The sequence below is a fragment of the Kitasatospora nipponensis genome, assembly GCF_039528135.1.
Taxonomy (GTDB): Bacteria; Actinomycetota; Actinomycetes; order Streptomycetales; family Streptomycetaceae; genus Kitasatospora; species Kitasatospora nipponensis.
Window position 1 is genome coordinate 55606 of sequence record NZ_BAAALF010000003.1, and the last position, 57671, is coordinate 113276.

The 57671-nt window shown below is 72.9% G+C and carries 47 protein-coding genes (2 of these 47 only partly in view); 23 read left to right on the top strand and 24 right to left on the bottom strand.

What is annotated here, in order from left to right; translation table 11 throughout:
* The 7 genes from gap to uvrA form a co-directional block, all read right to left on the bottom strand.
* On the bottom strand, positions 1–598 hold the 5' portion of the coding sequence (gap, locus tag ABD323_RS01770; protein WP_344438175.1) for a type I glyceraldehyde-3-phosphate dehydrogenase. It extends 407 nt beyond the left edge of the window; 598 of the gene's 1005 nt are visible here — the first part of the coding sequence; it begins with the start codon at positions 596–598; the stop codon falls past the left edge of the window.
* Positions 599–805: 207 nt separating this feature from the next.
* Entirely contained in the window at positions 806–1786 is a 981-nt protein-coding gene (gene whiA, locus ABD323_RS01775) for a DNA-binding protein WhiA (RefSeq protein ID WP_344438178.1), read from the bottom strand.
* A complete protein-coding gene (locus tag ABD323_RS01780) occupies positions 1777–2856 on the bottom strand; it encodes a gluconeogenesis factor YvcK family protein (RefSeq protein ID WP_425555825.1) in 1080 nt (359 codons plus the stop codon). The genes whiA and ABD323_RS01780 overlap by 10 nt, the downstream gene beginning before the upstream one ends.
* A 46-nt stretch (positions 2857–2902) precedes the next feature.
* Positions 2903–3811, bottom strand: a complete 909-nt coding sequence (rapZ, locus tag ABD323_RS01785; RefSeq protein ID WP_344438180.1) for an RNase adapter RapZ — start codon at positions 3809–3811, stop codon at positions 2903–2905.
* 32 nt (positions 3812–3843) lie between these two features.
* Positions 3844–5895 (bottom strand): excinuclease ABC subunit UvrC, encoded by a 2052-nt coding sequence (gene uvrC / locus ABD323_RS01790; protein ID WP_344438182.1) that lies wholly within the window; start codon positions 5893–5895, stop codon positions 3844–3846.
* A gap of 85 nt (positions 5896–5980) precedes the next feature.
* Positions 5981–6454, bottom strand: a complete 474-nt coding sequence (locus ABD323_RS01795; protein ID WP_344438185.1) for a Rieske (2Fe-2S) protein — start codon at positions 6452–6454, stop codon at positions 5981–5983.
* Between the two features lie 160 nt (positions 6455–6614).
* Complete coding sequence (uvrA, locus tag ABD323_RS01800; RefSeq protein ID WP_344438187.1) at positions 6615–9521, bottom strand: excinuclease ABC subunit UvrA; 2907 nt, start codon at positions 9519–9521, stop codon at positions 6615–6617.
* Positions 9522–9829: 308 nt separating this feature from the next.
* On the opposite strand from uvrA, the gene ABD323_RS01805 reads away from it, so the two are divergent.
* A complete protein-coding gene (locus ABD323_RS01805) occupies positions 9830–10618 on the top strand; it encodes a maleylpyruvate isomerase family mycothiol-dependent enzyme (RefSeq protein WP_344438189.1) in 789 nt (262 codons plus the stop codon).
* 58 nt (positions 10619–10676) lie between these two features.
* Positions 10677–11330, top strand: coding sequence for an MBL fold metallo-hydrolase (locus ABD323_RS01810; RefSeq protein ID WP_344438191.1), 654 nt, complete (start codon positions 10677–10679; stop codon positions 11328–11330).
* Positions 11331–11358: 28 nt separating this feature from the next.
* On the opposite strand, the gene ABD323_RS01815 is transcribed toward ABD323_RS01810, so the two are convergent.
* From ABD323_RS01815 to zapE, 4 genes are all read right to left on the bottom strand, one after another.
* Entirely contained in the window at positions 11359–12354 is a 996-nt protein-coding gene (locus ABD323_RS01815) for a TerC family protein (protein ID WP_344438193.1), read from the bottom strand.
* Between the two features lie 207 nt (positions 12355–12561).
* Positions 12562–13143, bottom strand: a complete 582-nt coding sequence (locus ABD323_RS01820) for a TerD family protein (RefSeq protein ID WP_344438195.1) — start codon at positions 13141–13143, stop codon at positions 12562–12564.
* A gap of 206 nt (positions 13144–13349) precedes the next feature.
* Positions 13350–15443 (bottom strand): excinuclease ABC subunit UvrB, encoded by a 2094-nt coding sequence (gene uvrB / locus ABD323_RS01825; RefSeq protein ID WP_344438197.1) that lies wholly within the window; start codon positions 15441–15443, stop codon positions 13350–13352.
* A 33-nt stretch (positions 15444–15476) separates the two neighbouring features.
* Positions 15477–16538, bottom strand: coding sequence for a cell division protein ZapE (gene zapE / locus ABD323_RS01830; RefSeq protein WP_344438284.1), 1062 nt, complete (start codon positions 16536–16538; stop codon positions 15477–15479).
* A gap of 64 nt (positions 16539–16602) precedes the next feature.
* On the opposite strand from zapE, the gene ABD323_RS01835 reads away from it, so the two are divergent.
* The 8 genes from ABD323_RS01835 to ABD323_RS01870 all read left to right on the top strand — a co-directional run bounded on the left by ABD323_RS01835 (position 16603) and on the right by ABD323_RS01870 (position 23807).
* Positions 16603–17394, top strand: a complete 792-nt coding sequence (locus ABD323_RS01835) for a dihydrofolate reductase family protein (RefSeq protein WP_344438199.1) — start codon at positions 16603–16605, stop codon at positions 17392–17394.
* A gap of 174 nt (positions 17395–17568) precedes the next feature.
* Positions 17569–18027, top strand: coding sequence for an indole-3-glycerol phosphate synthase (locus ABD323_RS01840; RefSeq protein WP_344438201.1), 459 nt, complete (start codon positions 17569–17571; stop codon positions 18025–18027).
* 120 nt (positions 18028–18147) lie between these two features.
* Positions 18148–19545 carry a UDP-N-acetylmuramate--L-alanine ligase gene (gene murC / locus ABD323_RS01845; RefSeq protein ID WP_425555826.1) on the top strand — a complete coding sequence of 466 codons (1398 nt, stop codon included), beginning with the start codon at positions 18148–18150 and terminating at the stop codon, positions 19543–19545.
* Positions 19546–19597: 52 nt separating this feature from the next.
* Positions 19598–20008: a peptide-methionine (R)-S-oxide reductase MsrB gene (msrB, locus tag ABD323_RS01850; RefSeq protein WP_344438204.1), complete on the top strand. Its 411-nt coding sequence runs from the start codon at positions 19598–19600 to the stop codon at positions 20006–20008.
* Positions 20009–20150: 142 nt separating this feature from the next.
* A complete protein-coding gene (locus ABD323_RS01855) occupies positions 20151–21200 on the top strand; it encodes a C40 family peptidase (RefSeq protein ID WP_344438206.1) in 1050 nt (349 codons plus the stop codon).
* Between the two features lie 356 nt (positions 21201–21556).
* The gene (locus ABD323_RS01860) at positions 21557–22363 is read left to right on the top strand and encodes a hypothetical protein (RefSeq protein ID WP_344438208.1); all 807 of its coding nucleotides are present in this window, start codon (positions 21557–21559) and stop codon (positions 22361–22363) included.
* Between the two features lie 82 nt (positions 22364–22445).
* Complete coding sequence (locus ABD323_RS01865) at positions 22446–22943, top strand: SigE family RNA polymerase sigma factor (RefSeq protein ID WP_344438210.1); 498 nt, start codon at positions 22446–22448, stop codon at positions 22941–22943.
* 75 nt (positions 22944–23018) lie between these two features.
* Positions 23019–23807: a TIGR04222 domain-containing membrane protein gene (locus ABD323_RS01870; RefSeq protein WP_344438212.1), complete on the top strand. Its 789-nt coding sequence runs from the start codon at positions 23019–23021 to the stop codon at positions 23805–23807.
* A 33-nt stretch (positions 23808–23840) separates the two neighbouring features.
* Here ABD323_RS01870 and hemQ read toward each other — a convergent pair whose 3' ends face one another.
* Positions 23841–24566: a hydrogen peroxide-dependent heme synthase gene (gene hemQ / locus ABD323_RS01875; RefSeq protein ID WP_344438214.1), complete on the bottom strand. Its 726-nt coding sequence runs from the start codon at positions 24564–24566 to the stop codon at positions 23841–23843.
* Positions 24563–25990, bottom strand: a complete 1428-nt coding sequence (gene hemG / locus ABD323_RS01880) for a protoporphyrinogen oxidase (RefSeq protein WP_344438218.1) — start codon at positions 25988–25990, stop codon at positions 24563–24565. The genes hemQ and hemG overlap by 4 nt, the downstream gene beginning before the upstream one ends.
* Before the next feature lie 208 nt (positions 25991–26198).
* Between hemG and ABD323_RS01885 the strand changes: the two genes are divergently transcribed.
* Positions 26199–27245 carry a DUF4349 domain-containing protein gene (locus tag ABD323_RS01885; RefSeq protein WP_344438220.1) on the top strand — a complete coding sequence of 349 codons (1047 nt, stop codon included), beginning with the start codon at positions 26199–26201 and terminating at the stop codon, positions 27243–27245.
* Between the two features lie 22 nt (positions 27246–27267).
* Here ABD323_RS01885 and hemE read toward each other — a convergent pair whose 3' ends face one another.
* Positions 27268–28347, bottom strand: a complete 1080-nt coding sequence (hemE, locus tag ABD323_RS01890; RefSeq protein ID WP_344438289.1) for a uroporphyrinogen decarboxylase — start codon at positions 28345–28347, stop codon at positions 27268–27270.
* 177 nt (positions 28348–28524) lie between these two features.
* On the opposite strand from hemE, the gene ABD323_RS01895 reads away from it, so the two are divergent.
* The 6 genes from ABD323_RS01895 (at position 28525) to ABD323_RS01920 (ending at position 36029) form a co-directional block, all read left to right on the top strand.
* Entirely contained in the window at positions 28525–29175 is a 651-nt protein-coding gene (locus tag ABD323_RS01895; RefSeq protein ID WP_344438223.1) for a DUF3000 domain-containing protein, read from the top strand.
* A gap of 401 nt (positions 29176–29576) precedes the next feature.
* A complete protein-coding gene (locus ABD323_RS01900; RefSeq protein WP_344438225.1) occupies positions 29577–30293 on the top strand; it encodes a LuxR C-terminal-related transcriptional regulator in 717 nt (238 codons plus the stop codon).
* A 113-nt stretch (positions 30294–30406) separates the two neighbouring features.
* Complete coding sequence (locus ABD323_RS01905; protein ID WP_344438227.1) at positions 30407–31651, top strand: HRDC domain-containing protein; 1245 nt, start codon at positions 30407–30409, stop codon at positions 31649–31651.
* A gap of 373 nt (positions 31652–32024) precedes the next feature.
* The gene (locus ABD323_RS01910; RefSeq protein WP_344438230.1) at positions 32025–33242 is read left to right on the top strand and encodes a thiolase family protein; all 1218 of its coding nucleotides are present in this window, start codon (positions 32025–32027) and stop codon (positions 33240–33242) included.
* 2 nt (positions 33243–33244) lie between these two features.
* A complete protein-coding gene (locus ABD323_RS01915; protein WP_344438232.1) occupies positions 33245–35392 on the top strand; it encodes a 3-hydroxyacyl-CoA dehydrogenase NAD-binding domain-containing protein in 2148 nt (715 codons plus the stop codon).
* A 187-nt stretch (positions 35393–35579) separates the two neighbouring features.
* Entirely contained in the window at positions 35580–36029 is a 450-nt protein-coding gene (locus ABD323_RS01920) for an SPW repeat protein (RefSeq protein WP_344438234.1), read from the top strand.
* A 79-nt stretch (positions 36030–36108) separates the two neighbouring features.
* On the opposite strand, the gene ABD323_RS01925 is transcribed toward ABD323_RS01920, so the two are convergent.
* From ABD323_RS01925 to ABD323_RS01950, 6 genes are all read right to left on the bottom strand, one after another.
* Positions 36109–37638 carry an ArnT family glycosyltransferase gene (locus tag ABD323_RS01925; RefSeq protein ID WP_344438237.1) on the bottom strand — a complete coding sequence of 510 codons (1530 nt, stop codon included), beginning with the start codon at positions 37636–37638 and terminating at the stop codon, positions 36109–36111.
* A gap of 97 nt (positions 37639–37735) precedes the next feature.
* Positions 37736–39652 (bottom strand): 1-deoxy-D-xylulose-5-phosphate synthase, encoded by a 1917-nt coding sequence (gene dxs / locus ABD323_RS01930; RefSeq protein ID WP_344438240.1) that lies wholly within the window; start codon positions 39650–39652, stop codon positions 37736–37738.
* A gap of 225 nt (positions 39653–39877) precedes the next feature.
* A complete protein-coding gene (locus ABD323_RS01935) occupies positions 39878–41167 on the bottom strand; it encodes a sugar ABC transporter permease (RefSeq protein WP_425555827.1) in 1290 nt (429 codons plus the stop codon).
* Complete coding sequence (locus ABD323_RS01940) at positions 41164–41949, bottom strand: ATP-binding cassette domain-containing protein (protein WP_344438242.1); 786 nt, start codon at positions 41947–41949, stop codon at positions 41164–41166. Before ABD323_RS01940 ends, ABD323_RS01935 begins: the two co-directional genes overlap by 4 nt.
* Before the next feature lie 190 nt (positions 41950–42139).
* A complete protein-coding gene (locus tag ABD323_RS01945; RefSeq protein WP_344438244.1) occupies positions 42140–43228 on the bottom strand; it encodes a sugar ABC transporter substrate-binding protein in 1089 nt (362 codons plus the stop codon).
* A 196-nt stretch (positions 43229–43424) separates the two neighbouring features.
* Positions 43425–44621 carry an ROK family transcriptional regulator gene (locus ABD323_RS01950; protein ID WP_344438294.1) on the bottom strand — a complete coding sequence of 399 codons (1197 nt, stop codon included), beginning with the start codon at positions 44619–44621 and terminating at the stop codon, positions 43425–43427.
* Positions 44622–45079: 458 nt separating this feature from the next.
* On the opposite strand from ABD323_RS01950, the gene ABD323_RS01955 reads away from it, so the two are divergent.
* Both ABD323_RS01955 and pepN read left to right on the top strand, forming a co-directional pair.
* Positions 45080–46906 (top strand): outer membrane protein assembly factor BamB family protein, encoded by a 1827-nt coding sequence (locus ABD323_RS01955; protein WP_344438246.1) that lies wholly within the window; start codon positions 45080–45082, stop codon positions 46904–46906.
* A 378-nt stretch (positions 46907–47284) separates the two neighbouring features.
* Positions 47285–49867 carry an aminopeptidase N gene (gene pepN, locus ABD323_RS01960; RefSeq protein WP_344438248.1) on the top strand — a complete coding sequence of 861 codons (2583 nt, stop codon included), beginning with the start codon at positions 47285–47287 and terminating at the stop codon, positions 49865–49867.
* A 152-nt stretch (positions 49868–50019) separates the two neighbouring features.
* Here pepN and ABD323_RS01965 read toward each other — a convergent pair whose 3' ends face one another.
* Both ABD323_RS01965 and ABD323_RS01970 read right to left on the bottom strand, forming a co-directional pair.
* The gene (locus ABD323_RS01965) at positions 50020–51612 is read right to left on the bottom strand and encodes a sensor histidine kinase (RefSeq protein WP_344438250.1); all 1593 of its coding nucleotides are present in this window, start codon (positions 51610–51612) and stop codon (positions 50020–50022) included.
* Complete coding sequence (locus ABD323_RS01970; RefSeq protein ID WP_344438252.1) at positions 51609–52331, bottom strand: response regulator transcription factor; 723 nt, start codon at positions 52329–52331, stop codon at positions 51609–51611. Before ABD323_RS01970 ends, ABD323_RS01965 begins: the two co-directional genes overlap by 4 nt.
* Before the next feature lie 222 nt (positions 52332–52553).
* On the opposite strand from ABD323_RS01970, the gene ABD323_RS01975 reads away from it, so the two are divergent.
* From ABD323_RS01975 to ABD323_RS01990, 4 genes are all read left to right on the top strand, one after another.
* On the top strand, positions 52554–53972 hold the full coding sequence (locus tag ABD323_RS01975) for a ferredoxin reductase family protein (protein ID WP_344438254.1): 1419 nt from the start codon (positions 52554–52556) through the stop codon (positions 53970–53972).
* Between the two features lie 14 nt (positions 53973–53986).
* Positions 53987–54478, top strand: a complete 492-nt coding sequence (locus tag ABD323_RS01980) for an FMN-binding protein (protein WP_344438256.1) — start codon at positions 53987–53989, stop codon at positions 54476–54478.
* Complete coding sequence (locus tag ABD323_RS01985; RefSeq protein WP_344438258.1) at positions 54478–55290, top strand: FAD:protein FMN transferase; 813 nt, start codon at positions 54478–54480, stop codon at positions 55288–55290. Before ABD323_RS01980 ends, ABD323_RS01985 begins: the two co-directional genes overlap by 1 nt.
* Positions 55291–55377: 87 nt before the next feature.
* On the top strand, positions 55378–56094 hold the full coding sequence (locus ABD323_RS01990) for a VIT1/CCC1 transporter family protein (RefSeq protein ID WP_344438296.1): 717 nt from the start codon (positions 55378–55380) through the stop codon (positions 56092–56094).
* Positions 56095–56169: 75 nt separating this feature from the next.
* Here ABD323_RS01990 and ABD323_RS01995 read toward each other — a convergent pair whose 3' ends face one another.
* Positions 56170–56406: a hypothetical protein gene (locus tag ABD323_RS01995; RefSeq protein ID WP_344438260.1), complete on the bottom strand. Its 237-nt coding sequence runs from the start codon at positions 56404–56406 to the stop codon at positions 56170–56172.
* A 21-nt stretch (positions 56407–56427) separates the two neighbouring features.
* Positions 56428–57671, bottom strand: partial view of a 4-alpha-glucanotransferase gene (gene malQ, locus ABD323_RS02000; RefSeq protein ID WP_425555828.1) — the 3' portion only. It continues 1024 nt past the right edge of the window; 1244 of the gene's 2268 nt are visible here — the last part of the coding sequence; its start codon lies off the right edge, out of view; its stop codon occupies positions 56428–56430.

Below are 57671 nucleotides of genomic sequence, written 5' to 3' on the forward strand. Positions count from 1 at the left end.
GGGCGCGACGCAGGTCCTTGTGCGGGAAGTCCAGCGTGACCTGGTCGTTGGTGAACGCGTGCACCGTGGTCATCAGACCCTTGACGATGCCGAAGTTCTCGTTCAGCACCTTCGCCATCGGCGCCACGCAGTTCGTGGTGCAGGAGGCGTTGGAGATGACGGTGTGGTTCGCGGCGTCGTACTTCTCGTCGTTGACGCCCATCACGATGGTGACGTCCTCGTCGGTGGCGGGCGCCGAGATGATGACCTTCTTGGCACCGGCCGTGACGTGCTTGATCGCCTGGTCGGCCTTGGTGAAGATGCCGGTGGACTCGATGACGATGTCCACGCCCAGGTCGCCCCAGGGGAGGTTGGCCGGGTCGCGCTCGGCGATCACCTTGAAGGTGTGACCGTCGACCGTGATGCTGTCAGCGGTGTGGGTGACCTCGGACTGCAGGGTACCCAGGATGGAGTCGTACTTGAGCAGGTGAGCCAGGGTCTTGGTGTCGGTCAGGTCGTTGACACCGACGATCTCGATGTCCGCGCCCTGGGACTTAACCGCACGGAAGAAGTTGCGGCCGATGCGGCCGAATCCGTTGATGCCTACCCGGATCGTCACGAACCGATCTCCTCTGAGGTACGCCGGACTATGCCGACGGGGTGGAAATGGGATGTCCCCGACCACCCATGACCCTACCTCCCTGGGGTCCGACGGAGCACATCAGCCCGGGGTCAAGAGGCTGGCGTGGCGCTCTTGCGCACACCCCGGCGCACGTGCACGAAACCGCCCCGGATTTCGGGAAATCCGAGGCGGCATCAGAAGCCCTCAGGAGAGCGCCATCTCCTCCGTCAGGTTCGCCTCGGTGCTGGGCAGGCCCAGTTCGGAGGCCCGCTTGTCGGCCATCGCCAGCAGCCGGCGGATCCGCCCGGCCACCGCGTCCTTGGTCAGCGGCGGGTCGGCCAGCGCGCCCAGTTCCTCCAGCGAGGCCTGCTTGTGCTGCATCCGAAGTTGGCCGGCCGCCGCCAGGTGCTCGGGCACCTCCTCGCCGAGGATCTCCAGCGCCCGCTGCACCCGGGCACCGGCGGCCACCGCCGCGCGGGCCGAGCGGCGCAGGTTGGCGTCGTCGAAGTTGGCCAGCCGGTTGGCGGTGGCCCGCACCTCGCGGCGCAGCCGGCGCTCCTCCCAGGCCAGCACCGACTCGTGCGCGCCGAGCCGGGTCAGCAGCGCGCCGATGGCGTCGCCGTCGCGGATCACCACCCGGTCCGCCCCGCGCACCTCGCGCGCCTTGGCCGGGATGCCGAGCCGGCGGGCCGCGCCGACCAGGGCCAGCGCCGCCTCCGAACCGGGACAGGTGATCTCCAGCGAGGAGGACCTGCCGGGCTCGGTGAGCGAGCCGTGCGCCAGGAAGGCGCCGCGCCAGGCCGCCTCCGCGTCGCAGGTCGCCCCGGAGACCACCGCCGGGGGCAGACCGCGGATCGGCCGTCCCCGCCCGTCGACCAGCCCGGTCTGCCGGGCCAGCAACTCACCGTCCTTGATCACCCGGACCACGTACCGGCTGCCGCGCCGAAGACCGCTGGGGGCCATCACCACCAGTTCGGAGGCGTGCCCGAAGATCTCCAGCAGGTCCTTGCGCAACCGCCGTGCCGCAATGCCGGTGTCCAGCTCCGCCTCGATCACGATCCGACCGCTCACAATGTGCAGTCCGCCCGCGAATCGCAGGATCGCCGACACCTCAGCCTTGCGACAGCAGGCCCGGGTGACAGGGAGCCGGCTGATTTCGTCCTTCACCGCTGCCGTCATCGCCATGGGCCGATCCTTCCATGTGTCCGGAAAATCCGGTCGTACGCAGCCGCCAGAAGCTCCGGGTCGTGTCGCGCGGTGCCGTCGGCGGCGGCCACCCGGTCCAGCACGAGCGCCGCGCCCATCCGCGCGGCGGCCTTCTCCAGGCCGGCCAGGTCGGCCTGGCCGAAGGCGCCGCCGGTCACCGCGCGCTCGTCCACCAGGATGGCATCCACGCCGAGCTCGGGAGCGTGGTCGGCGATCACGTCCAGGTGGCGCTGCGGGGTGAAGCCCTCGGTCTCGCCCGGCTGCGGCGCCAGGTTGAGCGTCAGCAGCCGGCGCGCCTTGGTGTCCACCAGCGCGTCGGCCAGCTCGGGCACCAGCAGGTGCGGCAGCACGCTGGTGAACCAGGACCCCGGCCCCAGCACCACCCAGTCCGCCTCCAGCACCGCGCTGACCGCCTCCGGCACCGCCGGCGGCTGCTGCGGCAGCAGCCGGATCGACTGCACGGTGCCCGGGGTGACGGCCACGTTGGCCTGGCCGCGCACCGCGGAGACGATCGCCGGAGCGGCCGGGTCGTGGCCGCGCACCTGCGCCTCGATGTCCAGCGGGACCGCCGACATCGGCAGCACCCGGCCCTGCACGTTGAGCAGCCGGCCCACCCACTCCAGCGCCGCCACCGGGTCGCCCAGCTTCTCCCAGAGCGCCACGATCAGCAGGTTGCCCACCGCGTGGCCACCGAGCTCGCCGGTGCCGGTGAAGCGCTGCTGGAGCACCTCGGACCAGGTGCGGCCCCAGTCGTCGTCGCCGCAGAGCGCGGCCAGCGCCTTGCGCAGGTCCCCGGGGGGCAGCACGCCGAGCTCGGCCCGCAGCCGGCCGCTGGAGCCGCCGTCGTCGGCCACCGTGACCACGGCGGTCAGGTCGGAGGTGAGGCGGCGCAGCGCGGAGAGCGAGGCGGACAGGCCCTGCCCGCCGCCGAGTGCGGTGATCCGCGGCGCCGGCACCTTCGCCGCGCCGCCGCTCCTCTTCGATGCGCCCGGAGAGCCCCGCTCGGCGGCCTTGTGCTGGAGTTGCCGCCCTGGCGAGTATCCCGTCACACCTACCCCACGTTTCTGTGCTGTCGGCGGTGCTGTGGGACCGCCGTCACTCCCGTCCCATGTCGCGGTGCACCAGCACCGTTTCCACGCCGTCGGCGATCAGACGCTTCGCCAGCCGCTCCGACATGGCCACGCTGCGGTGCTTGCCACCGGTGCAGCCTACGGCAAGCGTCATGTAACGCTTGCCTTCCCGTCGGTAACCCTCGGTGACGATGCGCAGCAGCTCGCCGTAGCCGTCGAGGAACTCCTTGGCCCCGGGCTGCTGGAAGACGTAGTCCGCCACGTCCGCGTCCGTCCCGGTGCGGGCCCTCAGCTCGGGGACCCAGTGCGGATTGGGCAGGAAGCGGCAGTCCACCACCAGGTCGGCGTCGACCGGCAGGCCGTACTTGAAGCCGAAGGACATCACGGTGCAGCGCAACTCGGGCTCGTCGTGGTCGGCGAACTGGGCGTCGAGCTTGGCGCGCAGCTGGTGCACGTTGAGGTCGCTGGTGTCGATCACCAGGTCGGCCTCGCCGCGCAGCTCGCGCAGCAGGTCGCGCTCCTGCGCGATCCCGTCCACGATCCGGCCGTCGCCCTGCAGCGGGTGCGGGCGGCGCACGCTCTCGAAGCGGCGCACCAGGGCGTCCTCGGTGGACTCCAGGTAGACCACCCGCAGCCGGATGCCGCGCTTCTCCAACTCCTCCAGCGAGGCCCGCAGGTCGTCGAAGAACTGCCGGCCACGGACGTCCACCACCACGCCGATCCGGGCCACCGCGCCCTGCGAGCGGGCGCCGAGGTCGACCATGGTGGGGATCAGGGCCGGCGGCAGGTTGTCGACCACGAACCAGCCGAGGTCCTCCAGGCACTTGGCGGCCGTGCTGCGGCCGGCTCCGGACATGCCGGAGATGATCACCAGCTCCGGGGCGGTCTCTCCCACGTCGGACACTGTCACTTCGGTTCCCCGCTCTCGGTGCATCTGCTGTGGAGAACGCGCGCGGCGGCCTGCCGTCACGGTGTCTCCGCTCCCTTGTCGAGGGCACCCTGATCGGCTGTGCTCCGATCGGGGGCGCCGTCCTCCATGATCTCGCCTGTGGCGGTGTTCACCGCGAATGCCGCGGATGGACGGGAGGCCAACGCCTCGACAACAGTCTCCGCGGTGCGCCGCCCGATCCCCGGGACCGCACAGATCTCCTCGACCGTGGCGCCGCGCAGCTTCTTCAGCGAGCCGAAGTGCTTGAGCAGCGCGGTGCGCCGGGTCTCCCCCAGGCCCGGCACCGCGTCCAGGCCGCCGGCGGTGAAGCGCTTGGCACGCTTGCCGCGCTGGTAGCCGATCGCGAACCGGTGCGCCTCGTCGCGCACCCGCTGCAGCAGGTAGAGGCCCTCGCTGCTGCGCGGCAGGACCACCGGGTCCTCCTGACCCGGCAGCCAGACCTCCTCCAGCCGCTTGGCCAGGCCGCAGAGCGCGACGTCGTCGATGCCCAGCTCGTCCAGCGCGCGCCGGGCGGCGGCCACCTGCGGGCGCCCGCCGTCGACCACCAGGAGCTGCGGGGGGTAGGCGAAGCGGCGCGGGCGGCCGGTCTCGGGGTCGACCGGGCCGCCGGGTGCCTGCGGGTCGTCCTCCTCGGAGCCGGCCTGCTCGGGCACCACCCACTCGCCGGTCTGCTCGCGCTCGGCGAGGTAGCGGCGGAACCGGCGGCTGATCACCTCGTGCATCGAGCGGACGTCGTCCTGCCCGACGAAGCCCTTGATCTGGAAGCGCCGGTACTCGCTCTTGCGGGCCAGGCCGTCCTCGAAGACCACCATCGAGGCGACCACGTCGTCGCCCTGCAGGTGCGAGATGTCGAAGCACTCGATGCGCAGCGGGATGCTGTCCAGCTCCAGCGCGTCCGCGATCTCCTGCAGGGCCCGGCTGCGGGTGGTCAGGTCCGAGGCGCGCTTGGTCTTGTGCAGCGCCAGCGCCTGCTGGGCGTTGCGCTCGACGGTGGCCATCAGGTCCTTCTTGTCGCCGCGCTGAGGCACCCTCAGGTCGACCTGAGCCCCCCTCAGCCCGGTCAGCCACTCGCGCACCGGACCGGCCGGCTCAGGCAGCGCGGGCACCAGCACCTCGCGCGGCACGGCCTCGGCGCCGCCGCCGTAGAGCTGCTGGAGCGCGTGCTCGACCAGCGATGCGGTGTCCACGTCCTCGACCTTGTCGGTGACCCAGCCGCGCTGGCCGCGCACCCGACCGCCGCGGACGTGGAAGATCTGCACGGCCGCCTCGAGCTCGTCCTCGGCCAGCGCCAGCAGGTCGGCGTCGGTGCCGTCGGCCAGCACCACGGCGTTCTTCTCCATCGCGCGCTTGAGCGCCTCGATGTCGTCGCGCAGCCGCCCGGCCCGCTCGTACTCCAGCTCGGCGGCGGCCTCGCGCATCTGCTCCTCGAGGCGGCGCAGGTAGTTACCGGTGCGCCCGGCCATGAAGTCGCAGAAGTCCTCGGCCAGCGCCAGGTGGTCCTCGGCCGAGATCCTGCCGACGCAGGGCGCGGCGCACTTGCCGATGTAGCCCAGCAGGCAGGGCCGGCCGACCTGCTGGGCACGCTTGAAGACGCCGCTGGAGCAGGTGCGGACCGGGAAGACCCGCAGCAGCAGGTCGACCGTCTCGCGGATCGCCCAGGCGTGCCCGTAGGGGCCGAAGTAGCGCACGCCCCGGCGGTGCGCCCCGCGCATCACCTGGACCCGCGGGAACTCCTCGTTCAGGGTGACCGCGAGCTCCGGGTAGCTCTTGTCGTCGCGGTACTTGACGTTGAAGCGCGGGTCGAACTCCTTGATCCAGGAGTACTCCAGCTGTAGCGCCTCGACCTCGGTGCCGACCACCGTCCACTCCACCGAGGCCGCGGTGGTGACCATGGTGGCGGTGCGCGGGTGCAGGTTCGCGACGTCCTGGAAGTACGACGAGAGCCGCGGGCGCAGGCTCTTCGCCTTGCCCACGTAGATCACCCGGCCGTGCTCGTCCCGGAACCGGTAGACCCCGGGCGAGAGCGGGATCGCCCCGGGCGCGGGCCGGTAGGTGGACGGGTCAGGCATCTCGGTCCCCCTCGTGCTGCTGTGACACTCGAAACCCTAGCGGCCCGGCGCGACAGACGGCACTCAGGTGCTGCCCAGCCGCTGCTCAGGCGGTCGTGACCTGGATCTTGCCGTCAGCGACCGCCACCTGGTAGCTCGGCAGCGCGGTGGGCGCCGGGCCCGCCGCCACCGTGCCGTCGGCGATGTTGAACCGGCTGCCGTGGCACGGGCACTGGATCAGGTTGTCCTTGACCTGGTCCACCACGCAGCCCGCGTGCGTGCAGCGGGCACTGAAGGCGTGGTACTGGCCGGCACTCGGCTGGGTCACCACGATCCGCTGCTCGCGGTAGACCTTGCCGCCGCCCACCGGGACGTCGGTGGCCGGGCCCAGCTCGACCGGGCCGCTGCTCTTGGTGGCCTGGCCCTGCCCGCCCTGCGCCTGGCTGCTGCTCTGGCCGCCGTCGGAGGTGGAGCTGGCGCAGCCGCTCAGGGCGAGCGCGGAGCCACCCGCCAGGACGGCCGCGCCGCAGCAGAGCAGGGTACGGCGGGACGGGGCGGGACGGTCGGCGGCCTCGGACATCGGTGCTGCTCCCTGGGACACGGCTGCGGCTGCGGCCCGGCCCGAGCCGGCCCGCTACCCGGACGGGCGGCAGTCTAGCCCCGGATTCTTGGGCCGCCCGCCTTGGTCGGGCGGCCGGGCCGGGGGCCCGTCGGACAGTCCCCCGGCCCGGCCGTGCCGGCTACTTCTTGGCCACCGCGCGCTTGCGCGCCGCGCGCGGAGCGGGCACCGGCGCCTCGTCGGTCACCCGGTCGCCCAGGATGTCCCGCAGGAACTTGCCGGTATGACTGGCCGTCACTCCGGCGATCTCCTCCGGCGTCCCCTCGGCGACCACCGTGCCACCGCCGCTGCCGCCCTCGGGGCCCATGTCCACGACCCAGTCGGCGGTCTTGATCACATCGAGGTTGTGCTCGATGACGATCACCGTGTTGCCCTTCTCGACCAGCCCCGAGAGCACCTTGATCAGCTTGCTGATGTCCTCGAAGTGCAGGCCGGTGGTCGGCTCGTCCAGCACGTAGACGGTCCGGCCGGTGGAACGCTTCTGCAGCTCGGAGGCGAGCTTGACGCGCTGCGCCTCGCCGCCGGAGAGGGTCGGCGCGCTCTGGCCGAGCCGCACGTAGCCCAGGCCCACGTCGTTGAGGGTGCGCAGGTGACGGGCGATGGCCGGGACCGCCTCGAAGAAGTGCAGCGCCTCCTCGATCGGCATGTCCAGCACCTCGGCGATGGACTTGCCCTTGTAGTGCACCTCCAGGGTCTCCCGGTTGTACCGCGCCCCGTGGCAGACCTCGCAGGGGACGTAGACGTCCGGCAGGAAGTTCATCTCGATCTTGATGGTGCCGTCACCGGAGCAGTTCTCGCAGCGGCCGCCCTTGACGTTGAAGGAGAAGCGGCCCTGCAGGTAGCCGCGCACCTTCGCCTCGGTGGTCTCCGCGAAGAGCTTGCGGACGTGGTCGAAGACGCCGGTGTAGGTGGCCGGGTTGGACCGCGGGGTGCGGCCGATCGGCGACTGGTCGACGTGCACCACCTTGTCGACCTGGTCGACGCCGGTGATCCGGGTGTGCCGGCCGGGCACGCTGCGCGCGCCGTTCAGCTCGCGCGCCAGGTGGGTGTAGAGGATGTCGTTGACCAGGGTGGACTTGCCCGAGCCGGAGACCCCGGTGATCGCGGTGAAGGTGCCCAGCGGGAAGGCCACCGTGACGTCCGCGAGGTTGTGCTCGCGGGCGCCGTGCACCACGATCTGGCGCTTCCTGTCGCGCGGGCGGCGCGCTGCGGGGATCGGGATCGAGCGCTTGCCGGAGAGGTACTGGCCGGTCAGCGACTCCTTGTTGGTGAGCAGGTCCTTGAGCGCGCCGGAGTGCACCACCTTGCCGCCGTGCTCGCCGGCGCCCGGGCCGATGTCGACCACCCAGTCCGCGGTCTTGATGGTGTCCTCGTCGTGCTCGACCACGATCAGCGTGTTGCCGATGTCCCGCAGCCGCACCAGGGTCTCGATCAGGCGGTGGTTGTCGCGCTGGTGCAGGCCGATGGACGGCTCGTCCAGCACGTAGAGCACGCCGACCAGGCCGGAGCCGATCTGGGTGGCGAGCCGGATCCGCTGGGCCTCGCCGCCGGACAGGGTGCCGGCCGCGCGGTTGAGCGAGAGGTAGTCCAGGCCGACGTCGACCAGGAACCGCAGCCGCTCGTTGACCTCCTTCAGGACCCGCTCGGCGATCTTCTTGTCCCGGGCGTTGAGCTTCATCGCGCCCAGGAACTCCGCGCAGTCGCTGATCGACATCGCCGAGACCTCGGCGATCGACTTGCCCTGCATGGTGACCGCGAGCACGACCGGCTTGAGCCGGGTGCCCTCGCAGGTCGGACAGGGCACCTCGCGCATGTAGCCCTCGAAGCGCTCGCGGCTGCTGTCGGTCTCCGCCTCGCCGTGCCGGCGCTGGACGTAGGAGATCGCGCCCTCGAAGCCGGTGACGTAGCTGCGCTCGCGCCCGAACCGGTTGTGGTAGCGGACCTCGACCTGGGCCTTGTGCCCGTAGAGCAGCGCCTTCTTGGCCCGCGCCGGCAGCCCGGCCCACGGGATGTCGGTGCGGAAGCCCAGCTCGGCGCCGAGCGCGGTGATCATCCGCGCGTAGTGCTCCTTCATGTGCCCCATGGTCCAGGGGTGGATCGCCCCCTCCTCGAGGGTCTTCTCCTCGTCGGGGACCACCAGCTCCGGGTCCACCTCCAGCCGGCTGCCCAGGCCGGTGCACTCCGGGCAGGCGCCGAAGGGCGAGTTGAAGGAGAACGAGCGCGGCTCCATCTCCTCGAAGGAGACGTCGTCGTAGGGGCAGTAGAGGTGCTCGGAGTACATCCGCTCACGCTCCGGGTCCTCGGCGTCGAGGTCCACGAAGTCCAGCACCACCATGCCGCCCGCCAGCTTGAGCGCCGTCTCGACCGAGTCGGTCAGCCGGCGCTTGGCGCTCTCCTTGACGGTGAGGCGGTCGATGACCACCTCGATGGTGTGCTTCTCCTGCTTCTTGAGCTTGGGCGGCTCGGTCAGCTGGACCGTCTCGCCGTCCACCCGGGCCCGCGCGTAGCCCTTGGACTGCAGGTCGGCGAAGAGGTCGACGAACTCGCCCTTGCGCTCGCGCACCACCGGGCTGAGCACCTGGAAGCGGGTGCCCTCGGCGAGCTCCAGCACCTTGTCCACGATCGCCTGCGGGGACTGCTTGGCGATCGGGCGCCCGCAGTGCGGGCAGTGCGGCTTGCCGACCCGGGCGAAGAGCAGCCGCAGGTAGTCGTAGACCTCGGTGATGGTGCCCACGGTCGAGCGGGGGTTCCGGTTGGTGGACTTCTGGTCGATCGAGACGGCCGGCGAGAGGCCCTCGATGAAGTCGACGTCGGGCTTGTCCATCTGCCCCAGGAACTGGCGGGCGTAGGAGGAGAGCGACTCGACGTAGCGGCGCTGGCCCTCCGCGAAGATGGTGTCGAAGGCCAGCGAGGACTTGCCGGACCCGGAGAGCCCCGTGAAGACGATCAGGGAGTCCCGGGGCAGGTCCAGCGAGACGTTCTTGAGATTGTGCTCGCGAGCACCGCGGACGATGAGGCGGTCGGCCACTGCTACTGGCGCCTTTCTCCGGGACGGATCCTTGGCGGGGGCCCGATCGGGCCCCCGAGGATCCACAGCGTGCGGCGGATGGGTTTTCTTCCAGTTTCGCCGACCAGCGTATAGCGCAGGCGTTCGATTATCGACCTCGTCAAGCCGGAACCACCTGAACGAGTGAAGCGCGACCACGGAGCCCCCGCCGCGCGCCCGGTAAAGCCGCTGCTCAGCGTCGCGCCCGGCGATACCCTCGCCCTGCACGGGCCGTTGCTCAACGAGTCCGGGCCGCCCAGGAAACGCCCACCCCTCCGGAGGCCTCCGTCATGCCCGCCCAGCAGAGCGACCAGCAGACCGATCCGGCCGGCCGCGCCGCCGCCACCCTGCAGACCGTCGCCACCAGCACCGAGCACCTGCTGCACACCGTCGCCGAGCTCCCGCCGCAGGCGGTGGCCGAGCCCAGCGCGCTGCCCGGCTGGAGCCGCGGCCACCTGCTCAGCCACCTCTCCCGCAACGCCGACTCCCTGATCAACCTGCTGGAGTCGGCCCGCACCGGGCGCGACATCCCGCAGTACGCCAGCGACGAGGCCCGCGAGCAGGGCATCGAGGAGGGCGCCGCGCGCCCGCTCGAGGAGCAGCTCGCCGACCTGCGCGCCTCCGCCGAGCGGCTGGCGGCGGTCGCCGCGGCGCTGCCGGCGCCGGCCTGGCAGGCCGAGCTCAAGCACCGGCACGGCTACACCTTCCCGGCCTGGGAGCTGCCCGCCAAGCGACTGGCCGAGCTGGAGTACCACCACGTCGACCTGGACGCCGGCTACACCCCGGCGCACTGGCCGGCCGGCTTCGCGGCCGAGGAGTTCGCCCGGCTCGGCGCGCGCTACGCCGACCTGGAGGGCCTGCCCGGCCTCGCGCTGGTGGCCACCGACGGCGACGCGCGGGCCCTGCTCGGCCCGGCCGGGTCGGCCGAGGACGCCGAGCTGCTGGTCGAGGGCCCGCTGCGGGCGCTGACCGCCTGGCTCTCGGGCCGCTCGGACGGCGACGGCCTGCAGGTGCACCGCGGCGGCGTGCAGCAGGACGACCCGCGCACCGCCCTGCCGACGCTCCCGCCGATGGGCTGACGCGGGATCATGGCGGGAGCAGACCCGGAACACCCAGCAGAACACGAGGAGTGACCCCTTGAGCTACCACGGAGCGGTCAAGGTCGGCGGGCCGCCGGACGTGCGCGAACTCGCCCACCTGATGATCACCAAGATCGCGGTCGGCCCCTTCGACAACAACGCCTACCTGCTGCGCTGCCGGGCCACCGACGAGCAGCTGCTGATCGACGCGGCCGCCGACGCCCCGGCCCTGCTGGAGACGGTCGGCGAGCAGCTGGCCACGGTGGTCACCACCCACCGCCACCACGACCACTGGGCCGCACTCGCCGAGGTGGTGGCCGCCACCGGGGCGCGGACGGCGGCCGGCGAGCACGACGCCGAGGGCATCGACGTGCCCACCCAGCAGCGGCTCGCCGACGGCGACACGGTGCGGGTGGGCGAGGTGGCCCTGACCGTGCGGCACCTGGTGGGCCACACGCCCGGCGCGATCGTGCTGATCTACGACGACCCCGAGGGCCACCCGCACGTCTTCACCGGCGACTGCCTCTTCCCCGGCGGGGTGGGCAACACCTGGAACGATCCGGAGGCCTTCCGCACCCTGTACCGGGACGTCACCGGCAAGCTCTTCGACGTGCTGCCGGACGAGTCCTGGGTCTACCCCGGGCACGGCAAGGACACCACGCTGGGCGCCGAGCGCCCGCACCTGCCGGACTGGCAGGCGCGGGGCTGGTAGCACCGGCGGGAGGGGGCCGGCCGGCGCGTCAGACGTCGGCCGGCTCGATCTCCCGGGCGGCCCGCGCCTCGGTCTCGGCCTGCCGGCGCGAGGCGAACAGGCTGGTGACGGTGGTGACCGCGAGGACGGTGACGATCACGCCCAGCGAGAGCGGGATGCCGATCTCCGGCACGTGCACGCCGCTCTCGTGCAGCGCGTGCAGCACCAGCTTCACGCCGATGAAGCCGAGGATCACCGAGAGGCCGTAGGAGAGGTGGACCAGCTTCTTCAGCAGGCCGCCGATCAGGAAGTACAGCTGGCGCAGGCCCATCAGGGCGAAGGCGTTGGCCGTGAAGACCACGTACGGCTCCTGGGTGAGCCCGAAGATGGCCGGGATCGAGTCCAGCGCGAAGAGCACGTCGGTGGTGCCGATGGCGAGCATCACGATCAGCATCGGGGTCATCAGCCGGCGGCCGTTCTCCCGCACGAAGAGCTTGGTGCCGTGGTAGCGGTCGGTGGAGGGGACCCGCCGCTCGATCGACTTCAGCAGTCGGTTCTCCTCGAACTCCTCCTCCTCGTCGCCCTCGGCGCGGGCCTCCTTGATGAGCTTCCAGGCCGTCCAGACCAGGAAGGCGCCGAAGATGTAGAAGACCCAGGAGAAGGTGGTCACCAGGGCGGCGCCGCCGGCGATGAAGACCGCGCGCAGCACCAGGGCGATGATCACGCCGACCATCAGCACCCGCTGCTGGTACATCCGCGGGACCGCGAACTTGCCCATGATCAGGATGAAGACGAAGAGGTTGTCGACGCTCAGCGACTTCTCGGTGATGTACCCGGCGAAGAACTCACCGGCCGGCTGCGAGCCGGAGTGCCACCAGAGGAAGCCGCCGAAGAGCAGGGCCAGCACGACCCAGACCACGGTCCAGGTGCCGGCCTCCTTGAGCGAGACCTCGTGCGGTTTGCGGCCGCCGATGAAGAAGTCGGCGGCGATGAGTGCGGTCAGCACCCCGATGGTGGTGATCCACAGGGTGAGTGAGACGTCCACGAAACTGGTCCTCCGGCATTCGTTGGTCTGCCGGAGGTCTCTTCCGCCCACGTCACGGCGTGGACCGACGGACCCGGGCGAGCCGATCCTCGGCCGCCGTGCTGACGGGAACGCCGTAGGGGGAATACTCCCCTCCGCCTTTGAAGAGTAACAGAGAAGGCAAAGGGGAGGTAAAGGCGACGGTTTCCACCCGCTGCCGCCGCGGGACTACAGGTAGGGCTCGATCGCCGGCAGCAGGTCCTGGAAGGTCTGCGCGCGGGCCGGCGCACCGATCGCCTGCATCCCCCAGCCGCCCTGCTGGTCGCGGTAGACCTTGGCCATGATCTGGCCGGTGTGCGGGCCGCCGCCGGCCAGCTCGTAGCGGGCCAGCTCCTGGCCGTTGGTCTCGTCCACCAGCCGGCAGTGCGCGTTCTGCACCTCGGCGAAGGTCTGCCCGGTGTACGAGCTGACCGTGAAGACCACCTGGGTGATCTGCGCCGGGATCCGCGCCAGGTCCACCACGATGGACTCGTCGTCGCCGCCCGCGCCCGTGCCGCCCACCAGGTTGTCCCCCGTGTGCCGCACCGAGCCGTCCTTGCTCACCAGCTGCTGGAAGAAGACCACGTCAGCGGGGGTGTGCTCGGCGTAGAGCAGGGCCGAGGCGTCCAGGTCGATCTGCCGGCTGCGGCTGCCGAAGAGGCCCCGCTTGGGTGCCGCGCGCCAGCCCAGGCCCATCCGGACCACGCTCAACGACTCGCCACCGGCCTTGCGCAGGCTCACCTGCTGGCCCTTGGCCAGATTCACCGACACGGTGTTGTCCTCTCTCTTCACCCGGTGCACGCGCGTCGGCGAGCGCCGGCCACGGTCGGAACACCCCGTTGCCGTCCCCCGGCTGAGGCCCCCTGGCGTTCATGGGCAGGGCAGGACATCCGTCAAGCCCCCGTGCAAACCCTAGAGCCTGCGGGGGCACCCGACCAGGGGCACCCCCGGGCCCGACCTGGGGTGTCGAGCCGCGCTCAGGCGATCCCCGCCTCCCGCATCTGGCGCAGCTCCTTCTTGAGCTCCTTGACCTCGTCGCGCAGCCGGGCGGCCACCTCGAACTGCAGCGAGGCGGCGGCCGCGTGCATCCGCTCGGTCATCTCCTGGACCAGGTCGGCCAGTTCGGTGGCCGGCAGGTTCTTGCCCGGCTTGCGGTCGGCGCCCAGCGCGGGCACCGGCGCCTTCTTGCCGCGGCCGGCGTCCCGGTAGCCGGTGGCCAGCAGCTCCTCGGTGTCGATCTCCTCCCGGGCCAGCGTGTCCAGGATGTCGCCGATCTTCTTGCGCAGCGGCTGCGGGTCGATGCCGTGCTTCTCGTTGTACGCCTGCTGGACCGCACGGCGGCGGTTCGTCTCGTCGATGGCCTTCTCCATCGCCGGGGTGATCCGGTCCGCGTACATGTGGACCTGGCCCGAGACGTTGCGGGCGGCGCGGCCGATGGTCTGGATCAGCGAGGTGCCGGAGCGCAGGAAGCCCTCCTTGTCGGCGTCCAGGATCGCCACCAGCGAGACCTCGGGCAGGTCCAGGCCCTCGCGCAGCAGGTTGATGCCCACCAGCACGTCGTACTTGCCGGCCCGCAGCTCGCGCAGCAGCTCCACCCGGCGCAGCGTGTCGATGTCGCTGTGCAGGTAGCGGACCCGGATGTCCAGGCCGAGCAGGTAGTCGGTCAGGTCCTCGGACATCTTCTTGGTGAGGGTGGTGACCAGCACCCGCTCGTCGCGCGCGACCCGCTCGCGGATCTCGTGCACCAGGTCGTCGATCTGGCCCTCGGTCGGCTTGACGATCACCTCGGGGTCGATCAGGCCGGTGGGGCGGATGATCTGCTGGACCTGGCCGTCGCCGCGGGAGAGCTCGTAGGGCCCGGGGGTGGCCGAGAGGTAGACGGTCTGGCCGACCCGGCCCAGGAACTCCTCCCACTTCAGCGGGCGGTTGTCCATCGCCGAGGGCAGCCGGAACCCGTGCTCGACCAGGGTGCGCTTGCGCGAGGCGTCGCCCTCGTACATCGCGCCGATCTGCGGCACCGTCACGTGCGACTCGTCGATGACCAGGAGGAAGTCCTCCGGGAAGTAGTCGAGCAGGGTGTTGGGCGCGGTGCCCGGCTCGCGGCCGTCGAAGTGCATCGAGTAGTTCTCGACGCCGGAGCAACTGCCGATCTGCCGGAGCATCTCGATGTCGTAGGTGGTGCGCATCCGCAGCCGCTGCGCCTCCAGCAGCTTGCCCTGCTTCTCCAGGACGGCGAGGCGCTCGACGAGTTCGGCCTCGATCCCGGCGACCGCCCGCTCCATCCGCTCCGGGCCGGCCACGTAGTGGGTGGCGGGGAAGACGTGGATCGCCTCGTGCTGGCTGATGATCTCGCCGGTGAGCGGGTGCAGGGTGTAGAGCGCCTCGATCTCGTCGCCGAACATCTCGATCCGCAGGGCGAGTTCCTCGTAGACCGGGAAGATCTCCACGGTGTCGCCGCGGACCCGGAAGGTGCCGCGGGTGAAGGCGAGGTCGTTGCGGGTGTACTGGATGTCGACGAAGCGGCGCAGCAGGGCGTCCCGGTCGACCTCCTCGCCGACCTTGAGCTGGACCATCCGGTCCACGTACTCCTGCGGGGTGCCCAGGCCGTAGATGCAGGAGACCGAGGCGACCACGATCACGTCGCGGCGGGTGAGCAGCGAGTTGGTGGCGGAGTGGCGCAGCCGCTCGACCTCCTCGTTGATCGAGGAGTCCTTCTCGATGTAGGTGTCCGTCTGCGGGACGTACGCCTCGGGCTGGTAGTAGTCGTAGTACGAGACGAAGTACTCGACCGCGTTGTTGGGGAGCAGCTCGCGGAACTCGTTGGCCAGCTGGGCGGCCAGCGTCTTGTTCGGCGCCATCACCAGGGTGGGCCGCTGGAGCTTCTCGATCATCCAGGCCGTGGTGGCCGACTTGCCGGTGCCGGTGGCGCCGAGCAGGACGACGTCCTGCTCGCCCGCGCGGATCCGGCGCTCCAGCTCGGCGATGGCCGCCGGCTGGTCGCCGTTGGGCTGGTAGGGGCTGACGACCTCGAAGGGCGCCGTGGTCCGCTCAATGCTCGTGATGGGTCGCACGGGTCCACCGTACGACCCACCACCGACAGAGCCCTAGGAACGGCTGCTGTCGCGGGCCAGCGCCACCAGGCGGGAGACGGCGCGCAGGTACTTCTTGCGGTAGCCGCCGCGCAGCATCTCCTGCGAGAAGACCTGGTCGAACGGCACGCCGGAGGCCGTGATCGGCAGCTCGCGGTCGTACATCCGGTCGGCCAGCACCACCAGGCGCAGCGCCGTCGACTGGTCCTCGACCGGCCGCACGCCGCGCAGGCAGACCGCGTGCACGTCGTCGAGCAGCGCGCCGTAGCGGCTGGGGTGGACCACCGAGAGGTGCGCGAGCAGGTCGCCGAAGTCGTCCAGCGAGGCGCCCGGGGTGCGCGCCGCGCGCTGGTCGACGGCCTCGTCGGCGTAGGGCGGCGGGGCGTCCGGCAGGCCGCGGTGGCGGTAGTCCTGGCCGTCGATGCGCAGCGGGCGGAAGTGCGCGGAGAGCCCCTGGATCTCGCGCAGGAAGTCGGCGGCGGCGAACCGGCCCTCGCCGAGCTTCTCGGGCAGCGTGTTGGAGGTGGCGGCCAGCTTGACCCCGGCCTCCACCAGCCGGCCGAGCAGGGTGGAGACCAGCACGGTGTCGCCCGGGTCGTCCAGCTCGAACTCGTCGATGCAGAGCAGCCGGTGCTGCGAGAGCGTCTGCACGGCCTGCTGGAAGCCCAGCGCGCCGACCAGGTTGGTCAGCTCGACGAAGGTGCCGAAGGCCTTGGGTCCGGGCGCCGCGTGCCAGAGCGAGGCCAGCAGGTGGGTCTTGCCGACGCCGTAGCCGCCGTCCAGGTAGACGCCGGCCGGGCCGGTGGCCGCGGGCGCGCCCCGGCGGAACCAGCCGCGCCGGGCGGGGGCCGCGGCGGCGTTCAGGCCGGCCGCGAACTCCTCCAGCACCCGGACCGCCTCGTACTGGCTGGGCTGGGTGGTGTCCGGCAGGTAGGACCCGAAGCTCACCCCGGAGAAGCGCGGCGGCGGCACCATCTCGGCCACCAGCCGCTCGGCCGCGACCACCGGACGGCGGGCACTGAGCGCCACCGGTGCGACCGGGCCGGCCTCGGGGAGCACGGCGGTCGCGGGGGCTATGGCATCGGGGTGCGAGGGTGCGGACACGGTAGTAAAGGGTACGCGTCGTGGAAGACTCGATCACATGCGCAGCCTGATCCCTCCGTCACACTCCACGCCCGACGAGCCCGCCCACTCCCCCGCGCCGAAGGCGCTGGAGACCCTGGCGGGGCTGGCCGAGCGGTACGCCTACCCCGACCCGGTGACCCGCGGGCGCCCCTGGCTGCGGGCCAACATGGTCGGCTCGCTGGACGGCGCCGCCGGCCTGGACGGGCTCTCCGAGGGGCTCTCCGGCGACGCCGACAAGCGGATCTTCGGGGTGCTGCGGGCGCTGAGCGACGTGGTGCTGGTCGGCGCGCAGACGGTGCGGGCCGAGGGCTACCGGCCGGCCCGGGCCCGGGCCGGCTTCGCCGCGGCGGGCGCGGCCGCCGGGCAGGCCCCGGCACCGGCGATCGCGGTGGTCAGCCGCAGCCTGGCGCTCGACCTGGCCGCCCCGCTCTTCACCGAGCCGCTGGTGCCCACCGTGGTGATCACCACCGAGGACGCCCCGGCCGCGGCCCGGGCGGCGGTGGCCGAGGTGGCGGAGGTGATCGCGGTGGGGCGCGGCTCGGTGGACCTGGTCGCGGCGCAGGCCGCGCTCACCGCGCGCGGCTGGACCCGCCAGCTCACCGAGGGCGGTCCGCGGCTGCTCGGGCAGCTGGCCGCGGCCGGCCTGCTGGACGAGCTCTGCCTCTCGCTGGCGCCGCTGCTGACCGGCGGCGAGGCGCCGCGGATCATGCACGGTGCCCAAATGGCTGACGCGCAGCGGATGCGGCTGGTCTCATTGATCGAGCAGAAAGGTTTCCTCTTCACCCGCTACTGCCGTACTCCCGGGTAACCGACCCGACCGCCGCCGGCCCCCCGTCCCTCGACCGAGGGACGTCAGCGGGACCGGCCCGTGATCACTCCCACGTGGCCCCTGCGCCGCGTGTGCCGCGTGCGGAAAGCTTCCTCCGGGCACTATGGGAGGGGACACCGGACCCCGGGGGCCTGCAACACGGAAGGGACTCTTGTGTTCAAGACCGTACTGATGATCGAAAAGGCGCTCTCCGACGCCGACGTGGAGCTGGTCACCACGCTCCACGGCGAGGAGAAGGTCTCCTTCGTCGTCCTGATGCAACCCCGCGGCCGGCAGGACGAGCTGCTGCGTGCCCTCGACGACGTGGCCCTGGGGCATCTCGACAAGGCGGTGCACGAGCACGACCAGGCCCACGGTCCCACGGTGGCCGGCGAGTCGCTGGAGCACAGCCTGCGCCACCTGCGGCAGTCCGGGGCCGAGGCGGTCGGCCAGGTGGTCGAGGAGAACCCGCTGGACACCCTGCGCGCGGTGGTCGAGGAGACCGGCGCGGACGAGGTGCTGGTGCTGACCGCCCCGCACTTCGTGGAGGAGTTCTTCCACCGCGACTGGGCCTCGCAGGCCCGCCACAAGGTGGGCGTGCCGGTCCTCAAGCTCTTCGCCAGCGAGGCCTGAGCCCGCAGCGCCCGCGAGGCCCCGACGGGCGCCGTCACCCCGGTCGCGTGGTGCAGAATCGTCCTTGCGGTTCCAGCCGTCCGCAAGGACGATTCGCCACTTCAGCTACGGAGCACTCCCTTGAACGACGCCGCCCACGACCTGCACGCCCCGCACTTCATCGGCATCGGCGGGGCCGGCATGTCCGGCCTGGCGAAGATCCTCGCGGTGCGCGGCGCCAAGGTCTCCGGGAGCGACTCCAAGGAGTCCGAGACGGTCCGGGCGCTGCGCGAGCTGGGCGTGGGCGTCCACCTGGGCCACGCCGCCGCGAACGTGCCGGACGGCGCCAGCAGCATCGTGGTCTCCAGCGCGATCCGCGAGGACAACCCGGAGCTGGCCGCCGCCCGCGAGCGCGGCATCCCGGTGGTGCACCGCTCCGACGCGCTGGCGGCGCTGATGGGCGGGCGGCGCGCCCTGGCGGTGGCCGGCACGCACGGCAAGACCACCACCACCAGCATGCTCGCGGTCAGCCTGGCGGCGCTGGGCCTCAACCCCTCCTACGCGATCGGCGGCGACCTGGACGCCCCCGGCAGCAACGCCCACCACGGCGCCGGCGAGATCTTCGTGGCCGAGGCGGACGAGAGCGACCGCAGCTTCCACAAGTACGCCCCCGAGGTGGCGATCATCCTCAACGTGGAGCTCGACCACCACGCCAACTACGCGTCCATGGACGAGATCTACGACTCCTTCGAGACCTTCGTGGGGCGGATCCAGCCCGGCGGCACGCTGGTGGTCTCCGCCGACCACCCCGGCGCGCGCGAGCTGACCGCCAGGGTGGCCGGCCTGCCGGGCCTGCGGGTGGTCACGGTCGGCGCCGCCGAGGACGCCACCGTGCGGGTGCTCTCGGTGACCGCCCGCGGCATGACCAGCGAGGTCGTCGTCGAACTGGACGGCGCCGAGCTCGCGTTCACCGTCTCGGTGCCCGGCCGGCACTACGCCCACAACGCGGTCGCGGCGCTGGCCGCCGGCGTCGCGCTGGGCGTGCCGGCCGCCGAACTGGCCACCGCGCTGGGCCGCTACACCGGCGTGCGCCGCCGGCTGCAGCTCAAGGGCGAGGAGGCCGGCGTGCAGGTGATCGACTCCTACGCGCACCACCCCACCGAGATGGCCGCCGACCTGGAGGCGATCCGGGACGCCGCCCAGGGCCGGGTGCTGGTGGTCTTCCAGCCGCACCTCTTCAGCCGCACCCAGCAGTTGGCCGAGGAGATGGGCCAGGCGCTGGCGCTGGCCGACGCCTCGGTGGTGCTGGACATCTACCCGGCGCGCGAGGACCCGATCCCCGGCGTGACCAGCGACCTGATCATCGCCGCGGCCCGGAAGGCCGGCGCCGACGTGGCCGCCGAGCACGCCTTCGACGCCGCCCCCGCGCTGCTGGCCGCGATGGCCAAGCCGGGCGACCTGGTGCTCACCATGGGCGCCGGCGACGTGACCGACCTCGGCCCGGAAATTCTTCGGCAGCTCGCCGCTGTTGGGGTGTGAGCAAGCAGCGTGCCGGGGAGCCCGGCCACGGACCGCGCCCCAGGAGGTCGCCATGAGCTACGAGATCGAGAAGACCGAGGCCCAGTGGCGTGAGCAGCTGACCCCGCAGGAGTACCACGTCCTGCGGGAGGCCGGCACCGAGCGCCCGTTCGTCGGCGAGTACACCGACACCAAGACGGTCGGCGTCTACAGCTGCCGGGCCTGCGGGAGCGAGCTGTTCAGCTCCGAGACCAAGTTCGACAGCCACTGCGGCTGGCCCTCGTACTACGCGCCGCTGGCCGAGGACCGGGTCGAGTACATCGTGGACACCTCGATGGGCATGCGCCGCGTCGAGGTCCGGTGCGCCACCTGCGGCGGCCACCTGGGCCACGTCTTCGAGGGCGAGGGCTACGACAACCCGACCGACCAGCGCTACTGCATCAACAGCATCTCGCTGACCCTGCGGCCGGCCGAGAACGGCTGAGAACGGCGGCGGCACTCCGCGCCCGGGGTGCCGCCCGGGGTGGCGGCGGGGCGACTGTGGCGCGTCTCACACCGGCGGAGGGTGACCGAACCGCCCTCCCGGCCCGTCGCTACGAGCGAACCCTCCGGAAGAAGGAGCCGCCGTGGCGACCCACCGCCGTCCGAAGCAGCCGGGTCACTCCCGGGTCGTGGTGCTCACCGCGGCCGCCGCCGCCACGGTCGCCCTCTCCGCGCAGAGCGCGTGGGCTGATCCGCCGCCGTCCACCACGGACGTCAAGACGCAGCTCGACGGCCTGAACGCGCAGGCGGAGCGGGCCACCGAGCAGTACGACGGCGCCAAGGAGAAGGCGGACGGGCTGCGCCAGCAGGCCTCGCAGCTCCAGGACCAGGTGGCCCGCACCCAGGCGCAGGTGGACCAGCTGAAGGAGGGCCTGGCCTCGGTGGCCGGCCAGCAGTACAGGCAGGACGGGCTCGACCCGTCGGTGCAACTGATGCTCAGCGCCAGCCCGGCCGGATACCTCGACCGGGCCACCACCCAACACCAGGCCGACATCAGCGAAGCGGGGGCGCTGAAGACCCTGCAGCAGGCCGAGCGCGCCCTGAACCAGCAGAAGCAGGACGCCACGACCGCGCTCGTCCAGCTGGACGCCACCTCCACCGCGCTGAACAGCGCCAAGACCCAGGTGCAGGCCAAGCTCCAGCAGGCGCAGTCGCTGCTCAACTCACTCACCGCGAGTCAGCGGGCCGCGCTGGCGGCCGCCCAGCAGCAGGCCGAGGGCGGTGAGGTCTCCCGCGGCACCACCCGGGCCGACCTCAGCGCCCTGCCGCAGGCCTCCGGCCAGGCGGGGACCGCGGTCCAAGCGGCCCTCAGCCGACTCGGCGACCCCTACCTCTGGTCCGCCAGCGGCCCGACCGCCTTCGACTGCTCGGGCCTGATGCAGTGGGCCTACAGGCAGGCCGGCGTCCAACTGCCGCGCACCTCCCAGGAGCAGGCCACGGTGGGCATCGCGGTGCCGGGCCTCGCTCAGGCCCAGCCCGGCGACCTGGTGATCTACAACGCCCAGGACGGCCCCCGGGGCCACGTGGGCATGTACATCGGCAACGGCGAAGTGGTGCACGCGCCGCACGCCGGCACGGTCGTGCGAGTCATGCAGGCCGACGCGATGTCCATCGCCACCATCCGCCGGGTCTGACCCGGATCCCGACCCCGGTACGGAGCCCAGGGCCGGCGCATGCGCCGGCCCGGCCCGTCGTGCGCGACGGATACCGGGAGGTCCTTTACCAGGTCCGCCGCGGCCCCGACGGCTCCCAGGTACTGCCGGTCTTCAGCACCCGCGAGCGGCTGGTGGACGCGCTGGGGCCGGCCCAGCCGTACCGTCTGACGTGGGGTGCAGCGTCCAGGTGGGTCGAAGGGCGGGCTACGCTACGGACTGGTCGGACGACAGCTGCGACCGAACCCCCGCGCCGACCCGTCTAGGGGACAGAACCCCGCCGTCGAGCGGGTCCGCATGGCCGGCGTGCGGGTGACTTCCTAGAGGACTGGATCACGATGAACGAGTTCCGCTCACTACTGAGCGAGGAACTGTCCGCAACCGACCCTCCCCCGCTGGGCAACCTCGTCGGCGTCGCCACGCTGCACGGACGCCGTGCCCGTCGCGCCCGTACCGTCAAGGCGATCGGCGCGGTGGCCGGCTCGGCCTTCGCGCTGACCGCGGCCGCCGTGCTGCTCGGCGGCCTGGCGACCGGCGCCACCAAGCCGGTGCCGCTCGGGGCGGCGGCCGGTGCCGCGAGCGATCCGGCGAGCGGCGCGGCGTCGGCGGACCCCGGCGACGCCCTGGTCGACACCACCCCCGCGGCGCTGCTGAAGGCCGTCCTGAACGCACTGCCCGGTGACCTGCCGACCGACAGCAACGCCGGCAACTCCGCCAACCCGGCCACCCACGAGGGGCTGGGTGTGCAGACCTACGTGCGCACCCCGCAGGGCACCGGGATGCTCCGGGTGTTCGTCACCGCCGGCAGCAAGGCGGCCATGGCCTGCGACGCCGACTCGGCCCGGGGCAGCGTGAAGACGCGCTGCTCGGTCGACGGTTTCGGCCAGAAGGTCCAGGTGACCACCGGCCTGAACTGCACGCAGAGCACGAGCGTCCTGGTCCAGCACACGGACGGAGCCACCGTCCAGGTCAACCTCGGCACCTGCCTGGCCTACCAGAACGGCGGCAACGCCACCGGTGTCCTCGCCCTGACGGAGGAGCAGGCGATCGCGCTCGCCGGCAACCAGGCGATCGACGTCCAGATGCCGACGTCGTTCGTCAGCGCGGCCAACGCGTACTTCGGCACCCTGCCGAAGTTCTCCTGACCCGCCGCCGCGGCTCCGGCCCCCACCGGGGCCGCGGCTTCCCCACCCTCCCGTCGACTCGTACAGATCTAGGACCCACCCGGTGCGCAACGAAGCAGACTTCACCGCCTTCGCCGAGGCGTCCGCCACCAGGCTGCGCCAGATCGCCTACCTGATGTGCCGCGACTGGCACCTGGCGCAGGACCTCACCCAGACCACCCTCACCAAGATGTACGTGCACTGGAACCGGATCGTGCGCAAGGACGCCGACCCGTTCCTCTACGCGCGCAAGGTGCTGCTCAACACCCTGCTCGACCACAAGCGGCTGCGCAGCAGCAGCGAGTTGACGGTCGAGCAGCTGCCGGACCGCCCGCAGCCGGCCGACCGCACGGCGGTGCGCCTCACCCTGCTCGACGCGCTGGCGCTGCTGCCCAAGCGGGAGCGGGCGATCGTGCTGCTGCGGTACTGGGAGGACCAGAGCGTCGAGCAGACCGCCGAGACACTGGGGGTCAGCATCTCGGTGGTCAAGTCGCAGAGCATGCGCTCGCTGGCCGTGCTGCGCGAGCACCTCGGGGACGACCGCGCGCTGATGCTGGGCTGACCCCGCGGTCACGATTCGGTATCACGCCACCTGTTTGGTCTCCCGCTGAGGCCGTTGGAGGTTTAGAACAAGGCCATGTGGCTGTTCTTCCTCGTCCCGGCCTGCGTCGTCGCCGTCGTCTCCTGTCTACGGCTGGTCCGAGCAGCGGCCGCGGCCGACGCCCTGGCCGGCCTGGAGGACGAGGAGCCCGAGACGGTGGCGATCGGCCTGTACGAGACGGCCTACCTGGCCGGCGGCCCCGAGCGGGTGGTGGACCTGGCGCTGGTCCTGATGAGCGGGCGCGGCCGGCTGCACCTGGCGCACACCGGCTGGACGACCGTGGTGGACCCGCAGGGCCGCAGCCGCCTGGAACGGGCGCTGATCTCCGAGATCGGACCGCACGGGCAGTGCCGCACCGCCGAGCTGCGCGAGTCGCTAGCCGACCATCCGACGGTGGCCGAGATCGGCTCGCGGCTCTCGCTGGCCGGGCTGGCCACCCCGGTCACGGTGCGCGAGAGCACCGCGCTGGCCGTGCGCCAGGTCCGCCAGGCGCTGGTGCTCTCGGTGGTGCTGCTGACCGGCGCGATGACGCTGGCCTCACCCGTGGAGGGCAACGCGGCCGCCACGCTGGCCTGGTTCTCGCTGCCGCTGATCCTCACCACCGGCACGCTGCTGATGGCCCGGGTCGACGTGCACCCCTACACCCGGTGGGCGGCGCCGGCCGGGCAGGAGGTGCTGCGCGGGATCCGGCTGCCGCAGTCGCCCAGCGGCCGCGGTGAGGCGGCCGACGCCGAACGGCAGTTGCTCACCGCGGTGGCCATGGGCGGACCGGACGCCGTCCCGGACGCGCGGCTGCGCGCCGCGCTGCGCCCGCTGCGGCGCTGAGGCACCGCGGCGGGCAGCAGGGCGCGTGACCCGTCAGGCCAGGCCGCCCAGCAGCTCGGCGACCGGCTTGCGGCGACCGGTGTAGAACGGCACCTCCTCGCGCACGTGCAGGCGCGCGCGCGAGGGGCGCAGGTCGCGCATCAGGTCGACGATCCGGTGCAGCTCGTCGGCCTCGAAGGCGAGCAGCCACTCGTAGTCGCCCAGCGCGAAGGAGGCCACCGTGTTGGCCCGCACGTCGGGGTAGCCGCGCGCCATCTTGCCGTGCTCGGCCAGCATCGCCCGGCGCTCCTCGTCGGGCAGCAGGTACCACTCGTAGGAGCGCACGAACGGGTAGACGCAGACGTAGCCGCGCGGCTCCTCGTCGGCCAGGAAGGCCGGGATGTGCGACTTGTTGAACTCGGCCGGGCGGTGCAGCGCCATGTTCGACCAGACCGGCTCCAGCAGGCGTCCCAGGCCCGTGCGGCGGAAGCGGTTGTACGCCTCCTGCAGGTCGTCGGAGCTCTCGGCGTGCCACCAGATCATCAGATCGGCGTCCGCGCGCAGCCCGGAGACGTCGTAGGTGCCGCGCACCGTGACGTCCTTCGCGTCGAGCTGCTCGAACAGGGCGTCCACCTCGGCGGCGAGGGCGGCCCGGTCGTCCGGGAGGGCGTCCCTGAGCTTGAACACCGACCACATGGTGTAGCGGATGACCTGGTTGAGGTCCCGGGCCTTCTTCTTCTGCGGCGCCGGGGCGCCGGCCTGCTCAGTGGTCTCAGTCATGCGCCCATTGTCCCTTCCGTCGGGCCTGCTCCGGGCAGCGGGGTCAGCACCTCGGCCACCGCGCGCCGGGCACCGGCGACGCAGGCCGGGATGCCCACGCCGTCGTAGGCGGCGCCGGCCAGCGCCAGGCCGCCGAGCCCGGCCACCGCCGCGCGGATGCGGTCCACCCGGGCCTGGTGGCCCACCGGGTACTGCGGCAGGCCGGCCCGCCAGCGGGTCACCGCGCTGGCGTACGGCAGGGCCGCCAGGCCCACCGCGGCGCGCAGGTCGGCCAGCGAACGGGCCACCAGCTCGCCGTCGTCGAGGTCGAGGGCGGCCTCCTCGCGGTGGCGGCCCAGCGAGGTGCGCAGCAGGAAGGTGTCCGGGGCGGCCCGCCCCAGCCAGTCCCACTTCTGCGAGGAGAAGGTGGCGGCCTTGATCGAGCGGCCGTCCACCGGGGGGACCAGGAAGCCGCTGCCGGGCGGGGTGAGCGGCAGGTCGGCGCGCCGGAACGCCATCGTGACCAGGGCCATCCCGGCGTACTCGACGCCGGCCAGCTCGGCGGCGGCGCCGGGGGCGTGCGGGGCGAGCAGGGCGGCCGCCACCGGCGCGGGCACCGCCAGCACGACCGCGTCGGCCTCGATCAGCCGCTCGGCGGTGACCACCCGCCAGCCCGCGGGGGTGCGCAGCAGCTCGCGCACCGGGGTGTCCGTGCGCAGCTCGGCGCCGGCCCGCCGGCAGGCGGCGGCGACCGCGACCGGCAGCGTGCCGATGCCGCCGCGCAGCCCCTGGAAGACCGGGCCGGCCGCCTGCGGACGGTCCAGCAGCTCGTGCACGCCGGCCACCAGCGGTCCGCCGCGCTGCGCGATCGGCAGCAGCTGCGGGACGGCGGCGCGCAGCGAGATCTCGTCGGCCCGCCCGGCGTAGACACCGCCCAGCAACGGCTCCACCAGCCGGTCCACCACCTCGCGGCCCAGGCGGGCGGCCACGAAGGCGCCGATCGCGACGTCCTGGTCGACGGCCGGCTGCGGGCGCTCGGCGCGGGCCCGCCGCAGCCCCTGGTCGGTGAGGACCGTGGAGGCGGCCAGCGCGGCGAGGTCGCCGGGCACGCCCATCAGCTGACCGGCCGGCAGCGGGCGCAGCGCGTCACGGGTCCAGACGGCGGCCTTGGCGGTGCCCGGCGGCTCCAGGACATCGGCCAGGCCGACCTCCCGGGCGAGCTCGACGGCCTCCGGGCGGCGGGCCAGCATCGACTCGGCGCCGAGGTCGACCTGCACCCCGCCCACCTCGCCGGTCAGCAGCTTGCCGCCGAAGCGGTCACCGGCCTCCAGCAGGGTCACGGCGGCCCGCGCCGGGCCGCCGGCCGCGCCGCTGAGGTACGGGGCGGCGGCCAGTCCGGCGATGCCGCCGCCGATCACGACGACCTTCGGTAGTGGTTGCGACATGCCCCGCAGTCTCGCAGAGCGGGCCGGGCCGCCCGCCCGGCAGGGTCCGCCGGCGCGCCCACCGGCGACCCGAGGGTGCGTCAGTTGCCGTGAGGGGAACGTGTCGTGACCGTGACGGAGCCGCAATCCCGGGACCGAAACCCGGACCGCGGCCCACTCGTCCAAGCGGGGACGGACCGAGCGGTCCGCGGAAGAGGGGGCGACGGGGATGGGCATGCGGAGAACGGTGGCGGCCGGCGTGGCGGTGGCGGCGGTCCTGGCGGTGGGCGGCTGCGGCGCGGCGGTGGAGTCGGGGCAGAAGTCGAGTGCGGTGGGCCCGGCCGCGGCCGGCGCGCCGACCGCGGGGGTGCCGATGGCGCCGGGCACGGTGGCGGGCGCGCTGCCCAGCGGGGCGCCCGGCGCGGGCGCGACGGGTGGCGCGGGCACGGCGGGCGGGGCGCCGCCCGCGGCCTCCGGCCGGGCGATCGCCTACACCGGGCGGGTGGACCTGGAGACCACCTCGGTGGAGGCCGCGGTACAGCGGGCCGAGCAGCTGGCGACCGAGCAGTCCGGCTACGTGGCCGACGAGAGCAGCAGCAGCGGCGGCAGCGACCAGGCCGGGTCCCAGGGCGCCCAGCTGGTGGTGAAGGTCCCCTCCGCCGCCTTCAGCACGACCTTCGACCGGCTCGCCGCGCTCGGCACGGTGCTGGAGCGCAGCAGCCAGGCGGACGACCTGACCGCGAAGGTGGTGGACGTGGACAGCCGGGTGAAGAGCCAGCAGGCCAGCGTCGACCGGATCCGGGCCCTGATGGCGGACGCCAAGACGCTGGCCGAGGTGGTCTCCCTGGAGAGCGAGCTGACCAGCCGCGAGGCGGCCCTGGAGTCGCTGCAGAGCCAGCAGCAGGCGCTGGCCGGGCAGACCTCGCTGTCGACCATCACCGTGAACATCAAGCAGACCCGGCCGGCCACTGGTGTGGTGGCGCCGAAGCCGGCCCGGCACACCGGTTTCTGGGGCTCGGTCGGCGGGGCGCTCGGCGGCGGCTGGCACGTGCTCTTCACCGCGGTCCGGATCCTGCTGATGATCCTGGCGGCGCTGGCACCGTTCCTGCTGGTCCTGCTGCCGGTGGGCTGGCTGGTGCTGCGCCGGCTGCGGCGCACCGCGGCGGCCACCGCCGTGACGCCGGGCGCGGGCGGCCCGGCCGCCGCCGACGACGAGGCCGCCGGGGACGGACCGCAGGACCCGGCGAAGGCCGAGCAGGGCGCCGCGACGACCTAGTCGCGGCGGCCCGCCGGACGGCTCAGCGCGCGCTGGCCTCGTGCACGAAGGCGACCAGGCGGCTGAGCGCGTCCGGGTCCATGCTCGGCAGCACGCCGTGGCCGAGGTTGAAGACGTGCCCGCTGGTGCCGAGCGCGGAGGCCGAGTGCAGCACCTCGCGGGCCCGGGTCTCCACCACCTTGGTCGGCGCGAAGAGCACCGCCGGGTCGAGGTTGCCCTGCAGCGCCTTGCCGGGTCCCACCCGGCGGGCGGCCTCGTGCAGCGGCACCCGCCAGTCGACGCCGACCACGTCGGCGCCGACCTGGCCCATCAGCGAGAGCAGCTCGCCGGTGCCGACGCCGAAGTGGATCCGCGGCACGCCGTACTCGGCCACCGCGTCGAAGACCCGGGTGCTGGCCGGCATCACGAAGCGCCGGTAGTCGTCGGGGGCCAGCGAGCCGACCCAGGAGTCGAAGAGCTGGACGGCCGAGACGCCCGCCTCGATCTGCACCTTCAGGAAGCCGGCGGTGATCACCGCGAGCCGGTCCACGAGCTCGGCCCAGAGCTCGGGCTCGCCGTACATCATCGCCTTGGTGCGCTCGTGGTTCTTGGACGGACCGCCCTCGACCAGGTAGCTGGCCAGCGTGTAGGGGGCGCCCGCGAAGCCGATCAGCGGGGTGCTGCCGAGCTCGTCGACCAGCAGGCCGACCGCCTCGGTGATGTAGGGGACGTCCGAGGGCTCCAGCGGGCGCAGCCGCTGCAGGTCCGCCCTGGTGCGGATCGGGTCGGCGATGACCGGGCCGACGCCGGGCTTGATGTCGACGTCGATGCCCACGGCCTTGAGCGGCACCACGATGTCGCTGAAGAAGATCGCGGCGTCCACCTTGTGCCGGCGCACCGGCTGCAGGGTGATCTCCTTGACCAGCTCCGGGCGCATGCAGGAGTCGAGCATCGGGATGCCCTCGCGCACCTTGAGGTACTCGGGCAGCGAGCGGCCGGCCTGCCGCATGAACCAGACGGGCGTGTGCGGCACCGGCTCGTTGCGGCAGGCCCGCAGGAACGCGGAGTCGTGCGCGGCGCCGCGGCGCGCCGGCGGCCGGGCGGCGCCGGCGGGGTTGGGCACGGCGGGCTGGACTGCGGTTGTCTCACTCACCCCGCCATCCTCCCACGCGCCCCGCCGCCCACGGCCGCGGCCCGCTCGTGCGATCGTCCAGGACGGCGCCGGGGCGGGCGCAAGCCGCCGGACGGGTCTGCGTGCCGATGCCCCGGGAACTGCCGGACAGGGCCTAGTCTTCAGGTCATGGCAGCGGTCGGCGGGAACCCCGCACAGCAGGGCGGAACGGGCAAGGAGTCGGCGCCGATCGGGTTCCGCAGCGCGGTGGAGGCGCTGACCGGGGTCGAGCCGCGCCCCGAGGTGATCTTCTCCCCCACTCCGGCGCCGCGCCGACTGGCCCCGTTCAGCTGGGCGCTGACCGCCTCGGTGGAGGTGGACGGCGAGGAGCTGGCCGACGGCCGCTTCGTGCTGCTGCACGACCCGGCCGGGCAGGAGGCCTGGCACGGCGAGTTCCGGGTGGTCACGATGACCCGGGCCGACCTGGAGCCGGAGATCGCCGGCGACCCGATGCTCTCCGAGGTCGGCTGGTCCTGGCTGATGGACGCGCTGCAGACGCACGGCGCCGGCTTCGCGGAGCCCGGCGGCACGGTCTCGCGCAGTTCCTCGCAGTACTTCGGCGCGCTGGCCGATCGGCCCTCCTCCACCGAGATCGAGCTGCGGGCCTCCTGGACACCCGCCGACGGCCGCTTCGAGCGGCACCTGACCGCCTGGGCGGACCTGCTCTGCGTCTGCGCGGGGCTGCCGCCGACCGCTCCCGCGCCCCTGTCGCTGCCTGACGCGCCGTCACTCGGCGGAGTGGTCCCGATGCCGGCCAGGCGCCGACCGCGCTCACACTGAAGGCTGACGGCGCCCCGGTGCGCCCGACGGCCCGTCCCGGCCGCCCCTAGCGCCGCGCCGGTCGCCGCCGATCCGCGCAGAGCCCGGTCAGGGCCCGGGTCCGGCCTGTTCCGGGCCCGCCGGGGAGCTCGCCGACGGACGCCCACAGCCCCGCACGGAGCGTCAACCAGCGCCACGACAGTGACCGTTCAAGCCCGTTCTCGACCGCTTTCGACCGGCTTGCGGGCATGTCGCATCAGTCACCTGCTCGATTTGTCCGTATTGTGACTCACCAGATCGTGATCTTTCGCTAAAGCCGGGCACGGATGATGCCGAAGCAGTCTGTGACCCTTTCCACACGCGGAACACTCCGACTCCTTCGCCCATCGGGGTTCCGTCCGCCACTCCCCTCAGGAGGCACGGTGTCGGTCCTTCTCGAGCACCCCGCAAACGTGGTCGCCTACCGCCCGACCAAGCCCACCGCGATGGTGGTGATCGCCGACCCCCGGGTCCGCAACACCGTCACCCGTCATCTCTGGGCGCTCGGCGTGCGCGATGTCATCGAGGTGTCGTCCATCGCGGAGGCCCGTCCCCGGGTCTCCACCCCGCGTGACATCTGCGTGGCCGACGTCCACCTGCCGGACGGCTCGGGCCTGACGATCCTGGCCGAGACCCGGGCGGCGGGCTGGCCCAACGGCCTCGCGCTCTCCGCCGCCGACGACATCGGCGCGGTCCGCAGCGCGCTGGCCGGCGGCGTCAAGGGTTACGTGGTGACCGGTACCCGGACCAACGTCGCGATGCCCGGGCGCCCCGGGCTGCCGCTGGGCGCGGGCGGCCTGGCCGGCCGGATGCGCCGCCCGGGCATCCCCGGTGCCCCCGGCCACCTCGGTGCGCCCGGCGCCCCGGGCGCCCCCGGCGCCCCCGGCGCGCAGCCCTCGGCCTACCGCGAGCTGTCGGGGCGCGAGGTGGAGGTGCTGCGACTGGTCGCCGAGGGGCAGTCCAACAAGGCCATCGGCGTCGCGATGGGGCTCTCCGCGCTCACCGTCAAGAGCCACCTGGCCCGGATCGCCCGCAAGCTGGGCACCGGGGACCGGGCCGGCATGGTCGCCGTCGCGCTGCGCACCGGCATCATCCACTGATCGAACGCGCGGCGGTCCGGAGGAACGTTTCCTCCGGACCGCCGCCCGCATTCCGGCAGGTCCCGGCCTGACGATCAGGCTCCTGCCGGCGAGGCTCGTCGTACTCTTGGGGAGTGACCGACGCCGCAGAAGCCATCGCCCTAGAGACCGCACCGGTGCCGCTCCTCGAACCGAGGGAAGGCCTGCCACCGGTCGTGGCGGACGAGACGGCACTGGCCGCCGTGGTCACGGCCTTCGCGGCCGGCAGCGGCCCGGTGGCGGTCGACGCCGAACGGGCGTCCGGCTACCGCTACGGCCAGCGCGCCTACCTGATCCAGCTGCGCCGCGCCGGCGCCGGAACCGCGCTGATCGACCCGATCGCCTGCCCCGACCTCGCCCCGCTGGGCGCGGCCCTGGCGGACACCGAGTGGGTGGTGCACGCGGCGACCCAGGACCTGCCGTGCCTGGCCGAGGTGGGGATGCGCCCCGCCCGCCTCTTCGACACCGAACTCGCGGGCCGGATCGCCGGGTTCGCCCGGGTGGGCCTGGGCCCGATGACCGAGAACGTACTCGGCTACTCGCTGGCCAAGGAGCACTCCGCGGTGGACTGGTCCACCCGCCCGCTGCCCGAGCCCTGGCTGCGCTACGCGGCGCTGGACGTCGAGGTGCTGGTCGAGTTGCGGGACGCGCTCGAGCAGGAGCTGGAGGGCCAGGGCAAGCTCGGCTGGGCGCTGGAGGAGTTCGCGGCGATCGCCGCGGCCCCGCGCCCGGCCCCCCGGGTGGACCCCTGGCGGCGCACCTCGGGCCTGCACAAGGTGCGCCGGCGCCGGCAGTTGGCGGCGGTGCGCGAGCTGTGGCAGAGCCGCGACCAGGCGGCCCAGGACCGCGACGTCTCACCGGGCCGGGTGCTCTCGGACGCCGCGATCGTGAACGCGGCGCTGGCCATGCCGACCTCCTGGCAGACCCTGCAGGCCGTCCAGGGCTTCGGTCCGCGGGTGCACCGGCGCCAGCTGGAGCAGTGGATCGCCGCCATCGAGCGGGCCCGCGCGATCCCCGAGCCGCAGTTGCCGCCGGCCGCGGCGCCGCACGACGGACCGCCGCCGCCGCGCGCCTGGGCCGAGAAGGACCCGGTGGCCGCCGCCCGGCTCTCCGGCGCCCGGGCCGCGATCTCCGAGCTGGCCGAGGCGCACCGGCTGCCGCCGGAGAACCTGATCACCCCCGAGCTGGTCCGCCGGGTCTCCTGGGACCCGCCCACCGAGCCGACCGCCCCCGCGGTGGCCGGCGCGCTGCGCGCGCTCGGCGCCCGGCAGTGGCAGGTGGAACTGGTCGCCGGCGCGATCGCCACCGCCTTCACCACCGCCCGCGAGGCCGCGCAGTAGCCCACAAGCGACAAGCGACGGAGGAGCGCCGGAGCGCGGAGCGTCGACACCGGGTCAAGAGCACCCGGAGGCGAACGCCGGGAAGCAGGCTGGCGTGAGCCGAAGGGTGCGCCGGTGTCGAAAGCGACAAGCGACAAGCGACGGAGGAGCGCCGGAGCGCGGAGTGTCGACACCGGGTCAAGAGCACCCGGAGGCGAACGCCGGGAAGCAGGGTGGCGTGAGACACACGGTGGGGGGTGGGTCGGCCCTGGGCAAGTTGGTTACCGACCAGTAGCATGGCGGTGAAGCAGCGCTGCTCGGGCCGTCCGCCTCGTCGGACGCCTGGTCGCGGCCCTGTGAACCCGTTCTGTTGGTCCCTGGGAGGAGAGCCCCCGTGCCTCGTACCGCGAGGGACGTCGTCTTCGTCGATGGCGTCCGCACCCCGTTCGGCAAGGCCGGCCCGAAGGGCATCTACCACGAGACCCGCGCCGACGACCTCGTCGTCAAGTGCATCCGGGAACTCGTGCGCCGCAACCCGAACCTGCCCGTCGAGCGCATCGACGAGGTGGCCGTCGCGGCCACCACGCAGATCGGCGACCAGGGGCTGACCATCGGCCGCACCGCCGCCCTGCTGGCCGGCCTGCCGAAGTCCGTCCCGGGCTACTCCATCGACCGGATGTGCGCCGGCGCGCTGACCGCCGTCACCGCCACCGCGGGCGGCATCGCCTTCGGCGCGTACGACGTCGTGGTCGCCGGCGGCGTCGAGCACATGGGCCGCCACCCGATGGGTGAGGGCGTCGACCCCAACCCGCGCTTCGTCTCCGAGAAGCTGGTGGACGAGTCGGCCCTGTTCATGGGCATGACCGCGGAGAACCTGCACGACCGGTTCCCGCACCTCACCAAGGAGCGCTGCGACGCCTACGCGGTGCGCTCGCAGGAGAAGGCCGCCAAGGCGTACGCCAACGGCGACATCCAGCCCGACCTGGTGCCGATCACGGTGCGCAACACCAACCCCGAGGCCGGCGAGACCGGCTGGGGCCTGGCGACGGTCGACGAGCCGATGCGCCCGGGCACCACGATGGAGTCGCTGGCGGGCCTCAAGACCCCCTTCCGCCCGCACGGCAACATCACCGCGGGCAACTCGGCCGGTCTGAACGACGGCGCCACCGCCTCGCTGCTGGCCGCCGAGGACGTGGCCGAGGAGCTCGGCCTGCCGGTCAAGATGCGCCTGGTCTCGTTCGCCTTCGCGGGCGTCGAGCCCGAGGTGATGGGCATCGGCCCGGTGCCGGCGACCGAGAAGGCGCTGGCCAAGGCCGGCCTGACGATCGAGGACATCGGCGCGTTCGAGGTCAACGAGGCCTTCGCGATCCAGGTGCTGGCCTTCCTGGACCACTACGGCATCGCGGACGACGACGAGCGGGTCAACCCGTTCGGCGGCGCCATCGCCTACGGCCACCCGCTGGCCTCCTCGGGCGTGCGCCTGATGAACCAGCTGGCCCGCCGCTTCGAGCAGCGCCCGGACGTCCGCTACGGCCTGACCACCATGTGCATCGGTTTCGGCATGGGCGGGACCATCATCTGGGAGAACCCGCACTTCGAGGGTGGTAAGTGACCATGAGCACCACGACTGAGCTTCTCCAGCGCGGCGCCGAGCTGTTCCCCGGCGAGGTCGTCACCACCGCGCACGTGCGCCACCTGGACCTGCCCGCGCAGGCCGGCCGGCTCGCGCTGATCACCCTGGACAACGGCTTCGACCACACCAAGCCGACCACCTTCGGACCGGGCTCGCTGGCCAAGCTCTCCGAGTCGCTGGACCAGGTCGAGGCCGAGGCCGCCGCCGGCTCGATCGTCGCCGTGGCGATCACCGGCAAGCCGTTCATCTTCGCGGTCGGCGCCGACCTCAAGGGTGTCGAGGTGCTCAAGGAGCACGGCGACGCGCTGGCCATCGGCAAGGGCGGCCACGAGGTCTTCAAGCGGATCGCGGCGCTGCCGGTGCCGAGCTTCACCTTCTACAACGGCGCCGCGATGGGCGGCGGTGTGGAGATCGGTCTGCACTGCACCTACCGCACCGTCAGCTCCGGCGTGCCGGCGTTCTCGCTGCCCGAGGTCTTCCTGGGCCTGGTGCCCGGCTGGGGCGGCTGCACCATCCTGCCGAACCTGGTCGGCCCGGCGAACGCCGTCAAGGTCATCATCGAGAACTCGATGAGCCAGAACAAGCAGCTCAAGGGCCGTGAGGTCTTCGAGCTCGGCATCGCGGACGCCATCTTCGAGCCGGCCGACTTCCTGGAGCAGTCGCTGCTCTGGGCGGCCAAGGTCCTCAAGGGCGACACCGTCGTCGAGCGCCCGGAGATCGACCGCGGCAAGGCCTGGGACGACGCGGTGCTCTGGGGCCGGATGGTCGCCGACGCCAAGGTGCACGGCGCCGCTCCGGCCGCCTACCGCGCGCTGGACATCATGGCCGCGGTCAAGGACGCCCGACTCGGGGATGCAGCCAGTCTGCAGAAGGGCTTCGACGCCGAGGACGCCGCGCTGGCCGACCTGATCATGGGCGGCGAGCTGCGGGCCGGCATCTACTCCTTCAACCTGGTGCAGCGCCGGGCCAAGCGCCCCTTCGGCGCGCCGGACAAGTCGCTGGCCCGCCCGGTCACCAAGGTCGGCGTGGTCGGCGCCGGCCTGATGGCCTCCCAGCTGGCGCTGCTCTTCGCGCGCCGCCTGGAGGTGCCGGTGGTGCTCACCGACATCGACCAGGAGCGGATCGACAAGGGCGTGGGCTACGTGCACGCCGAGATCGACAAGCTGCTGGCCAAGGGCCGGATCGGCAACGACAAGGCGAACCGGCTCAAGGGCCTGGTGCGCGGCTCGCTGGACAAGGCCGCCGCCTTCGGCGACGCGGACTTCGTCATCGAGGCCGTGTTCGAGGAGATGGGCGTCAAGCAGAACGTCTTCGCCGAGCTGGAGGCCGTGGTCTCGCCGACCTGCGTGCTGGCGACCAACACCTCCTCGCTCTCGGTCTCCGAGATGGCCTCCAAGCTCCAGCACCCGGAGCGCGTGGTCGGTTTCCACTTCTTCAACCCGGTCGCCATCCTCCCGCTGCTGGAGATCGTGCGCGCCGAGAAGACCGACGACGCCTCGCTGGCCACCGCCTTCGGCGTGGCCCGGAAGCTGAAGAAGACGGCCGTGCTGACCAAGGACGCCCCGGCGTTCGTGGTGAACCGGATCCTGACCCGCTTCATGGGCGAGATCCAGGGCATCATCGACGAGGGCACCTCGTTCGAGACCGTCGAGAAGGCCGTGCAGCCGCTCGGCCTGCCGATGTCGCCGATCGCGCTGCTCGAGCTGGTCGGCCCGGCCATCGCGCTGCACGTCTCGGAGACGCTGCGCGGCGCGTTCCCGGAGCGGTTCACCGTCTCCGAGAACCTCGCCAAGGTGGTCAAGGCCGGCAAGCGCGGCTTCTACGTCTGGCAGGACGGCCAGCAGGTCCTCGACCCCGAGGTGCTGGAGCTGCTCTCCTTCGGCGACAGCGTGCTGACCGAGGAGCAGGTGCTGGCCCGCGCGCTGGACGCGGTCGCGCAGGAGATCGGCCTGATGCTCGACGAGGGCGTCGTCGGCGAGGCGCAGGACATCGACCTGTGCATGATCACCGGTGCCGGCTGGCCCTTCCACCTGGGCGGGATCACCCCGTACCTGGACCGTGAGGGCGTCTCGGAGCGGGTGAACGGCCAGAAGTTCCTCGCCCCGGGCGTGGCGTCGATCCCGGCGTAACATCCCGGCCCGTACTCCGCCAGTCGAAGGGCGGCCCGCTCCCCCACCGGAGCGGGCCGCCCTTCGGCGTTCCCCGGTGCGACATCGAGGGCGATCGACCCGTTTCGGCAGTGCACCAAATTATGACAAAGCGCATAATACCGTTAGGCCAAGCGGTTCAGGGTTGCTCACGAAGGAGGCGAGTCGTATGGCCGACGTCTCACATCAAGCAGCAGGCGATCTCTCCACCCACCCCGACATCTCCGAGATGCGCGAGCGGTACGCGCGCATGATGGACGGGCCGCAGGGCGTGGCCGTGGACGGACTGGTCTTCCTGACCGGCCTGTACCTGGCGATCTCGCCCTACGTGGTGCACTTCAGTGCCGCGAGCCACGAGCTGACGATCTGCAACCTGATCCTCGGCATCGGCATCGCCGCCCTCGGGCTCGGCCTGACCATCGCCCCGGCCCGGATGTTCGGGCTGACCTGGGCGATGGGTGCGGCCGGCGTCTTCCTGATCATCTCGCCCTGGGTCGTCACGATCGGCCACACGGCCACCCGCGGCATGATCTGGAACCAGGTGGTCGTCGGTGGTCTCACCTGCCTGCTGGCCTTCACGGCGGCCGGCATGGTGCTGGGCAGCCGCCGCCGGATGTGACCTGACCGGTCGCGCGGCGGCATGGGACAGCGGAGGGGCAGCAGCGGGTCGCGCCCGCCATCGCACCGTGGCTACCGGCTCACTTCCTGAGCCGGTAGACCACGGTGTCGCCGTAGGCGCCGACCACCTCGTAGTGCGAGTCCAGCAGGTCCTCGATCCTGGGCACCAGGTAGGGCTGGTAGGGCGCGTGGCCGGAGTCGTCCACCACGATCTCCGGCAGGCCGTTGGTGGACAGCTCCTTGTCGAAGGTCTGCCAGGCGTCGGGCACGCTGTACTGCTCGCCGACGTCCGCGCTGCCCTTGCCACCGCTGAAGTTGGTCAGGAAGCCGGCCGTCAGGTAGCGGGTGGCCGGCTTGCGGTCGGAGAGCCAGTAGAGCTCGGGGTGCATGCCCCAGACCAGCACGGTGTCCTTGGGCGTGCTGCGTTCGGCGACCGCGGTGGCCACCTGGGCGGTCTGGCTCATCTGCGCGCCCGGCCAGGCCAGTGCCAGGGTCCAGAAGGCGCAGGCGGCGGCCGTGTTGTAGAGCAGCACCGGCTTCCACGCGATCGCCGAGACGCAGACCGCGCCGACCCCCAGCAGCACCAGCGGCGGGATCGTCTGCAGGTAGTAGTGGCCGTAGAAGTGGAAGCCGACGCAGACCCCGACCACCGAGGAGAGCAGCCAGACCCACAGGTCGCCGGCCGAGCCGTGCACCCGGACCGCGGTGGCGGGCGAGGGGCTCTGCCCGGTGCGGTAGCGCTGCCAGAGCCGGTGCCCGAGCGGGAAGAGGAAGCCCAGCGCGGCGGCGAGCAGGATCGCCGAGTTGCCCAGCGCCCGGCCGAGCATCAGCAGCCAGTCGCCCCCCAGCGAGGCGTAGTCGCCGTTGCCGGTCACCACCCAGGAGAGGAACCCCTTGGGCTTGGTCAGCAGGGCGGCGACCAGCGCTATCGGGACCGCGAAGCCGAAGGCGACCTTGAGCAGCGCCGGCTTCCAGGGCGCGCCGCGCCGCCGGGTGTCCTGCAGCAGCATCCAGAGCACCGGCAGCAGCACCGCGCCGCCGGTCTGCTTGGTCAGCGAGCAGAGGGCCACCGCGATCCCCGCCGCCAGCCAGCGCCGCCGCTCCGCGTAGCGGAAGGCCGCCACCATCGCGGGCAGCATGAAGACCTCGAAGGTGGCCGCCTGGGTGTCCTCCGGGGAGAGCCCGATGGAGGCCAGCAGGTAGAGCGCGCCCGCCGCGGCGCCGGCCCGGTTGCCCCAGCGCCCGCGGGCGATGGAGGCGAGCATGATCGCGGTCACCAGGTGGGCGACGATCGCCAGGGTGCGCAGCGGCCAGAGCGAGAGCGAGCCGAAGAGCGAGAAGCAGGCCTCGTAGAGCCAGGGCAGCAGCGGCGGCTTGCGGTCCACGACCGTGTCGTAGAGCACGCCGCCGTCCGCCAGCATCCGCGCCTGGGTGGCCAGGTAGCCCTCGTCGGGGCTCCAGACCGGGCGGACGAAGGAGGGGATGTGGGTGAGGACGGCGAGCAGCGTGAGCACCGGCACCACACGGGTCCAGTACCCCGTGCGGAGGCGCTCGGGTAGCCGCGAGGTCAACGCGGCAAGGCGCACGGGGGTCGGGATCTCGGTGGGCACGAGTGACAACCTACCCGGCGGGATCGGCGGCGGTGACGCCGATCCCGCTTTCAGATAGGACTGTCACACTGTCACAGAGATCAAGATGACCACCCGCTCAGGCGCGGACCGGCTGCGTGACGTCGAGGCGCGACACCAGCGCCGTGACCTGCCGGGCGATGTCCGGGGCGGTCAGGCCGATCTCGGCCAGGATCTCCTCGCGCTTGGCGTGGTCGAGGAACTCCTGCGGGATGCCGAAGTCGCGCAGCGGCAGGTCCAGCTCCGCGTCGCGCAGCGCCTGGGAGACCGCGGAGCCCACCCCGCCGGCCCGCCCGTTGTCCTCGACCGTGACGACCACCCGGTGCTCGGCCGCCAGGCCCGGCAGGGCCGCGTCGACCGGCTTGACCCAGCGCGGGTCGACCACGGTGGCGGTGATGCCCTGGGCGTCCAGCAGCGCGGCCGCCTCCAGGCAGAGCGGCGCCAGCGCGCCGACCGAGACGATCAGCACGTCCGCGCGCTGCTCGCCGGCGGGCAGCTGCTCGGTGCGGCCGTGCAGCACGTCCATGCCGCCGATCCGGCCGAGCGCGGCGACCGCGGGGCCCACCGAGCCCTTGGAGTAGCGCACGACGGTGGGTGCGTCGGTGACCTCGACGGCCTCGCGCAGCTGGGCGCGCAGCTGGTCGGCGTCGCGCGGGGCGGCCAGCCGCAGGCCGGGCACGACCTGCAGGATCGACAGGTCCCACATGCCGTTGTGCGAGGCGCCGTCGGTGCCGGTGACGCCCGCGCGGTCCAGCACGAAGGTGACGCCCAGGCGGTGCAGCGCCACGTCCATCAGGACCTGGTCGAAGGCGCGGTTGAGGAAGGTGGCGTAGACCGCGACCACCGGGTGCAGGCCGGCGGTGGCCAGGCCCGCCGCCGAGACGGCCGCGTGCTGCTCGGCGATGCCGACGTCGAAGGTCCGCTCGGGGAAGGCCTTGGCGAAGTCGGCCAGGCCCACCGGGTGCAGCATCGCGGCGGTGATCGCCACGATGTCCTGGCGCTCGCGGCCCAGCTCGACCATCTCGTCGCCGAAGACGGAGGTCCAGTCCTTGCCGGAGCTCTTCACCGGCAGGCCGGTGTCGGGGTGGATGACGCCCACCGCGTGGAAGCGGTCCTCGTCGTTCTGCAGCGCGGCGTGGTAGCCGCGGCCCTTCTCGGTGATGACGTGCACGATCACCGGGCCGCCGAAGCCCCGCGCCTTGCGCAGCGCGGACTCCACGGCGGCGATGTCGTGGCCGTCGATGGGGCCGAGGTACTTCAGGCCCAGGTCCTCGAACATGCCCTGCGGGGCGATGAAGTCCTTCAGGCCCTTCTTGGCGCCGTGCAGCGCGCCGGCCAGTGGCTGGCCCAGCACCGGGGTGCGCTGCAGGGCGTCCTTGCCCCAGGTCAGGAAGCGCTCGTAGCCCTGGGTGGTGCGCAGCGTGCTCAGGTGGTTGGCCAGGCCCCCGATGGTGGGCGAGTAGGAGCGCTCGTTGTCGTTGACCACGATGACCAGCGGGCGGTCCTGTGCCTCGGCGATGTTGTTGAGCGCCTCCCAGGCCATCCCGCCGGTCAGCGCGCCGTCGCCGGTGACCGCGACCACGGGGCAGTCCCGGTGCCCCAGCAGCTGGTTGGCCTTGGCGATCCCGTCGGCCCAGCCGAGCACGGTGGAGGCGTGCGAGTTCTCGATGACGTCGTGCTCGGACTCGGCCCGCGAGGGGTAGCCGGACAGGCCGCCCTTCATCTTCAGCCGGCTGAAGTCCTGCCGGCCGGTGAGCAGCTTGTGCACGTAACTCTGGTGCCCGGTGTCGAAGAGGATCCGCTCGCGCGGCGAGTCGAACACCCGGTGCAGGGCGATGGTCAGCTCGACCACACCGAGGTTGGGGCCCAGGTGTCCGCCGGTCTTGGCGACCTCCTCGATCAGGAAGCCCCGGATCTCCTCGGCCAGGGCGACCAGCTGCCCCGGAGTGAGCCGGTCGAGATCGCGCGGTCCCCGAATGCGGGTCAGCAGGGGCACCCGTTCCTCCTCTTTCGCTACGTGTCCGGGCCGGGCCCGGTGCGGGGGTCTCGGACCGCCCGACCAAGTGAGTCTAATGTCCACCCGTCGGACAGCTCGCGGGAGGGACGCTTTCGGGCCTGCCGTGGGGGCGCGAGCACCTGCCCCGAGCGCCCCGAACCGAGCGCCAAAAAGCAGGGCGCGCCCCTTGGGTAGGGGCGCGCCCTGGCAGGTGGCGGCTTTCGGTCAGCCGCGGCCGGAGGACTTCTGGGTCCGGCGGGAGACCGAGTCGAGCACCACCGCGGCCAGCAGCACCGCGCCGGTGATCATGTACTGGATCGACTGGCTGATGCCCTGCAGGTCCAGGCCGGTGACGATGGACTGGATCACCAGCATGCCCAGCAGCGCCGACCAGGTCTTGCCCCGGCCGCCGAAGAGGCTGGTGCCGCCGATGACGGCCGCCGCGATCGAGTTCATCAGCACGTTGCCGCTGCCGAGCTGCTTGTCCGCGAAGCCGGCCTGCGAGGCGATGAACAGACCGCCGACCGCGGCCAGACCGGCCGAGATCATGAAGACCGAGATCCGCACCCGGGCCACGTTGATGCCGGCCCGGCGGGCCGCCTCGACGCCGCCGCCGACCGCGAAGACCTTGCGGCCGTAGGAGGTGCGGCGCAGCACGAAGTCGGTGACCACGACCACACCGAGGAAGACCACCAGCGCCAGCGGCAGGCCGCGGTCCTGGTTGAGGGTGTACGCGGCGCCGAAGGCGAGCACCGCCAGCAGCACGGCGCGCAGCACGACCTCGCTGACCGGCTTGGCCGGCAGGCCGGCCGCCCGGCGGCTGCGGGCGCCCATCAGGGCGGCGACCAGGTAGCCGGCCACGCTGACCGCGGCCAGGCCGTAGGCGGCGGCGACCGAGTCGAAGAAGTAGTTGTCCAGGTTGGCGATCACGCCGCCCGGGATGTTGTTGAGCGTGCCGGTGTTGCCCATCACGTAGCCCTGCAGGCCGCTCCAGGCCAGCAGGCCGGCCAGCGTCACCACGAAGGCGGGCACGCCGATCTTGGCGAAGAAGAAGCCGTGCAGCGCGCCGATGGCCAGCGCCGCGCAGATGGCTATGACGGCGGCCAGGTACTCGTTGAGGCCGTGCTGGATGGAGAGCACCGCGGACACCGCGGCCGAGACACCGGCCACCGAGCCGAGCGAGAGGTCGATCTCGCCCAGCAGCAGCACGAAGACGATGCCCACCGAGATCAGGCCCGGGCCGGCGATGTAGAGGGTGATGTTGGAGAGGTTGCCGGCGGTGAGGAACTTGCCGGTGATCAGCTGGAAGATCGTGGCGATCAGCACCAGCCCGATCACCACCGGGACCGACCCCAGGTCGCCGCTGCGCAGCTTGCTCTTGAACTCGTTCAGGTAGCCGCTCAGGCCCTGCTCGCGGACCAGCAGGCGCGGGTCCACGGCGGAGGCGGGCGCCGCGGCGGAGGTCTCGGTCACAGTGCTGCCGTTCGTCGTCTTGGTGCTCGAGTGCTTGCTCACTTGGACCCCTCCGCGACCCGGGCCTGACGGCGGGTCACCGCGTTGTCGGTGGCGCCGGTGATGGCCGAGATGATCGTTTCGTGGCTCGTGGTGGCGACCGGGAAGACGCCGTTGTTGCGGCCCAGGCGCAGGACCGCGACCTGGTCCGCCACCGCGCGCACGTCCGCCATGTTGTGGCTGATCAGGATCACGCCCAGACCCCGCTCGCGCAGTCGCTCGACCAGGTCGAGCACCTGGGCGGTCTGCTCGACGCCCAGCGCCGCGGTCGGCTCGTCCAGGATGACGATCTTCGGGTCGCCGATCAGCGCACGGGCGATGGCGACCACCTGGCGCTGGCCGCCGGAGAGCGCCGCGACCGGGATGCGCACGCTGGGGATGCGGATGGAGAGCGTGTCGAGCAGCTCCTTGGCCCGCTTCTCCATGGCGACCTCGTCCAGCCGGCCGCCGCGCACGATCTCGCGGCCGAGGAAGAGGTTGGCGACCACGTCGAGGTTGTCGCAGAGCGCGAGGTCCTGGTAGACCGTCGCGACACCCAGCGCCTGGGCGTCCTGCGGGCGGTTCACGTGCACCGGACGGCCGGCCCACTCGATCCGGCCCTCGTCGATCGGGTGCACCCCGGCGATCGTCTTGACCAGGGTGGACTTGCCCGCGCCGTTGTCACCGACCAGGGCGACCACCTGGGAGGCGCGTACCTCCAGGTCGACACCGGTCAGCACCTGGACGGCGCCGAACCGCTTGGAGACTCCGCGCAACGCCAGTACGGGTGCGTCTGTCTGGACCATCTGTCTGGGCTCCTTCGTTCCGACTGTCGGGGGTCTGCCCCGTCCGTCGGGCCAGCCGCGCGCCGCCCCGGGCGCGAAAGGGGTAGTGCGAGAGAGAGAAGGGGCGCACGCGGTTCAGACGCGCGCTCCGCAGTCACGGCAGCGCCCGGCCGGACCCGTCCGTGGGGAACGGGTCCGGCCGGTGCGGCGGTTACTGGATGTTGGCGGCCTTGCAGGCGTCGGCGTACTGCGCGGTGCAGATGTCCGAGGCCTTGTAGAGGCCGTCCGCGATCACGGTGTCCTTGACGTTGGCCTTGGTCACCACGACCGGGGTGAGCAGCAGCGAGGGGATCTTGGCGCCGTCGCTGTCGGTGGAGGCGGTGGCGGTGCCACTGACGTCCAGGCCGTGCAGCAGGTCGACGGCGAGGGTGGCGGCACCCTCGGCCTCCGGCTTGTACGCCTTGTAGATGGTGTAGGCCTGGTCGCCCGTCAGGATCCGCTGGATCGCGTCGGAGGCGGCGTCCTGGCCACCGACCGGCATGTTGGTGATGCCGGCGGTCTTCAGCGCGGTGATGATGGCCGCGGCCATGCCGTCGTTGGCCGAGTAGACGGCCTGGAAGCCGTTCTTGGTCAGCGAGGTGATGGCGGCACCGATCTTCTGGCTGGCCACGGTGGGCTTCCACTCACCGGACTGCTCGTAGACGATCTTGCCGACGCCGCTGTCCAGCACCTTGTGGGCGCCGGCCTTGAACATGCCCGCGTTCGGGTCGGCGTCGTCACCGTTGATCATGACGACGTTGGCGCTCTTGGCGTTGGCGCCCAGCGCGTCGATCAGCGCCTGGCCCTGCAGCTCGCCGACCTTCTCGTTGTCGAAGGAGATGTACGCGGAGACCGGGCCGGAGGCGAGGCGGTCGTACGCGATGACCTTGACGCCCTTCTTCTGCGCGTCGGTGACCCAGGACGCGGTGCCCTTGGCGTTGACCGCGTCGAGCAGGATCACCTTGACGCCCTGCGAGACCAGGGTGTCGAACTGCTGCTTCTGGGTGGCCGCGTCACCGTTGGCGTTGTTGTACTTGACGGTGCAGTCGGTGCAGAGCTGCTTGACCTTGGCCTCGATCAGCGGCTTGTCGAAGGACTCGTACCGAACCGAGGAGGAGTTCTCCGGCAGGAGCAGGCCCACGGTCTTGGTGTCGCCGGAGCTTGCCGAGGTGCTGCCACCCGCCTTGCCACAGGCGGCCATCGAGAGGGCCATCGAGACCGCGGCAGTTCCGATGACGACGCGACGCATCATTGCGTTCATGGTGGGGGAGCCTCCCTGACAGGGCCGCAACATTGCGGCGAGGTGGAAGGAGTCAACCCGCCACCTCGGCTTGCCGTCAACAAGTAAAACCAAGCCAGGGGCGATCCAAACCCTTTCGTTATCTTCCTGAAGCCCCAACCGAGACCAAACGGACAGATCCCACAAGATTCACTGACACTCCGACAGGTTCTGACGGTCAGCCACGGGCTGCCGCGGCCTGTCCGGTGTGTCCCAGTGCGCCCGTTTCGCCCATCTCGCTCATCACCAGCGCGAGCGCGCCCAGCACCTCCGCACGACCACCCAGCGTGCCCGGAACGATCGACAACTGCCGTGCGGCGGACGGGATCGCGTACCGCGCCACGGAGTCGCGGATCGGCGAAAGCACCAGCTCACCGGCCTCGGCGAGGTCTCCGCCCAGGATCACCCGGCGCGGGTTGAGCAGGTTGCAGAGCGTTGCCACCCCGGTGCCGATCTGCCGGCCGGCGTCCGCGATCACCCGACGGCAGCCGAGGTCGCCCTGCTGGGCCAGTTGCACGACCGAGGAGAGGGTCAGCTCGCGATCATGGCTCGCGTTCAAGAGGTTGAGCAGGTAGCGCGAGCCGACGAAGGTCTCCAGGCAGCCGCGGTTGCCGCAGCGGCAGACCGGCCCGGCCTCGTCCAGCGTGATGTGGCCGATCTCGCCGGCCGTGCCGCCCGGGCCGCGGTAGATCTGCCCGTTGATCACCAGCCCGGAGCCGACACCGCTGGCCACCTTGATGTACGCCAGGTCGCTCACCCCGCGCCCGGCGCCCCAGACTAGCTCGCCCAGCGCACCGAGGTTGGCGTCGTTGTCGACGTACACCTCCATCCCCAGCCGGGCGGAGAGCTCGCGGCCCGGGGCGATCCCGGTCCAGCCCGGCAGGATCGCGGTGGACCCCAGCGCGCCGGTCTCCACGTCGATGGGCCCGGGCACGCCCAGACCCACCCCGATCACCTTGTCCGGCCGGAAGCCCGCCTGCTTCAGCAGCCGCTCCACCAGGGACTCCGCCCGGGCGAAGCCCTGCTCGGCGGAGACGTCCACGTTCATCGGCTCGCTCTCCTCGGCGAGCACCCGGTGCGCCAGGTTGCCGACCGCGACCCGCAGGTGCGAGTGGCCGAAGTCCACCCCCACCACGATCCCGGCGTCCCCGCTCAGCGAGACGCTGCGCGCCCGGCGCCCGCCCGAGGAGGTGTCCGCCACCACGACGGTGCCGCTCTCCTTGAGCTCGCGGACGATGTTCGAGACGGTGGCGGCCGACAGCCCGGTGGAGCGGGCGATCTCGGCCTGGGTCAGGGCCCCTGCCATCCGCACCGCCCGCAGCACCCGTTCGAGGTTGGCTCGGTGCAGCGAGGACTGCGAACCCGGCGTGTCCATGGACATGATTGATCCTCCTCAGGGCCCGGGGACCCGACCGTCCCCGCCCCACGCCGCGCCTTTGCGGCGGAGCTCGCGTGACTACGACCGGACACCACGTGCTGGGGGTGTTCGGGTCAGATGTTCACCTTCAACTTGTGAACTCTATGCTGCGCCGGGCCCGCCGGGCGGCCTCAAGGCCGACACCGGGTGGCCGGCCGGGGTCGGCGGCGGGTGGCCGGGGGCGCGCGAAGGGGCGCGCGCGGCGCTGTGGCGGGGACCGCGGGCGCCGTACCGGCGCGGCACGCACGCCGCACGCACGCCGTACCGGCGCCGTCGTCGCGCCGTGTCACACCTGCCGCTGTCCGAAAATGGCGCCCCCTTACGATGTCCTTATTCTCAGCCGCCCCAGCAGCCCCGGACCGCCTCGCGGAAGCCGGAGCCGGGCGGCCCACATACGGACAGTGACGGGGCATCACATGGCAGGGGATCACCAGGGCGCCGGCGGCGCGCCGGGCGGACAACCGGGCGGTCGGCCGGGCTTCGACCCGGCCGCGGTCGCGGACCAGCGGACACAGCTCGACGGCGCTGCGATCCCCCACCAGGCCGCCCCGACCGCACCGCCGGCCGGAGCGCCGGGTGGCGCACCCGGTGGCGACCTCCACTACCAGCCGACCGCGCTCGCCTTCCCGGCGCAGGGCGCGATGCCGCCGGCGGGACCCGGCGGGCAGCCGCCGGCGTTCGGCGCGCCGACCGGACCGGTCGGCCCGTACGACCCGCAGGCCGCGGGCGGCTACGGCTACCCGCAGGGCCCGCCCACCCCGCCGCCCGCCCAGGGCTACGCCGCGCCGCAGGGCGGCGGCTACGCCCAGCACCCCGCGCCGCCCCAGCCGCCGGCCGGCTACGGAGCGCAGCCGTACGGCGGGCAGCCGGGGGTCCCCGGGGCACCGGCCGGGCCCGGTTACGGCTACCCCGGGCCGATCCAGCCCACGGCCGCGCCGGCCAAGCAGCGCAACCCGATCCTGGTCTTCGGCGCGGTCGCCGGCTCGGTGCTGGTGGTCGCCATCGTGATCGCCCTGGTGGTCCTCTTCAAGGGCTCCCCCTCGCCCGGCACCAGCGGGGGCGGCACGGGCGGCGGAGGCGGCGGTGGCTCCGACGCCGGGAAGTACGCGGTCACCTGGACCGTCCCCAAGTCCACCGCCAGCGGCAGCGACGCGCGCACCATCGGCCAGTGGACCACCGACAAGCTGGTGGTGCGCGGCGACGCCACCGGGCTGGTGGCCTACAACCTCAGCGACGGCAAGGCCGCCTGGACGCTCAAGGTGCCCAGCGGCGTCAAGGCGTTCTGCAGCATGTCCTCGACCATCAACAAGAACAGCGTCGGCGGCGTCAGCTTCAACCTCGGCGACGACGACTGCGCCGGGCTCGGCGCGGTCGACGCCACCACCGGCAAGCTGCTCTTCCAGGTCGGCTCGCCGCTCAAGAGCAAGAGCTTCGACACCAAGGTCACCGTCACCGACACCACGCTGGCCGCCGCCAGCGGCGCGCTGCTGGCCGGCTACAACCTGACCGACGGCAAGTCGCTCTGGTCCTACAAGGACCGCGCCGACTACTGCTCGGAGAACGCCGACGCGGCCGGGGGCCTGGTGGTGGTCAGCGACTACTGCTCGGACTCCTCGCCCAAGCAGCAGCTGACCGTGCTGGACGCCAACACCGGCAAGAGCACCCAGACCTTCTCCCTGAAGGACGACAACGAGCGGCTCACCAGCATCGTCTCGGTCAAGCCGCTGGTGCTGGAGATCTCGGCCGGCTACGACGGCGACTTCGTGCAGGGCATCGACGCCTCCAACAACCCGATGGCGAAGATCCCGCTCAAGGTCACCGGCGAGGACCGGCTGCAGCTCTCCGCCGCCTCCGACCCGTTCGCCAAGAGCCTGGTGATCGGCAACACCCTCTACGTCGAGGTGCAGCAGAACAGCAAGACCGCGATCCGGGCCATCGACCTGGTCTCCGGCAAGACCCTGTGGACCGTCGACGGCGGGGCCGCGGACGGCCTGCGCCTGGTGGACCACAAGTCCGGCACCGCCGTCACCGCGATCGCGATGGCCGGCTACAACAAGACCTCGCAGGTGGTCACGCTCTCGGCGGCCGACGGCAGCGCGACGCCGGTGGGCGGCTTCAGCACCAAGAACCAGAGCTTCATGCCGTTCGAGGGTGCCGAGGTGCTGCTCTCCGACGACGGGCGGGTGCTGAGCATCCCGCAGCTGCCGATCGACTCGACCATGACGATGTACGGCAAGGGCTGACGGGCGGGGCGTGAGTGCCGGCGGGCCGGCTGCCGGCGGGCACGGGTGGTCACCGAGGTGACGCCCGTGCCCGCTTCGCGTTCGGGTGCGTCCCCGGCGCGTGCCGGTGCGTCCCCCGTGCGTGCCGGTGCGTCCCCCGTGCGTGCGGGTGCGTCCCCGGCACCGAGATCGAGGCCGTGATGCGCCAGGTGCGTCCCCCGTGCGTCCCCCCGGTGCCGTAGTGCCCGACCGGGCGGCTGACGTACCGCCTGCCGTCACCGTCCCGCAACCGTCCCGTCGCCGTCCGTGGCTTCCCCGCCCCCGCCGACAAACCTCGTGGCCCCCGGCGGGCGACATGGGAGGATGCGAACCACAAAGCCTGACGAAGGAGTCCCGCGAGTGCCTGGCACCAACTTGACCCGTGAGGAGGCCCGCACCCGGGCCGCGCTCCTCCACGTGGATGCGTACGACATCGAGCTCGACCTGAGCTCGGCCCGTGACGGGGGTACCTTCCGGTCCACCACCGTGGTCCGGTTCACCGCCAATCAGCCCGGTGCCTCCACCTTCATCGACCTGGTCGCGCCCGCCGTGCGGGAGATCGTCCTGAACGGTGAGCCGGTCGCCCTGGAGGCCTTCGCCGACAGCCGGATCGCGCTGAGCGGCCTGGCCGAGCAGAACGAGCTGCGGGTCGTGGCCGACTGCGCCTTCACCAACACCGGCGAGGGCCTGCACCGGTTCGTCGACCCGGTGGACGGCGAGACCTACCTGTACAGCCAGTTCGAGGTGCCCGACGCCCGCCGGGTGTTCGCCTCCTTCGAGCAGCCCGACCTCAAGGCGGCCTTCCGGTTCACCGTCACCGCGCCGCGCGGTTGGGTGGTCGTCTCCAACTCCCCCACCCCCGAGCCGGTCGGCGACGGCGACACCCAGCTGTGGTCGTTCGCCCCCACCGGCCGGATCTCCACCTACATCACCGCGATCATCGCCGGCCCCTACGTGGGCGTCTTCGACGAGTTCGTCGACGGCGAGCAGCGCGTGCCGCTGGGCATCTACTGCCGCCCCTCGCTGCGGGAGTTCCTGGACGCCGACGCGATCTTCGACGTCACCCGCCAGGGCTTCACGTACTTCCAGGAGAAGTTCGACTTCGCCTACCCCTTCGAGAAGTACGACCAGCTCTTCGTCCCGGAGTTCAACGCCGGCGCGATGGAGAACGCGGGCGCGGTGACCTTCCGCGACCAGTACGTCTTCCGCTCCAAGGTGACCGACGCCTCCTACGAGGCGCGCGCCACCACGATCCTGCACGAGCTGGCCCACATGTGGTTCGGCAACCTGGTCACCATGGAGTGGTGGAACGACCTCTGGCTCAACGAGTCGTTCGCCACCTACGCGGAGATGGTCGCCCAGGTCGAGCCGGCCGGCACCCGCTGGCCCAACGGCTGGACCACCTTCGCCAACCAGATGAAGACCTGGGCCTACCGCCAGGACCAGCTGCCGTCCACCCACCCGATCATGGCCGAGATCAACGATCTCGAGGACGTGCAGGTCAACTTCGACGGCATCACCTACGCCAAGGGCGCCTCGGTGCTCAAGCAGCTGGTGGCGTACGTCGGCCAGGACGCCTTCTTCGAGGGCGTGCGCGCCTACTTCAAGCAGCACGCCTGGGGCAACACCACCCTGGCCGACCTGCTCGGCGCCTTGGAGAAGGCCAGCGGCCGCGACCTGAAGACCTGGTCGAAGTCCTGGCTGGAGACCGCCGGCATCAACATCCTGCGCCCGGAGATCGCGGTGGACGCCGACGGCGTGATCACCTCCTTCGCCGTTCGCCAGGAGGCCCCCGCCCTGCCCGAGGGCGCCAAGGGCACCTCCGCGCTGCGCCCGCACCGCATCGCCATCGGCAGCTACGACCTGGTCGAGGGCAAGCTGGTGCGCGTCGACCGGATCGAGCTGGACGTCGACGGCGAGCTCACCGAGGTGCCGCAGCTGGTGGGCCGCACCCGTCCCGCCGTCGTGCTGCTCAACGACGACGACCTCTCCTACGCCAAGCTGCGCCTCGACGAGGCCTCGCTCACCGCGGTCACCGCGCACCTGGGCGACTTCGCCGAGCCGCTGCCGCGCGCGCTGTGCTGGGCGGCCGCCTGGGACATGACCCGCGACGGCGAACTCGCCACCCGCGACTACCTCGCGCTCGCCATCGCCGGCCTGCCCGAGGAGTCGGACATCGGCGTGGTCCAGTCGGTGCACCGTCAGGTCAAGCTCGCGCTGCACCTGTACGCCGACCCGGCCTGGCGCGAGGCGGGCCTGGGCCGCTGGGCCGCGGCCGCCGAGGAGCGCCTGCGCTCCGCCGTCGCCGGCAGCGACCACCAGCTCGCCTGGGCCAAGGCCTTCGCGTCGGTGGCCCGCACCCCCGAGCAGCTCGCCCTGCTGGCCGGTCTGCTCACCGGCGGCGTCGAGGTGCCGGGCCTGGCCATCGACACCGACCTGCGCTGGGACCTGCTCACCCGCCTGGTCGCCGTCGGCCAGGCCGACGAGGAGGCGATCGCCGCCGAGCTGGAGCGCGACAACACCGCGGCCGGCCAGGAGAAGGCCGCCACCTGCCGCGCCGCCCGCCCCACCGCCGAGGCCAAGGCCGAGGCGTGGGCGTCGGTCGTCGACTCCGACGAGCTCACCAACTACGTCCAGGAGGCGGTGATCAGCGGCTTCGCCGTCGCCGACCAGCGCGAGCTCCTGACGCCGTACGTGGGCCCGTACTTCGACGCGCTGCTGAACATCTGGGAGACCCGCAGCCACGAGATCGCCCAGCAGCTCATCATCGGCCTCTACCCCGCCTACGAGGTCGAGCCGGCCACCCTGGAGGCCACCGACGCCTGGCTCGCCGCCGCCCAGCCGGCGCCGGCCCTGGCCCGCCTGGTCGTCGAGTCCCGCGCGGGCGTCGAGCGCGCCCTGACCGCCCAGGCCGCCGACCGCGCGGCGAGCGCGCGGGCGTAGTCGCCCGACGGCGTGAACGAGCCGGTGGCCCCCGCGTGCTGACGCACCGGGGGCCACCGGCTCTTGGCGTTCGTGCCGTCGGACGTTCCACGGCGGCACGGGAGCGAGGTCCTTCCCCACCTCTGGGCGGCCGGGGCGGGTCAGGGGCGAGGTCAGGGCAGGGTCAGGAGGAAGACGGTGCCGTGGCCCGGGGGGTGGGCGAGGGTGAGGGTGCCGGCGTGGGCGGTGGTGATGGCGTGGGCGATGGCCAGGCCCAGGCCGGTGCTGCCGGTGGTGCGGGTGCGGGTGGGGTCGCCGCGGACGAAGCGGTCGAAGACGTGGGGGGCGAGGTCGGGAGTGATGCCCGGGCCGTCGTCGGTGACGGTCAGGTGGGTGCCCGGGGCGCCGTCGGGAGCGGGGGCCAGGCGGACGGTGACGGTGGTGCCGGGCGGGGTGTGCCGGTGGGCGTTGCCGAGCAGGTTGGCGAGGACCTGGCGCAGGCGGTCCTCGTCGCCGGTGACCAGCAGGGGCTCGGCGGGGAGGTCGAGGCGCCAGTGGTGGCCGGGGCCGGCGGCGCGGGCGTCGGCGGTGCAGTCGAGGACGAGGCGGGTGAGGTCGACCTCGGTGGCGGCCAGCGGGCGGCCGGCGTCCAGGCGGGCGAGCAGCAGCAGGTCGTCGACGATGCTGCCCATCCGGCGGGACTCGGCCTCGATCCGTTCCAGCGCGTGGCGGACCGGCGGGGCGATCGGGTCCGGATGGCGCAGCGCCAGTTCGGCGTGGCCGCGGACGGTGGCGACGGGGGTGCGCAGCTCGTGGCCGGCGTCGGCGGCGAACGAGCGCAGCCGGTCCTCGACGGCGTGCCGCTGGCCGAGCGCCTCCTCGACGTGGCCGAGCATGCGGTTCAGGGCCAGCCCGACCCGGCCGGTCTCGGTGGCGGGGTCGGCGTCCGGCACGCGGTCGGAGAGCACCACCGCGCCGCGGGCCAGCGGCAGCACGCTGACCCGTTCGGCGGTGTCGGTGATCCGGGCCAGCGGGCGCAGCGCGAGGCGGACCCAGAGCGCGCCGGTGACGCCGGCCACGGTGACGGCGGCGGCGAAGACGGTCAGCTCGATCACCATCATCTGGTGCTCGGTGTCGCGCAGTTGGCGCAGCGGCAGGCCGGTGACCAGGACGTCGTGGTCCGCGCCGGCCATGGCGCGCACCCGGTAGTCGCCGAGCTGGGAGAGGACCACGGTGCGGGCCGCGCCGCCCACCGGGAGGGCGGCCAGCGCGCGCTGGTCGGCCGGAGTGAGGCGGACCAGGTCGTCGGTGTCGGCGGGGGTGGTGCCGGCCGCCACCGCGTCGTCGTCGGCGTCGCCGTCGACGACGCGGAGGAGGCCGACGGCGACGCCGGCGTTGGTGCCGGTGCCGCCCAGCAGCGGGGCGGCGACGGTGCCGGGGGCCTGGGCGCGGGTGTCCCGGGGCGCGGCCCGCGGGGACTCCCCGGTGGACGGGCCGGGGGTGGCGGGGGCGGTGGAGGAGGATGCGGAGGAGGCCGTGGCGGCGGGCGCGGGCGCGAGGTGTTCGAGGCTGGCGGCGTAGCGCCCGCCGGTCTCGGCGAGTTGCTGGTCGAGCCGGGCGAGCAGGAAGTGCTGCAGCGCCCCGGTCACCGTCAGGCCGACCCCGGCCAGGGTGAGCACCAGCAGGGCGAGCAGACCGGCGATCAGCCGCGCCCGCAGGGTGCGCGGCGGCGCCAGGGCCACGCGGGGCCGGCGGCGCCCGCTCACGCGGCCGGCGTCGGGGTCGGGGGCCGCAGCAGGTAGCCGGCGCCCCGGACGGTGTGGATCATCGGGGGCCGGCCGGCGTCGATCTTCTTGCGCAGGTAGCTGATGTACAGCTCCACCACGTGGGCCTGCCCGCCGAAGTCGTAGGACCAGACGGCGTCCAGGATCTGCGCCTTGCTCAGCACCTGGCGCGGGTGGCTCATCAGGTAGCGCAGCAGGGCGAACTCGGTGGGGCTCAGATCGATCGGCTCGCCGGCCCGGCTGACCTCGCGGGCGGCCTGCACCAGCACCAGGTCGCCCAGCACCAGGGCCCCCGAGGGCGGCGCGTCGGGGGCGCGGCCGGTGGCGGCGTCCGCCCGGCGCAGCAGGCCGCGCAGCCGGACCACCACCTCGGCGAGGCTGAACGGCTTGCTGACGTAGTCGTCGCCGCCCGCCGCGATGCCGGCGATCCGGTCCTCGACGGCGTCGCGCGCGGTGAGGAAGAGCACCCGGGTCTCCGGGTGGTCCTCCTGGATCCGGGCGAGCACGGTCAGGCCGTCGAGGTCGGGCAGCATCATGTCGAGCACGACGGCGTCCGGCGCCCAGGCCCGGGCGGCGTGCACGGCCTCGGTGCCGGTGGCGGCGCCGAGCGCCTCCCACCCCTCGTAGCGCAGCGCGCCGCAGAGCACCTCGACGAGGTCGGGCTCGTCGTCGACGACCAGGATGCGGCGGGCGGTGGTCATGGAATCCGTTCGGCCGGGGGCGGGCGCAGGGCGGCTGCACGTGGTGGTGTGGACCCATTGTGGCGGACCCGGATGAGAACTCGGTGAGATCCCCAGGGCCACCAAACCTGTCCTGAGCTGCGGAAACGTGTCCTCAAAGCGGTATCGGGCGGTCGGCATTCAGAGCGTACTGAGAGCTTCCGGTGACAGTGTGGCGGTTCCGGAGAGCGAGGAGAACCACCCGTGAGCACAGCCGCCCACCGCCGGAACCGACCGGCCACCCCCGCGCCGCACCGGTCCGGTCCGCGGCTTCCCGGCCCGCGTCCGTCCCGCCCGCGGCTGCCCGACCTGCTGCACGCCGCCCGGCCCGGCGTGTTGCCGCTGCTGGCCGCGGCCGGCGCCGCGATCGTGCTGGCGCTCTGGTGGCGGGACACCTACGCGGTGACCGGCGCCGCGGAGTGGCTCACCGGTGGCGCCCGGATCACCGGCCTGCTGGCGGGGTACCTCGCCCCGCTGCTGCTCCTGCTGATGGCCCGGATCCCGGTGCTGGAGCGCGAGGTCGGCGCGGACCGGCTGGCCCGCTGGCACGCGCTGGGCGGGCGCCACCTGGTCGCCCTGGTCGCCGCGCACGTGTCGCTGGTGATCTGGGGCTACGCGCTCACCGCCCACCAGGGGGTGGTCGGCGAGGGCGTCGAGATGGTCCTGCACTACCCCGAGATGCTCAAGGCGACGGCCGGCACCGTGCTGATGCTGGGCACCGGCGCCCTCTCGGCCCGGATCGCCCGGCGCCGGCTCGGCTACGAGGCCTGGTACTACCTGCACCTGGCCACCTACCTGGCGATCACGCTCGCCTTCGCGCACCAGCTGGCGAACGGCGCCGACCTGGCCGAGGGGGTCGGCCGGTTCGGCTGGTACCTGCTCTACCTGGGCACCTTCGCGCTGCTCGGCTGGTACCGGCTGGTGGTGCCGTTCCTGCGCGACCGGCGGCACCGGCTGCGGGTGGCCGAGGTCCGCCCGGAGGCCGACGGCGTGGTGTCGGTCTTCCTGACCGGCCGGCGACTGGACGAACTGCGCTGCGAGCCTGGGCAGTTCTTCCGCCTGCAGTTCATGGCCGGGCGGCTGCGCTGGGCCGCCAACCCGTACTCGCTCTCCGCGCCGCCGCACCCGCGGTTCCTGCGGTTCACCGTGAAGGACCTGGGCGGGCACAGCGCGGCGGTGGCGGCGCTGCGCCCGGGGGTGCGGGTGCGGGCCGAGGGTCCGTACGGCGCCTTCACCGGGCACCGACGCCGGGCCCGGCGGGTGCTGCTGATCGCGGCGGGGGTCGGGATCACGCCGATCCGCGCGCTCTTCGAGACGCTGCCGGCCGGGCCCGGCGAGCTGACCCTGCTCTACCGGGCGCGCGACGAGCACGAGGTGCTGTTCCGCACGGAGTTGGCGGCGGTGGCGGCGCGCCGCCGGGCCCAGCTGCACCTCCTGCTCGGCAGCCGGACGCAGCCGGGCAACACGCTGAGCGCGGCGGAACTGGCGGAGCTGGTGCCCAAGTTGACCGAACACGAGGTCTTCCTCTGCGGGCCGCCCGAGCTGACCGCCCACGCCGTACGGGAGTTGCGCGCCGCCGGGGTGCCGCGACACCGGATCCACCACGAGTCGTTCGTTCTCTGAAGGAGTGTCCTGCGATGCGTCGAGCCATCGTCTCCACCGCCGTCACCGCGGGCGCCGTCGTGCTGCTCCTCTCGCTCAAGCCGCACGGCGGCGCGGCGGCACAGAGCGCCCCGGTGATCTCCTCGGACACCGGTACCACGGTGCCGGCCACCGATCCCGGCGGGCAGGCCAGCGCCTCCCCGTCCAGCGGGGCCACCGCCACTACCGGGACCGGCACCGGCAGCAGCACCCGGACCGTCACCGGCAGCGCCGTGGACACCCGCTACGGCCCGGTGCAGGTCCGGATCACCCTCACCGCGGGCCGGCTGACCAAGGTCGACGTGCTCCAGTACCCGGCCGAGAGCGGTCGCGACCGGGAGATCAACGCCTACGCCCTGCCGGAGCTCAACCAGGAGGCGGTGGCGGCCGGCAGCGCCTCGATCGACGCCGTCTCCGGCGCCACCTACACCAGCCAGGGCTACCTGCGCTCGCTGCAGAGCGCCCTCGACCAGGCCGGAGCGAGCTGATGCTGCGCCACGCCGAGCCGGTGATGGGCACCGTGGTCTCCTTCGCGGTACCCGGCGCGGACCCCGCCCGGCGGGCCGCCGTGCTCGGTCCGGCGATCGCCGAGCTCCACCGGCTCGACGCGCTGCTCTCCCCCTACCTCCCGCGCAGCGAGCTGAGCCGGCTGGCCCGCGGCGAGCTGACGGTGGACCGGTGCGACCCGCTGGTCGGCGAGGCGCTCGGGCACTGCGCGGCCCTCGCCACCGAGACGGACGGCTGGTTCACCGCGCGCCCGGGCGGGCGGCTGGACCCCTCGGGGTGGGTGAAGGGCTGGGCGCTCGAACGGGCCTCGGACCTGCTGACCCACGCCGGCCACCGGGACCACAGCGTCACCGGCGGCGGCGACGTGCAGGCCCGCGGCCCGGCGGCGAGCGACCCGGCGGCGGACGGCCCGGTGGTGGACGGCCCCACAGCGGGCGCGCGGGCCTGGCGGATCGGGGTGGCCGATCCGCACCGCGCCGGCCAGGTGCTCGCGGTGCTGACCGCGCCGGACGGCGAGCCCTTCGCGGTGGCCACCTCCGGGACGGCCGAGCGCGGCGCGCACATCCTCGACCCGCACACCGGCCGGCCCGCCGAGGGCCTGCGCTCGCTGACCGTGGTCGGCCGCCGGATCGCCCGCACCGACGCCTACGCCACCGCCGCCTTCGCCATGGGCCCGCACCGGGCGCTCGCCTGGCTGGAGGCCCGTCCCGGGTACGAGGGGCTGGCGGTGCTGCCGGACGGGCGCCGGCTGGGCACCCCGGGACTGCGCCGTTACCTGGCGGCCCGGGGCTGAACCGGGGAGCGCGACACGCCGGGGAGGCGTTCCGCGCCCGCGGCGGCGGGCTGCGACCAGACTGGGCCCGTGGACGAGAGCCGAGCGATGGCCGGGGCAGTGCGCGAGGAGGAGGCGGCGGCCGGGGGCGGGCTCGGGGTGCGGCTGAACTGGCTGCGGGCCGGGGTGCTGGGGGCCAACGACGGGGTGGTGTCGACGGCCGGGCTGGTGGTCGGGGTGGCCGGGGCCACCAGCTCCGCGAGCACCCTGCTGGCCTCCGGGCTGGCCGGGCTGCTGGCCGGCGCCATCTCGATGGCCGCGGGTGAGTACGTCTCGGTCAGCACCCAGCGGGACTCCGAGCGGGCCGCGCTGGCGACGGAGCGGCGCGAGCTGGTCGAGGAGCCCGAGGCGGAGCTGGACGAGCTGACCGGGCTGCTCCAGGGCCACGGGCTGACCGCGCGACTGGCCCGGGAGGTCGCCGAGCAGTTGACCGCCCGGGACGCGCTGGGCGCGCACGCCCGGGTCGAGCTGGGCATCGACCCGGCGCAGATCGTCAACCCCTGGCACGCCGCCTGGGCCAGCTGCGCGGCCTTCACGGTGGGGGCGGTGCTGCCGCTGCTGGCGATCGTGCTGCCGCCGGCGGGGCTGCGGGTGCCGGTGACCGTGGTCGCGGTGCTCTGCGCGCTGGTGGTCACCGGCTGGCTGGGCGCCCGGCTGGGCGAGTCGCCGGTACGCCGGTCGGTGCTGCGCACCACGCTGGGCGGCGGGCTGGCGATGGCCGTGACCTACGCGGCGGGGTGGCTGCTCTCGACCGCGGGGGTGTGAGCCCGCGGGCCGGCGAACCGGCAAACGCCGTCGCCCCGCGGCCCGGGCGGGCAGCGGGGTGACGGTCCCTCGGAGCTACTTCTTCTTGTCCTTGCCGACCCACACCGGCAGCATGACCAGACCGGAGATGATCAGGAAGAGCGCGATCGGCAGGGCCACGAACAGGCCGAAGGTCTGCGCGAAGGTCAGGCCGTTGCCCGGGTCGTCGCCGTCGTCCCGGGTCAGCGCGAAGGCGGCGGGCGACGTCAGCAGCATCATCAGCGTGGCCGTCGCGGTGACCGCACCGGCGCGCAAAGCGTTCCTCTTGTCCACGTTTCCCAAGGTACCGGCCCTTTATCGGGGATCGCGCGGCGGGGTCGGCCTTCCGGGGGTGACCGGCCCCGCGGGGGTGTCCGGCTCCGCGGCGGCGCCCGGTCCCACCGGGGTGTCCGGCCGCAGGCCGCGGGTCAGCAGGCCGCCCAGCGCCAGCGCCCCCGGCTCGCCGGCCAGCCGCTCCAGGGTGACCGGGGTGCCGGCGGCGTCGGCGACCGGCAGGCGCCAGTTGGGGTACTGGTCCCAGGTGCCGGGCAGGTTCTGCGGGCGCGGATCGCCCACGGTGTCCGGCAGCCAGACGCCGACCAGCTCGGCCGGGGTGGCCAGCAGGAAGCGGTAGAGCGCCTCCTGGTCCAGCCGCGCGTCCTGCTCCAGCAGGCCCAGCCGGGTCAGTTCGGCCCGCCAGTCGGCCAGCTCGCGGGCGGCCGCGGTCTGTTCCTCGGCCAGCGAGTGGAGCAGCAGCCCCAGGTGGTGGCGCAGGTCGACGTGCGCGCCCGACAGCCGGGCCGCGGTGCTGGGCAGGTCGTGGGTGGTCAGCGTGGCCAGGCAGCCGGTGCGCCAGCGCCGCGGGTCCAGCGGGGCGCCCTTCGCGGTGTCCTTGCCCTCCCAGTCGCGTTCGAACCAGAGCACCGAGGTGCCCAGCACCCCGCGCGCCGTCAGTTCCTCGCGCACGCCGGGCTCGACCGTGCCCAGGTCCTCGCCGATCACCGCGGCGCCGGCCCGGTGCGCCTCCAGGGCGAGCACGCCGAGCATCGCGTCGGCGTCGTAGCGCACGTAGGCGCCCTCGGTGGGCGGCCGGCCGGCCGGCACCCACCAGAGCCGGAACAGGCCCATCACGTGGTCGATCCGGATCGCGCCGGCGTGCCGGGCGGCGGCCCGCAGCAGTTCGGCCCAGGGCGCGTAGCCGGTGGCGGCCAGCGCGTCGGGGCGCCAGGGCGGCAGGCCCCAGTCCTGGCCGTGCGCGTTGAAGGCGTCCGGCGGCGCGCCGACCGAGATGCCCTCGGCCAGCACGTCCTGCAGCGCCCAGGCATCGGCGCCGTCGGGGTGCGCGCCGATGGCCAGGTCGTGGATCAGACCCAGCGTCATGCCGGCCCGCTCGGCGGCCTGCTGGGCGGCGCCGAGCTGCTCGTCCAGCAGCCAGGCCAGCCAGCGGTGGAACTCGACGGCCTCGGCGTCCTGCGCGCGGGCGGCGGCCAGCTGGGGGGTGCCGGGGTGGCGCAGGCCCTTGGGCCACTGCCGCCACGGGCCCGGGTGCCGCTCGGCCA

Coding starts and splice junctions, on each gene's coding strand:
- whiA (WP_344438178.1), bottom strand. CDS start 1,786: ATGGCGATGACGGCAGCGGTGAAGGACGAAATCAGCCGGCTCCCTGTC.
- rapZ (WP_344438180.1), bottom strand. CDS start 3,811: ATGCACCGAGAGCGGGGAACCGAAGTGACAGTGTCCGACGTGGGAGAG.
- uvrC (WP_344438182.1), bottom strand. CDS start 5,895: ATGCCTGACCCGTCCACCTACCGGCCCGCGCCCGGGGCGATCCCGCTC.
- ABD323_RS01795 (WP_344438185.1), bottom strand. CDS start 6,454: ATGTCCGAGGCCGCCGACCGTCCCGCCCCGTCCCGCCGTACCCTGCTC.
- ABD323_RS01805 (WP_344438189.1), top strand. CDS start 9,830: ATGCCCGCCCAGCAGAGCGACCAGCAGACCGATCCGGCCGGCCGCGCC.
- ABD323_RS01835 (WP_344438199.1), top strand. CDS start 16,603: ATGCGCAGCCTGATCCCTCCGTCACACTCCACGCCCGACGAGCCCGCC.
- msrB (WP_344438204.1), top strand. CDS start 19,598: ATGAGCTACGAGATCGAGAAGACCGAGGCCCAGTGGCGTGAGCAGCTG.
- ABD323_RS01860 (WP_344438208.1), top strand. CDS start 21,557: ATGAACGAGTTCCGCTCACTACTGAGCGAGGAACTGTCCGCAACCGAC.
- ABD323_RS01870 (WP_344438212.1), top strand. CDS start 23,019: ATGTGGCTGTTCTTCCTCGTCCCGGCCTGCGTCGTCGCCGTCGTCTCC.
- hemQ (WP_344438214.1), bottom strand. CDS start 24,566: ATGACTGAGACCACTGAGCAGGCCGGCGCCCCGGCGCCGCAGAAGAAG.
- hemG (WP_344438218.1), bottom strand. CDS start 25,990: ATGTCGCAACCACTACCGAAGGTCGTCGTGATCGGCGGCGGCATCGCC.
- ABD323_RS01885 (WP_344438220.1), top strand. CDS start 26,199: ATGGGCATGCGGAGAACGGTGGCGGCCGGCGTGGCGGTGGCGGCGGTC.
- ABD323_RS01895 (WP_344438223.1), top strand. CDS start 28,525: ATGGCAGCGGTCGGCGGGAACCCCGCACAGCAGGGCGGAACGGGCAAG.
- ABD323_RS01915 (WP_344438232.1), top strand. CDS start 33,245: ATGAGCACCACGACTGAGCTTCTCCAGCGCGGCGCCGAGCTGTTCCCC.
- ABD323_RS01920 (WP_344438234.1), top strand. CDS start 35,580: ATGGCCGACGTCTCACATCAAGCAGCAGGCGATCTCTCCACCCACCCC.
- ABD323_RS01940 (WP_344438242.1), bottom strand. CDS start 41,949: ATGGTCCAGACAGACGCACCCGTACTGGCGTTGCGCGGAGTCTCCAAG.
- ABD323_RS01945 (WP_344438244.1), bottom strand. CDS start 43,228: ATGAACGCAATGATGCGTCGCGTCGTCATCGGAACTGCCGCGGTCTCG.
- ABD323_RS01950 (WP_344438294.1), bottom strand. CDS start 44,621: ATGGACACGCCGGGTTCGCAGTCCTCGCTGCACCGAGCCAACCTCGAA.
- ABD323_RS01955 (WP_344438246.1), top strand. CDS start 45,080: ATGGCAGGGGATCACCAGGGCGCCGGCGGCGCGCCGGGCGGACAACCG.
- ABD323_RS01970 (WP_344438252.1), bottom strand. CDS start 52,331: ATGACCACCGCCCGCCGCATCCTGGTCGTCGACGACGAGCCCGACCTC.
- ABD323_RS01980 (WP_344438256.1), top strand. CDS start 53,987: ATGCGTCGAGCCATCGTCTCCACCGCCGTCACCGCGGGCGCCGTCGTG.
- ABD323_RS01985 (WP_344438258.1), top strand. CDS start 54,478: ATGCTGCGCCACGCCGAGCCGGTGATGGGCACCGTGGTCTCCTTCGCG.
- ABD323_RS01990 (WP_344438296.1), top strand. CDS start 55,378: ATGGCCGGGGCAGTGCGCGAGGAGGAGGCGGCGGCCGGGGGCGGGCTC.